Origin of the sequence: Belliella calami (genome assembly GCF_022549695.1) — a bacterium.
Taxonomy (GTDB): Bacteria; Bacteroidota; Bacteroidia; order Cytophagales; family Cyclobacteriaceae; genus Belliella; species Belliella calami.
Genome location: NZ_JAKZGS010000002.1, coordinates 381,590 through 439,260 on the forward strand (window position 1 = coordinate 381,590; position 57,671 = coordinate 439,260).

A 57,671-nucleotide genomic window follows, 5' to 3' on the forward strand; every position below is an offset into this window, starting at 1 on the left:
TATTTCCCAAAGTAGCTTGACCATCTGCACCGATCACTACTTCTCCGTTATGCTTGATAGCCACTACGGTGGTTGATTTTAATTTTTCCATTTTTTTAGATGTAAGTCACTAGATGTAAGATTTAAGATTAGAAAACCAAAATACATGTTTTCTGTAATAAAAATGAAAACCGTTCATATTAGGTGGTTTATCAATTTTGCAGCAATCTTATTTCAACTTTGTTTCAATTATATTTCTAATCTATTTATTCAATAACTATACAAAAACCAAAAAGTCCTGCGAAACAGGACTTTTTGACATATTAAATTTTTATCGATTAGATCAATATTCTCACTGGATCTTCCAATAGGCCTTTGAAAGTCTGAAGGAATGCTGAACCTACAGCTCCATCCACTACTCTATGGTCACATGACAAAGTTACTTTCATAAGATTGCCTATTACCATTTGGCCGTTTTTCACAATTACGGTTTCTTTAATCCCTCCTACTGCCATGATACATGCATCTGGCGGATTGATGATCGCAGTAAATTCGTCGATTCCAAACATCCCCAAATTAGAGATCGTAAAGGTATTGCCTTCCCAATCTTTTGGTTGCAGTTCTTTGGTTTTAGCTTTTCCTCCAAGAGATTTTGCTTCATTGGAAATCTGTGAAAGAGACTTACTATCGGCAAACCTGATCACTGGCACCAATAGACCTTCTTCTACCGCCACAGCCATACCGATATGGATATGATCATTGTACCTGATCTTATCACCCAACCATGAAGAGTTCACTTTTGGATGCTGTCGCAAAGCCGCAGCTGCCGCTTTGATCACCATATCGTTGAAAGAAATTTTCACTGGAGAGACTTCGTTCATGCTTTTCCTAGCTTCTATAGCCTTATCCATGTTGATTTCCATGGTAAGGTAGAAATGAGGAGCATTAAACTTACTTTCAGCCAATCTTTTTGCAATCACTTTACGCATTTGGGAAACTTTCTCTTCTTTGAAAGATTCTTGACCTATAGCAGGTGCTGCAGCAGTGGTAGTTGCTTTTTCTTGTGCTGATGCCTTGACAGAAGCTGGATCGAAACTCTCTACGTCTCTTTTGACTATTCTTCCACCTTCACCAGACCCTTTCACCAATTTGATGTCAACACCTTTTTCAGATGCTAATTTTTTGGCTAGTGGAGATGCCTTCAATCTTCCATCATCAGAACCATTACTATCCGAAGTACTGGATTTAGCTGGCTCTTCTGATTTTTTAGCCTCTGATTTCTTTTCTTCAGTCTTCTTTTCTGGAGCTTTTTCTTCTTTCTTTTCCTCCTTTGGAACTTCCTTAGAATCACTTCCCTTGGAGCTATGCGCTTTGATCAATTTTTCAAAATCAGCTCCTTTTTCACCGATGACAGCGATCACTCCATCAATCTCTACTGCTTCACCAGCTTCAACACCTATGTGCAACAAAATACCATCATCGTAAGACTCAAGCTCCATTGTAGCTTTGTCAGTCTCCACTTCGGCAATAATGTCTCCAGCCTTGATTTCGTCACCTACTTTCTTCAGCCATGTTGCAATCACACCTTCTGTCATCGTGTCAGACATTTTAGGCATTGTGATTACTTGTGCATTGATATCAGAAGTATCTATTTTCTCTTCTTTTGGAGCATCCTCAGTTTTGGAATCTTCTTTCTCCTCATTTTCGTCCTTCTCCTCGTCTACTTCTTCTTTATCCTCTTTCTTTTCTTCCTTTGAAGTAGAAGAAGAACCACCTTCACCATTTGCCTCTTTTAGCAAATCATCAATGTTTTCTCCCTTTTCACCAATTATCGCAATCACACCGTTTACAGGTACTGCGTCTTTTTCTTCCACACCAATGTGAAGTAAAACTCCCTCTTCATAAGATTCAAGTTCCATAGTAGCTTTGTCAGTCTCCACTTCAGCTAAAATATCACCTGGTTTCACTTCATCTCCTACTTTCTTCAACCACGCTGCGATCACCCCTTCTTCCATGGTGTCACTCATCTTGGGCATTCTTATTATTTCGGCCATAAGCTTTTTAGTATCCTAGTCAATTTTTAAGCAGGTCAAAAATAGTTCTTAAATTGTCTTTATTCAAATTTAATAATAGTATTTTCATGATTAGAAAAATCAAATTATCGAGAAAGGACAAAAATGCCCCTAATTAAAGAGATAGATTACATTAATCCCAAATGGTTATTCAACGGACATTTACAAACTATCATACCAGGATTGTTTAGAAGTGTGATTTCGTTACCATTTGAAAGAGAAAGGATTGCGACACATGATGGTGATTTTTTGGATCTAGATTGGTTAAGAAAAGGAAGCAAAAAACTAGTGATAATCAGTCATGGACTTGAAGGGAATAGCAAAAGGCCATATATGTTGGGAATGGCAAATCAATTTTACGGAAAAGATTTTGATGTGGTCAATTGGAATTTTCGTGGTTGCAGTGAAGAAATGAATCAGAAACCCATATTTTACCACTCTGGAGCGACCTATGATCTTGATGCTGTGATAGATCATGCTGCTACTTCATATGATGAAATCTATTTGATAGGATTTAGCTTAGGCGGAAATCTAACACTTAAGTATTTGGGTGAAAAAAGAGCCAGAAATCCAAAGTTAAAAAAATCTATAGCCATCTCCGTTCCTTTGCACTTAGAAAGCTCCTGTATCAAAATATCTTCAAGAGAAAACATCGTTTATTCCAAAAGATTTCTAAATACCTTAAAGGAAAAAATCATCAAAAAATCACTCGTTTTTCCAGATGAAATCCCTGTTGGTCTTTTAAGAAAAATAAAAACACTGAAAGATTTTGATGATTTTTTCACAGGTCCAATCCACGGGTTTAAGGACGCCCATGATTATTATGAAAAAAATTCATCTCTTTATTTCATAGACAAAATAGAAATTCCCACTTTGATATTGAATGCTCAAAACGATCCATTCTTAAGTGAAAAATGTTTTCCTGTGAATAAGGGGAAGTCCTTGCCAAATATTTGGATGGAATTCCCTAAGCAAGGAGGCCATGTTGGATTTAGCCCTAGAAACCGATCAGAAATATATTGGTCAGAAAAGAGGGCTTTTGAATTTATAAATACAGATCTTTAAATTTATCAAAAAATCAAATTCATGTGCGGAAGATACTCACTAAGTAAAAGTAAAATAGAGCTGGAAGAAAGATTTCAGGCAGAAATGCTAGGAGATTTCAACCCACGATTCAATATAGCTCCTACCCAGTTGCTCCCTGTTTTGACGTCAGAAAGCCCAAAAGGTTTCTCGTTTTTTTATTGGGGAATCACTCCTGATTTTGCAAAGAATAAACCTGTCTCCCAAAAGTTTATCAATGCTCGCTCTGAGAGTATTAACCAAAAAATATCTTTCAAGTCTTCTTTCGAAAAAAGGAGATGTCTTATCCCAGCAGATGGCTTTTTTGAATGGAAAAAAGTCGGAAAAAAAACCAAAACTCCTTACCGGTTTACCTTATCGGATGAAGGTCTATTTGCATTTGCAGGGATTTGGGAAGAGTTTGAGAATGACAAAGGGGAATCCAACCACACATTTTTGATTTTGACTACTGAAGCAAATGGAATAGTCAAAGATGTTCATGATAGGATGCCGGTGATTCTTAAGAAAGAAGATGAAAAAAAGTGGCTAGACCCATACACTACAGAGGAAGAATTGATAGATATGTTAATTCCATACCAAGCTATAGAAATGATTACTTACTCAGTATCTCCTTTGGTAAATCAAGTTAATAATGACACAGCTTCAGTCCTAAAGAAAACATCTCCAATGGATCAATTTGGCAATTACACCCTTTTTGGCTGACGATCCCATTTCAAGGAGTTGAAAGGTAAATAAAAACATAATTCTAAACAGATTTCTTTGACAAAAAACAGCCAAAATCAGATATGACCCCATCCTAACGCCCGAATTTGCTTCGATAAAAAAATGAAATTTCTTTCTTTTTCTAAACAAATTATTCTTGAAGCTATTTCAATATTATATTTGTAAAGCATTTTAAACTATATTTTATCTAGCGTAAAACCCAATTTAAACTTACTGTTTATGAAAAAGTCCAGAATAAAAGGTGTTGGCCACTATGTACCTGATCAAATCATTACCAATGACTATTTATCTTCTATCATGAATACAAATAACGAGTGGATAGTAGAGAGGACTGGAATTGAGGAAAGGAGATGGTTTACCCCTGGCAAAGACACTGTCACAAGCATGTCACTTTCCGCATCCAAAATGGCAATCGAAAGGGCGGGAATAGAAGCAAAAGAGATAGATTTTATTGTTTTTGCGACCATCACGCCTGACTATTTTGTACCTGGGAATGGTGTACTTTTACAGCGAGAGTTGGGTATACAAGGAAAACCTGCTTTGGACGTAAGAAATGCATGTTCTGGCTTTATTTATGCTTTATCAGTTGCGGATCAGTTTATCAAAACAGGGATGTACAAGACTGTTTTGGTAGTAGGTGCTGAGATCCAATCATCAGCATTGGATAAATCTGATGAAGGACGATCTAGTGCTGTAATCTTTGCAGATGGAGCTGGTGCAGCAATCCTTCAAGCTGTTGACCATGAACAAAATGGGATACTTTCCACCCATCTTCATGCTGATGGAGATTATGCTGAAGAACTGTACCTCAAAGATCCCGGGAGCAGTCGAGAAGTACGCCTTTCACCTGAAATCATCAACGGTCCAAGTTTCAAGATGTTTATGAATGGAAACACTGTTTTCAAGCATGCTGTAGTGAGATTCAGTGAGGTGATAAATGAAGCATTGGAAGCAAATGGAAAAGACAAATCAGAAATAGACCTACTGGTTCCTCACCAAGCAAATTTGAGAATAAGTAATTATATACAACAAAAAATGGGCTTGAGTGATGAAAAGGTATTTAACAACATTATGAAGCTGGGCAATACAACAGCCGGAACTATCCCTATTGCACTAAGTCAAGCATGGGAACAAGGTAGGATAAAGGAAGGAGACTTGATAGTGCTCGCTGCATTTGGCAGTGGCTTTACTTGGGCTTCGGCTATACTTTACTGGTAAAATGGAAGAACCTGAAAAGATTGATATTGACTTAATAAAAAACATTAAAATGTTTGAAGATATACAAGTACAAAAAAACATCTTTCTTAACCTCTTTACAGAAATAGCTAACCAATTTCCCCAATCAATATTAATTCAAGCGTATAAAAATTCAAAAGGAACAAAAGTATCCCAAGGAATAAATCTTGAAAACTGCCCTTATCAAGTTCTTGATATTTGCAGGGATTTTGATTCAAATAGTGGATTCAATATTAGAATTTTAAATTGGTGGGGGCATGGTTTATACATCTTGGTGCAATTTGGAAAGATTACTGCCGAAAAACAATTGAAGCGTATCAATGATAAATTCAAAAAATTCTATGTTGGACTAGCTTCGGATGCTTTCGATTATCCGGCAGTTTTCATATCTGATCATCTCCTGAGTACTGTCAATCTAGATGAGCATATCAGAAAATTTGGCCATCTTTTGATTTTTGACAAAATCACATATAGCGAATCGATTAATGTTATAAAATTTGAATTATTGGAAAAAATCAAATTCATCTTGGACAAATAATATAGAATAAATTTCTAAATATTAGCTAAAATGAATTAATTTAGAACCGAATTTATTCAAATGCGTAATTAATAATTGTGTCAAAAAATCAAATGTTTTGGCTCGATTTGTGAAATACAGAAAACTCTAATTGCTAAAGTCACCGTTGCTTGAAGTTAAATAGAAAATATGAAATCAGATTTTATGAAATATATACTTGGATATTTACTACTTATAACCCTGCCATTTTCTCTTTCCGCACAAAACAATCCCAATTTAGTCACCTTATATAATTCAGATTCTACTTTTGTGGGGACGGGACTGATGGTGAATAATAAAATGGATGGATTATGGAGATTTGAAAACCCAAAAACAGGATTACTTATACAGACCACCAATTTTACTGATGGCAAAAGGGATGGTAAAACTATTGCTTACCATGATGGAAAAATAAAACGCCTAGAAGCAGATTACAAACTTGACAAACTTAACGGCTCATACAGGGAATTTGATCCTTTTGGGAATTTGAAAATTGAATTGGTATTTCAGGATAGCATACCTGTGGGACCGTATAAAGAATATTATCCAAAAACAGAGCAAGCGACAAATTTTAGCCCAAATATAGAAAGAATGGAGGGTCAATACGTCAACGGAAAGAAAGACGGCATTTGGATCACCTATTTCAACATTCGCCCAGCTGCAGTAGCCATTAAAGAAACCTATAAAAACGGATACCTAGATGGCCCATACACAGAATATGACTATGATGGGACTTTGATGGTGGAAATAAACTATATAAACGGAAAGCCTGATGGTACTTTCAAAAGGTTTGTTAACAACAAAATGACGTGGCAGGAAGGTCAGTTTGATAAAGGAAGAAAAGTTGGCAAATGGCTTTCTTACTTCCCCGGGACAAAGACACTAGAGTCGGAAGAATATTATGATGATAGAGGAAATAAGATCGGAGAATGGAAATATTATTATGAAAACAAAAGAACTGCAAGGATTGAAAAATACGAGAATGATATTCCAGTAGGTACTTGGGAAGAATTCTTCCCAAATAGAAATTTATCCAAAAAGAAAACATATGAATTGGGGATGCCTGTAGGTGAATATGTTGAAAACCATTCGAATGGTTCCGTTTCTGTAGAAGGGCAATATAAGGGAGGTGTAAAAGATGGACTTTGGAAAAATTACTTTCCTGATGGTAAACTTTACTCTATCGGAGAATACAAGAATGACTTAAAGTCAGGTCTTTGGAAATATTTTAATAAAATAGGAATTTTAATTGCTGAAGGCGAATATAATCTAGGTTCAGAGAATGGTCAATGGTTCTATTATTATGACGGAGGACAGTTAAAGTCTGTGGGAAGTTATTTTTTGGGTTTTGAAGAAGGTACATGGGGATTATTTTATGACAACAAACAACTCACCCAAGAAGAACACTGGAGCAATGGAAGGTTGATGAACATAGGTGATTATTTTACTCACAATGGCTCAAAAACTCTTGATAGAGGAACTTTGAACGATGGAAGTGGAACTAGAATCACATATTATATAAATGGAAAAAAAGAATCAGTAGGAACCTATAAAAGCGGAAAACCTGAAGGTAAATGGTCATATTATCATGAAAACGGAAAGGTAGCATCTGAAGGTGAAATGGTAGATGGCAAAAAAGAAGGTGTTTGGCGATACTTCAATATGAATGGAAGACTTGAGCAAATCATAACTTTTGAAGGAGATGAAATCAAAGAACCAAAAGAAGCTGAGAATGAAATAAAGTTCAAAACGTTTGAGTAATTCATAACATTCGTGATCTGAATCAGTTCTTTATCTAAAAAATATGTTCGGACTATTTAAAAAGAAAACAGAAATAGAGAAGCTTCAGGAAAGTTATAAAACTCTTCTTGAAAAAGCACATAAACTCTCCCATTCAAACAGAACTGAAGCAGACAAATTAATGGCAGAGGCGGAAATGGTTGCAAAAAAAATAGATATTCTAAAAAGCAAGTAACAGATTATTTCCACTTGATATTTATAACATTCAAAAGGACTCACGTGATTTTCGTGAGTCCATTTTTTTTTGCGTTTTTACTAAAATTAATATGACTATCCGCTTTCTTGCACGTAGCCAAACAATGGGTTGTTGGATGAACGATTTGTGGTTCTGTTGACTGTGAGCTGTTGTCTGCTGACGAGTATCCGCAACTTATAAAGGTACTTCTTACCCTACGTGCAACATTGCGGATACTCATAAAAATTAATAATGTTTTTTTAAATTTTTTCCAATGATTAAGGATTTGCTAAAACGTTTTTATCAAAATATTAGCAATTCATGAGTCTTTTGATCAAAACAATTTTTTAAAAAAGCACGTAAAACAGACTATAATACTAAACCAATACAATTATGAAAAATCTAACTCTAATCCGATTGGGACTCATTTTGATGCTAGGCATCGGATTGTCTCTAAATAATAAAGTAGAAGCTGCTCCTTCTCCGATGGGGGTTAGTTTTCAAGTTTTCTACAATGAATTAAGTCCATATGGCGACTGGGTAAATGACAGAAATCATGGATATGTTTGGATACCAAATGTCGGTGGAAATTTCCATCCGTATGGAACGAATGGCTATTGGGAAATGACAAATTTTGGAAACACTTGGGTTTCTCATTATGATTGGGGATGGGCTCCATTCCATTACGGAAGATGGTTTTGGACTGATTTCTATGGTTGGGCTTGGGTACCTGGATATGAGTGGGGACCAGCTTGGGTGAATTGGAGAACAGGTGGTGGATATTATGGATGGGCACCTCTTGGACCTGGTGTCGGAATCAACGTCTCTATAGGATTTCATAGCAATCATTGGAGATTTGTACCGCAAAGAAGATTCAGACACCGTCAATTCTACAATTACTATGTCCCTTCTAGAAACGTAGTAAGTATCTATAACAGGACTACTATTATAAACAACACTTATGTCTATAATAACAGAACTTATGTATCTGGGCCTGCAAGAAGAGATGTAGAAAGAGTTACTAGAACTTCTGTACCTGTATATCAAGTAAACAACAGCCCAAGACCTGGAAGGTCTTCTGTAGGAAACAACAGAACATTAAGTATATACAGACCAGAAATTGACAATTCCAGAACTGCAAATTCACAAGCAAGACCTTCAAGGACTTTGACAACAGATGAATATAGAACTAGTCGTTCGGCAAATCAAAATAGATCTGCTGTAACTACCAACAGTAGAAGTGCAACTTCTAGAGAAGCTAACTCTAGGGTGAATTCAGAAAGTAGAACTACCACTCAGGAAAGAAGGGCTGCATCTTCAAGTAGAACACAAGATGCACCAAGGAATACCAGAGAAAGTTCAGTTCAGAATTCGAACAGACAATCTGAAGTGAGATCTGCTCCACAGCAAAGTCAAAGTGCTCCTAGGGTAAATCAAAATAGTAGAACTTCTAGTTCAAGAGAAGCTACAGCACCTGCTACAAATAGATCAAATCAGCCAACAAATGTTAGGCAATCTACTCCAAATACAAGGAATACAGGAACTGTGAATTCTTCTCCAGCAAGGCAAACAAGAACAGCACCTGCAAGATCTAGTAGTCCTGAAAAGGTTAGGCAGTCTGCTCCAAATACAAGGAGCTCCAATACTGTAAGATCTGCTCCAGCTAGGCAATCTACTGCTTCTCCTGCAAGATCTAGTTCAAACAATAGATCATCATCTGGAACCTCTTCGAGAGGTGGTGGTAGAGGAGATATCTAAATCATTGATAATTATAAATAAATAGGGATGCCAATCATTTGGCATCCCTTTCTGTTTTTTCTAAAACTTCTTTGGCACTACCCCTCTTCCCTGATCAATCAGTTCGTCTAATTCATAATCTTTACCTTTACCCCACCTTAGAAGCTCTTCAATCGTATATATCTCGGTAGTATCTAAATCCTTTACTTTAAAATTGGAGCCAGAAAGACGGGAAATAACTTCCAATTTTCTATTTTCTCCCATGTTTCGAAATTCATAAACCCTTCCTACCCTAAGGTTGTCTAAAGCAATTGCCATGTTCAATCAATTTTCAATAAGTTAATTCTTTTAACTGGCCCTGGGCAAAAATTGTTGTGACAAGCAAGGCAAGAATTTACTAAAAGTTGATAATTGTCCAGCAACTCTTCTTTCTTACTATTTTCCAACTCCTTTAGACTTGCCAAATAAGCCATTCCCATAGATTGAAATGTTTCTGATTTCACATTGGCATCAGTAGGCTTTGCCGTCAATATCTCTTTATGCTTTTCTAGATACAGTTTTATTGATTTTCCTTCTTCCACTGAGACTTTTATTCCCTCCATGTCAACAAACATCTCTCTCATCAATAGCGCCAAAGGTGCATCTTGATTTGGGTATTTTATAGTTTCAGAGACATTCTTTTTTTCTTTTTGAGAACATGAAATAACTATGGCCAATAAGAAAAGTGAAAAAAGGGTTCTATGCATTTTCCTTAATAATTACACCTACTGCCTCGAAAGCATATTCTTCTTTAGGTGCAGTGATCTCTTCAATATCTTCTTTTGATTTGCCGGCATCTTCAGCATAGTGTCTCAATGTAGCCACATCGGTTACAGTCTTAGTTGCTATTCCTTCTATGATTACAGGATAACCTTGAGATGTCAAAGGAACAAAAAATCCATAATCCTTAAATGTAACCCTCATACTCTCACCACTTGGCAAGTCCAAAGTCATCCAACATCCTTTTTTAGAACATACTTCTTTGATTTGTCCAACTACTTTCCCTTCAAATTCCCCCGAGTCTTTCAATTCATTATACATTTGAGCTATTGACAACACTTCTATCTCTTCCACTTCAGCTCCATAATTTCCAGGAACTTTGACAACAGTCTCTTCTACATTTTCAATACCTGCTTGTTGAGTTTCAGATTTATTACAGGCAAACATAAATGGAACGAGTGCAAGAGCGAGAATCAAAATTTTTTTCATATTCATAAGGATTAGATTTTTTTAAGTGTAAAAATAAACAGATTTTGAAATTACCTCAATATCAACGTTTCAAAATTCATCATTTTTTTAATTTATCAGCAAAGACCTTTTTGAATTTCTCAACTTTTGGTCTAATAACCATTTGACAATATGGTTGCATTCCATTGTCATTGAAATAATTTTGATGATAATCCTCAGCAACATAGAAATTGCTAAATGGCGTGATTTCCGTCACAATTTTGCTATCAAAGGAACCTGATCCATCCAATTTACTCTTGTAGAATTCAGCTACTTCTCTCTGTTTGTCGGAGTGATAAAATATTGCAGACCTATATTGAGGACCTACATCAGCGCCTTGCCTATTCAATGTGGTTGGATCATGGGTTGACCAAAAAACTTCCAGGATTTCTTCAAAAGAGATTACTTTTGGATCAAAGAAAAATTGGATGACTTCAGCATGGCCGGTAGTTCCGGAAGTAACCTGTCTGTAGGTTGGATTGTCAATATGACCACCACTATAACCTGACTTTACATCTTTCACACCCACGAGGTCTTGATAAATTGCTTCTATACACCAAAAGCATCCTGACCCCAATGTGGCTACTTCCATATTATCTGGAATATTTGTTTTTGTTTTGGGTATTTCTTTCATGGACTTTACTTTTTGTTGAGCTTGAATATTGTACGTCATAATGACGCTTAGAATGACGAGGAAAAATTTTTTCTTCATAACATATTGTTTGATTTTCAACAAAAAAAGAAGGAATGAAGTTTAGAATACTGTAAAAATTCTGATTTCTTCTATCTTGAATTCTCCTTCGATAGGTAAAACATTTACTTTGCCTTCATTCACCAAACGTAAAGTTTCCAATTCCAATTCATTCACAAAGTGAATCCAATCTTGAGGAAACATCCATTTTAAGACTTCCAAAGCTTGGAATGCGTCCCCCCTTTTCATCCTTCCCATTTCCAAAATAGCTATTTCAAGAACTGATATGTTTACAATTTCCTTCAAAACTATTAATTACAAATCATTATAAATGCAGGTGGAAAATTCTTAAGTGTGAAACTCGTCTTAATGGTAGGAAAGTAGTCAGCAAATTGATATTTCAACAAATAAGAATAACAAATCTGAATGAATTTCCCTTTTTCAGCAACAGATTCTTTGCTTTTGCGGTAAATCTGAGCTCTTATATCTTTATGTATTAGACTAAATGGCAAAGAAGAAAGAATAAAATCCGCCTTTTCTCCATTAAGATATTTATCTAGATTCTCAGCTGAATCACAAATAATTACAATGTTTTTTTGAGGAAACATTATTTCAAGATTGTCACAAAAACTTTTTGAAATTTCGAAAACCAATAGTTTGGCATCTGGATCCATTCTTTCGACAATGCCTTTTGTAATACTTCCATCACCTCCACCCAATTCAACAAGTATTTTTGCACCTTTGAAATCAGCGAATGACAACATTTTATCAACTAATGGTTTTGAACTGAAAGTAACAGCTCCGGTAGTTGAAATATTAGTAAATAGCTCTTTAAATAACTTAATTCTTGACATTCTATTTTTAGTAATATGACTAAATCAAAAAACGTTTAATTCTCAATACAAGCTCTGAAGGATTAAAAGGTTTCGAAATAAAATCATCTGCTCCCAACTTAAATGCCTTATCAACAGCACTTTCCTCATCTCCCAAAGAAGACAGTATCAAAATAGGCATATTGGGAAAAAGTTTCTTTGCTAAATAAGTTACTTCCAACCCAGACTTAAATGGTAACATAATGTCAGTTATAAGTAAATCAGGTTTAAATTGACTTACAGCTTTTATTCCACTATCACCATCTTTTGCACTATAGACCTTAAAACCTTCTTTTTTAAGCCTATACTCTGTCATTCTCAAAATCAATTCATCATCTTCTATAAGTAGCAATACAAATTGGGATGGATCAATCATTTTTTTAAATCTTACTTTAACCTGTATTGAAGGTTTAAACTACCCTCATATTCATTTTGAGCAAAGCTAGGATTATATTCTTGATAATTATACATTAATTGAACTCCTATGAAAAATTTTTCTGAAATACTTTTATAATATCCAAACCCAAATCTGTAAGATTCTAAAGCTACTCTATTGTCAAACTGACCTAGGGTAGTTCTTTCATCAGGTGATGTACCATATCCTACTATAAAACTAAGATAATCAAACCTTCCTCCTAAATAATACCTAGAAGTAAATGTAAAAGCAGGATAAAAACTATCTTCTTCATTCTGAATAAACATTCTCAAATTTAACCAATAAGAACCCAAGTATTTCCCAACCCCTATGATCCCTGAGCGGAACTCCCTATTTCCCTCTGGAGGACTTACAACGGTATATCTCAAGCCAACTTCTCCTTCCCAACCTTTTTGAAAATTTTTGAAAAACGAATATCCAAATCTCAAATTGGGAAATACAATATCATTGCTATATGCAAGCCCTGCATATGAATAGGAAGTTTTTCCAGTAAAAAAATATGATTCTACTTCATACTGAAAGCCACTTGAAATCGATTCTCCTGCACTAAGCCTATCTGCATAATTCACCCTTCCTATCAAACTCCCCCATTCTCGCTCTCTGATATATTGCAAGCCTGTGAGATGCCAAGGACCTACTCCTTCCCTACTGAAACCAGTCAAACTATAATTTATACCAATCCTGTCCGAATTGAATCGTGATTCCAGATTATTAAATCTTTGTCTAAATTCAGAAATTTCAGGATATTCTTCCAATGTGGCCTTTAGAAAATCATATTCATCTCTATGATTTCCCTTTTTTACTAAAATTTCATGCTCAAACATAAGCAAAGGAGCTTGATCAATCCCTATCACTTTCGCTTCATCAATTCTTTTGGATGCACTATCATAATCTTTTGTCTTAATAATCAGCGGGATAAGGTAAAAGTAAACTTCATGATACGAATCATCTCTATCCAAAACATAGTCAAAATAGTATCTGGCACTATCTAAATCTTCCAATCTTTGATGAATCCTTCCAAGGAGTACATGATAATCCAAATAATCTGGAGCTATTTCAAGAGCTTTCCAAGACAACTTTTTGGCATTCTCCAAATTGTTTGATTCATTAAACTCCCTGTAAGCTACTTTTAGTAAACTATCAGTATCCACTTGCTGCCCAACAACCTGCATTGAAAACAAAAGTGTAAAAATCGAAATAAATAAAGCTCTCAACATTATCTTTTCTTATTTGAAGTTTGAAATCCAGTCCTTTGCATATTGCCCCATTTTTGTTCTTTTTTTAGGAAATAATGAATATATCCTTTGATAGAAGCGTAAATACAAAATGGATGGTAAACGATCGGCTCTATTAAGGCTTTTAAAATCAACTTACCTAAATCTCGCCTTGACCGGTAATATTTATTAAACCATTCATCAAGCAGAACTGAGCCTATGGTAATAGAAAAGTAAAACAGATATATTCCTAACATCAATTTCAAAAACAGAGCCATATCCAAATCCAAAAACACAAAACTCAATAAAATGATTGCAAGACCGAAAACCTCCAAAATAGGCACTAAAAACTCAAAGAAGAAAAAGTAAGGCATTGCCAACAAACCAGTATTTCCATATTTTGGATTAAAAAACATTTTCTTGTGAATTGACAAAGTCTGAATAAGCCCTCTTGCCCATCTCACTCGTTGCCTGAGCAAAACATCTACGGTGGAAGGTACTTCCGTCCAGCATAATGTCTCCGGTATATACAAAATCCTAAAGTCCTCTTTAGTTTCGTGCATATATTTTCTCATCCTGGTAATCAAATCCATGTCTTCTCCCAATGACTGGTGCCAATATCCACCGACTTTTATTACAATCTCTTTATCAAACATCCCCAAGCCCCCAGAAACAAGCAATAATGAATTAATCTTTCCCCAAGCCATCCGACCAAACAAAAAGGCTCTGATATACTCCAATTCCTGAAAACTTGCCCACCAATTTGAAGGAAAGCTAACGTCTACCAAAAAGCCATCTTGAACAATGCAGGAGTTGGAAGGACGTAAGACTCCACCTGTGGCAATTACTTTTTTACCTATGTCCATAAATGGTTTTGCAAGCTTCATTATAGTGTCGCTCCTGAGGATGCAATCAACATCTGTACATAAAAACAAAGGATATTTTGCTGAATTGATCCCTGCATTTGAAGCATCCGCTTTGCTTTTCCCATTTTCTTTATCAACCACTAGAAGATGTGAATAAACCGGATTTTTGGACTTAAAATGCCCCTTAACAAGTTTGGTTTCTATCTTTGATTCATAAAAAAAATCCACAGGAACCAACTCAAACTCATCAATGAGTTTCTGAAGGGTATTATCGGTACTTCCATCATTTACAATTACTACTTCGAACTTTGGGTAATTCAAGTTCATCAATGACCTCACATTATGAACTATTGTCAATCCTTCATTGAACGCAGGCGCAACTATTGACACACCCACAATATGGTTTGATTTCACTACTATATCATCTTTCAAGAAGTACTTGTTATTATTGTAATCCTTGATAGCCAAAAATGAAAGCACCGCCAAAAGCAAATAAAGGGACAAGTAGCTTACTGAATAGAATAAGATAAACAACTCGTAAAAAAACATGAAGGCCTTGAAATATTCAATCATTAAATATATTGATCTAGTACGTGTAATTTCGCTACTTTCAATTTGGGGTTGTCATCAAATGAATTCTCAAACATTTCGCAATCCAATTCTTTCAAACTATACATCACTGCAAGCAGAATTTCCGATCGATTAGGCATTTCCAGCAAGCCAATAAGGAAGTCTAGCGAATTTTTAGATCCAATTTGCGACAAAATATTGATAATTTTAATCTTAGAAACATCATCTTCATTAGGATACATTTCTATTAACTTACACTCTGCCTTTGTTAGCAATAGTTTCCCTATTACATCCAGTGCATTGAATCTGACATGCCTCTCTGGGTGATTTAACAAGTTTATCACTTTTTCCGCAAATTCTAGAGCGTTATAATGTGTTACCAATTTCAAAACGAAGCCCAATTGGCTGGAGTTATCAAAACTCAACCAAGCCCCTAATTTATTTGGCATTTTAATTTTTTTCCTTTGAAGTATATCCAATAGCTTCATTTCATCTATTGGACTGATTTCATCTCCGTAATCTTCCAAAATCTGCAATGGTCCTTCATTAGAAATAGAAATATAAGCCAACATGGCTGCCTTTCTAATGTGAAGGTTTTCATGTTTGACATATGGATAGATAATCTTAGCGCTTGGAGTATATCCTAATTCTCTCCAATAATACAACACTTTACTAATGTAATACCATTCCCCATTCAATAGTAATTCATTTAAATAAGAATATAGTCCGAATTTCAAGTAGGCCTGAATCAAAATCTTTTTTTGTCCCCCTTTTAGATTCCTATCTAAATCAATTATACTCTCCACTATTAGCTCTTTACACCAATTCTGATCAAATGGTATCTTCTTCTTCAATTTCTCAACCTTCCGAGTAAGCTTATTATCTTCAATATCATTTTCAAAAATTATAGAAGAAAAAAAACCATAAATCCTATACTGGGCAATCTTTTTTTGATCTTCACGAAAAAGTCTTTTCCTTTTAAGATTTAGTAAAAACCAAATCAGTAAGACTGAAATAGTAAGAAGGATAATTAAAACAATATCTAGGACAATTTGAAAGATTGACAAATTAACTAATATCAAAAACATGGTAAGTAAATTATAAAAAATCAGTTAGTGGAAAAAGCAAGCCATTTCTTTACTCTAAACGCCAATTCATTAGGCTTAAATGGCTTAGGTATAAAATCAGATGCTCCCAAAGAAAATGCCTCTAAAACCGTCTCTTCCTCTTCACCTAATGAACTCAATACTATAATGGGTACTTTTGGACTGAACTTTTTTGCATAGTTGATCATTTCAATCCCATTTCCCACAGGCAAGACCACATCAGTGATTATCAAATCAGGCTCATCGCTTTCAATTGCTTTGATCCCCTCTATACCATCTTTTGCCATGGTTACATTGTATCCGTCTTTTTTCAATCTAAACTGAACAAGACTGGATATCAATTTATCATCTTCGATAATCAATACGTTTTTCATTTTCATGATTTGCATCCTTGATGCGAAGATACATTGTTTTTTATAAAAAAAGTTATGTATAAACATGAAAAAAGTGCAATTTTAAATTTCAATTTTACAAACGTATTAAATTGAAATACACTTTCACAAAATTGCCGTTCTTAACGTTTTTATGCCCAAACAAAAAATATAAATTTTTCAAAAAAGAATCTTTTGCTAGATTACAATTTAATAATTCAACCAATCATCAATCTATAGAATGAAAATCTACACAAAAATCAAGTTACAATGTAGCTTTTTGATGTTGATGTTTTTCTTAGCAAGTTCCAACTTACATGCTCAGAGTGATCCCAGTGGGACCAAAAGGGTAACTGGGAATTATGCTATCCAAAACGCCACCATCACGACATCACCCGGGAAAATTATCAAAGGAGCCACCATCATTTTGAAAGATGGTCTTATATCAGCAGTAGGGACAAATGTCGCAATACCTGCAGGAACTGATATAATTAATGGAGATTCATTATTTATATACCCTGGGTTCATAGACGGAGGCAGTTCTGCTGGAATTACAAAACCAGAAGAGCCTGCAAGACCTTCAAATTTCGATTCTTCCAATCCTTCAGATGAGATTGCGGGTATTACACCTTGGAGGAATGTTCTTGATCAACTTGATATGACCAGCAATGCCTTAAGCGATTGGAGAAAAGCTGGCTTTACGGTAGCTCAGATGATTCCAGATGGTGGTATGATTTCTGGAAAATCTGCGATTGTAGTTTTTGGAAGTCCAAACTCAACAAACGTATTGCTTCAAAACACTGCTGTAAGTGCAAGATTCAGAGGGTCTAGGGGAATGTATCCAGGTACTCCTTTAGGTGTGATGGCAAAGTTTAGGGATGTTTACAAAAACGCTGAACTATCCTCCAAACACATGAACCTTTTTACCTCAAATTCAGGACTGAATAGACCGGAGATAAATAAAACTCTTGAAGCAATGTATCCTGTATTGAACAAAAATATCCCTGTTATTTTTGAAGTTTCCAATGATCTTGAAATTAGAAGAGCATTAAGGCTACAAAAGGAACTTGGATTCAAACTTGTTCTATCAGGTGTAACTGAAGCCGAAAAGGTAATCCAAGAAATCAAAGCTGCAAATGCTACAGTATTGTTGGCTTTGACTTTGCCTGAAGACAAAGCCAAAAAGACGTCTGGTGACTTGAATGAAGAAGCTCAAGGTCGTACAAACCGAGTGAAAGAAGCTTATGAAACAGCCCTAAAGCAAGCAGGGATTCTTGAGAAAGAAGGAATCAAATTCAGTTTCACAACAAACGGTTCTAAATCAGGAGATTTGATGAAAAACATCAAAATCATGATTGAAAATGGTCTAAGTGAAGATGCTGCTTTGGCAGCTTTGACGATCAATTCTGCAGAGAATCTTGGAATCCAAAAATTCGCAGGAACATTGGAAAAAGGCAAATTAGCCAATTTGGTAATTACTACTGCTCCGTTATTTTCTGAAGATGCTCAGATCAAGCACGTAATAGCCGATGGCTATGTTTTTGATTATGAAACAAAAGCCAAAAAAACATCAGGTGGTGATAAAAATGGCAAAACTAGCGATGGAGTAGCTGGAACTTGGGAATATATCTCAGATACACCTGCAGGGAGCTCCGGCGGAACTATGACTATAGAAGGATCTGGCGATAGCTATGAAGGGACGATCACCTATGATGATCCGTCTGGAAATGGCAAAGCAGAAGCTCCAATGAAGAATATTAGTACAAAAGAAAATTCAATGAGTTTTACTTTTGATGTTTCTGCTGGCGGTATGGAGATCAAAGTATCAGTTTCAGGTGATATTTCTGATGACAAATTTATTGGAAAAATGTCCCTTGCTGAGTTTGGGAGTTTTCCTTTGACAGCAACAAAAAAGCCAAATCAATCCAATCTTTAAACCAGAATAAAAATGAAAAAGCTTAATTATATAATAGCCGCATTTTTGGTAATGGTTTGGATGCCTTCAAAGGGTCAAACCCAAAAGGGCTCTGTGCTTATCAAAAATGCAACTGTAATTACCATAACTCAAGGTGATTTGGAAGATACAGATGTCCTTGTAGAAAATGGGATCATCAAAAAAATAGGAAAAGGTCTTACTGCAAATAATGTTGCCACTATAGATGCCAAGGGCAAATATGTGATGCCAGGAATCATTGACGCCCACTCACATGTGGCACTTGATGCAGTCAATGAAGCTACTGCTCCTATCACATCTGAAGTACAGATGGCTGATGTGGTAGATCCATATGATATTGGGATCTACAGAGCGCTTGCTGGAGGTGTCACTATCTCTCACGCAATGCATGGATCTGCAAATGCTATCGGTGGTCAAAATATCACCTTAAAACATCGCTATGGAACATTCAACCCAGAGGATCTTTATATGAAAGAAGCACCGAGGACAATTAAGTTTGCTCTTGGAGAAAACCCTACAAGGGTACATGGTAGAGGTAAAAATATCCAACCAAGGACTAGGATGGGTGTAGAAGCGATCATCAGAAATGGTTTCAACGAAGCATTGCAATACAAAAAAGGCTGGGAAAACTACCAAAATGAATCAAAGCAAAAAGGTGCAACTCCAATTCCTCCAAAATATGATGGAAGACTACAAACGCTTGTTGATATACTTGATGGAAAAGTAATCATCCATTGTCATTCATACAGAGCTGACGAAATCTATGCCTTGATAAACACTTGTAGGGATTTTGGGATTACTAACATCGTATTTTCTCATGTAAATGAAGGTTTCAAAGTAGCTCCGGAGTTGGCAGAATATACCATGGGAGCATCTGTTTTTGCAGATTGGTGGGCATACAAGTTTGAAGTGTATTATTCCACTGCTTACAATGCCGCTATTTTGACCCAAAATGGTGTGATCACTTCCATCAACTCTGATTCAGGAGAATTGATCAGACATTTGTATCACGAAGCTGCCAAAACACAGAGATATGGCCAGCTGAGTGATCAGCAAGCATTGGAGTTGATCACAATCAATCCTGCTAAGCAACTTGGTATCGCTGACAAAGTAGGATCGATAGAAGAAGGCAAGCAAGGAGATTTGGTTATATTCAATGACCACCCACTTTCTGTATATGCCATTCCTCAGATGACATTTGTAGATGGGGTGAAATATTTTGACATCGAAGAGGATCAAAATGACATGAGAATCAGTGTAAGCGCTATGGAAACGGTCGAACCAATATTCTTGAAAGAGCATGACCATAGCTGTATGCATGGTGTAGATTTCTTTTTTACCAATTTCGGAAGAAATTTATTTGAACATTCTCACTAATTTGATCAAAGGATATTTCAAAAATCTAATAAATCATGAAGAAATATAAAGCAATAATATATATAATGGCAATGGCTCTCCTACCCTTGTTGTCGCATGCACAACAATTCGATGGAGAATTCATCAAGCCAAGAAACGGGAAGTTTCTTCTACAAAACGCAACTGTAGTCACTGTCACAAAAGGAAATATTTCGAATGGAAGCGTTCTGATAGTCAACGGAAAAATAGAAGCGGTTGGAAATGATATTCCTGCTGGTGATGCTGAAGTTATCGATTGTACTGGTCAGTTTATTTATCCAGGACTTTTTGATGGTGGTGGGAAATTGGGTTTGGTAGAAGTCAATTCTGTTCCTGAAACACAGGATTTTTCAGAAATCGGAAATGTCACACCAAATATGCAAGCATTGGTAGCTATCAACCCAAATTCTGAAGCAATTCCAGTAACAAGAGTAAGTGGAGTGACCACAACATTGGCAAATCCAGCAGGAGGTATCTTCCCCGGAACAGCAGCGTTGATTAACTTGAACGGATATACACCAGATCAAATGTTTGCAGGTTTCAAAGGTATCATTTTAAATTTTCCAACTTCTGCTCGAAGAAGCACATGGGATAGAAGAAGTGATGAGGAAGTGAAAAAAGATGCTGAAAAAGCAGAAAAAGACCTCAATGATATTTGGGGAAGAGCTGTAAAATACCAGGAACTGAAAGCTGCTGGAGGAGATCTACAGTTTTATCCTGAAATGGAACAGTTATCAAAAGCTGTGACCGGAGAACTTCCACTTCTGGTTGAAGTAAATGCGGCATCGGATATAGAAGTTGCCATCAAATGGATAAAGGAAAAAGGTGTAAAAGCCATCCTTACAGGAGTGGCTGAAGGATGGAGAGTAGCGGACAAAATCGCAGCTTCAGGTCTTCCAGTTATTACAGGTCCAGTTTTGTCAATTCCTACACGACAATCAGATAGATATGATGCCGCTTACACCAACCCTGGAAAAATGGCAAAAGCTGGTGTAAAAGTAGTAATTAGATCAAATGATACCGAAAACACTAGGAACCTTCCTTTCAACGCTGGATTTGCAGCAGCATATGGAATGGGCAAAGAAGAAGCCTTGAAAGCAGTCACAATCAATGCCGCAGAAGTATTTGGAATTGCTGATAGAAGAGGGTCTATAGAAGCTGGAAAAGATGCCACCTTGTTTGTGGCATCAGGTGATCCCTTCGAAACCAGAACGCAAGTATCCCATGTTTTCATTGATGGATACAGAGTACCAATGAGCAATAGACATATCAAGCTATACCAAGAATTTCTGGAAAGATCACCAGGATTGGAGAAGTAAACTCAAAAAACAATCTAAAAAATGCGGACTTGATTTTCAAGCCCGCATTTTTTTTCTTCATTTGTAAAAAAAATAATTGTCATGAAAATACTCAATGTGAACTTAAGTTTTTGGTTGCTGATTTTTCTATGTTCAACTTCTTGTAATACATCTAGTGAAGATTCAATTGAAGTGGCTATCGAAACGTTCCGAAAAGGTTATGCTCCAGATAAAAGAGTCGCATTGTGGGACATACAATGGGATGGAAAAACCCTCCGTGGAGAAACCAACCTTGACCACGCACTAACACCATTTCTTGCCCATATAGACTCTCTTGGAGTCCAGTATGAAAACCAAATAAAACTACTTCCTGAGGCTGATCTTGAAGGAAAGGAATATGCTGTGGTAACGATATCAGTAGCCAACATCCGAAGTGATGCAAAGCATTCGGCTGAACTGGCAACACAGGCTACACTCGGCACTCCATTGAAAGTATTGAAAAAACAAAGTTCTTGGTACCTTGTCCAAACACCTGATGGATATATATCTTGGGTAGATGCTGCTGGTATTCAATTGATGTCAGAACAAGAAATAAATGATTGGCACAAAAGTGAAAAAGTTGTCTTTATAGAACTTTTCGGCCATGTTTTTTCCACAGAAAATGAATCAGAAACCGTGAGTGATTTAGTGGCAGGAAATATTTTGGTGGTAGCCAAAGAGGGAGAAAATCATTTGGAGGTGGTACTACCAGATGGTAGGTCTGGATTTGTCAAAAAAAATCATTTGATGTCTTTCGACAAATGGATAGGTTCTAGAAATACAAGCGAAGAAAACCTAATCCAAACTGCAAAATCAATGATGGGTGTTCCATACCTCTGGGGAGGCACATCTATCAAAGGTGTAGATTGTAGTGGATTTACCAAGACGATCTATTTCCTCAATGGCGAAATCATCCCAAGAGATGCCTCACAACAAGTTCATGAAGGAGAAGAAGTAGATTCCGATAAAAAATGGGAAAACCTCAAAGTAGGAGATTTGTTGTTTTTTGGAGAAAAAGAGAGTGAAGGTAAAAAAGAACGCATAGTCCATGTAGGTATGTGGATTGGAAATAATTCATTTATTCATTCTAGAGGAAGGGTTCGAATCGGAAGTTTTGATCCTTCAAGTCCTGATTATGATGAATATGAGCTTAATCGTTACCTAAGAACCAAACGAGTTGTAGGAAAAGAAAGTAAAAATATAAAGAATGTCGAGGACCTTTTTGAGTCTATTCCCAAAAACTCATGAAAATAGCAACAACTCCCCCACCACCTTATTACGCAGTCATATTCACAAATCTTCTGAGAAATGATCAGGAAGGCTATATTGAGATGGCAGAATTGATGGAAACTCTCGTTATCAAACAGAAAGGGTACTTAGGCCATGAATCCGTGAGGGATTGTTTGGGAATTACAGTAAGCTATTGGGAAAGTATAGATGACATAAAAGCTTGGAAAATGCAATCCGAACACTTGATCGCCCAGAAAATGGGTGTAGAAAAATGGTACTCACAGTTCAAAACCAGAATCTGCAAAGTCGAAAGAGACTACGAGTTTTGTTTTTAGAGTAGCATTTTGAAAAGTATATAATTGATAGAAAAGGCTTATTAACCCCAAATTCTCTGTGTCTTTGTCATAAATATTAGCCGTAGTGCCTAAAAAGTCAAGGAGTATTTTTACCCTAAAACCCTTCTTTGTCACGATTATAGATACTTTTCTTCCTACTAGCTTAACACTTCTAAAATCTTGCATTAAAATTCCAACTTTGTAAATCTCTGCTCCTTTGAGTTCTATGCATGAGACCTTTTTCTCCTAGTCAAGCCCTGAATCTATTTGACACTTTATAATGAAAGCTTTCGATAAGCCATGGCGCATCAAAGGTTGTCAGGTCCTGAAAATAGTTGACACTTTTTTCTATTGATTAAAGAAGTTCAACCCTGTCTGACGCCATGCAGGCCACTTCGGGGTTGTTGTCTCCTGTATCATCATTAATCCCCGGGTTGCGACCCGGGGTTCCGCCACGGCGGACAAGTATTTAAAGTTTAACCCTGTCTGACGCCAGGCAGGCCCAATGGGGTTAATGCACTTTACTTGTCTTGGGTCTCGAATCTTGGCTCTAGCTTCTAGCTTCATAAAATCAATAATCTTCAAAATCAAACCACAGTTGCTTTCCAAAGTGAATTTTTTCCTCTAATAGATTGAGGTTTGAAATTCCAATGCCGAAAAGCCGGACAGCATCCGACAAGCTTTCTTGATTCAACAACTCCATGACAGTTTCCCAAATTTTTTCATGATCAGGATATTGATCAAAACTCTTACTACGGGTCTGAATCGTAAAATCTTTGTATTTGATTTTCAAAGTAACAGTTCTTCCCTTGATACCAGTTTTTTCTATTCTTCGAATCAACTCTTCGTAAATATTCTTCAATGCTTTCTCCCATTCAATTAGAGTTGGCAAATCTTTCTCAAAAGTATTTTCTGCACTGATGGATTTTCGCTCTCTATTTGGCTGTACTTCACTTATATGAATACCTCTTACTATGTTGTAAAAATGCAGGCCTGATTTTCCGAATTTCTTTGTTAAAAACTGCAGACTATACTCTTTCAAATCTTTCCCTTGATGAATACCGAATCTCTTCATTTTCTCCGCAGTCACTTTTCCGATTCCAAAAAATTTTTCAATAGGCATTTTCTCTAAAAAAGCTTCAGCATCTTTGGGTAAAATGACCGCTTGACCATTTGGCTTATTGATATCAGAAGCGGTTTTTGCCAAAAATTTATTATACGAAATTCCAGCAGAAGCATTCAACCCTGTCTTTTCCTTGATTTTCTCTCTGATTTCTTTTGCGAGTAAAGTGGCAGATGGATTTCCCTTTTTATTTTCTGTAACATCCAAAAAAGCTTCATCCAAAGACAATGGCTCTACCAAATCTGTATATTCAAAAAATATCTCACGAATCTGATTCGAAATCTCCTTGTACCTTTCAAATCTCGGTCTTACAAAAACCAAGTTTGGACATTTTAACGAAGCCATTTTTCCGGACATTGCAGAGCGGACACCGTATTTTCTAGCTTCATAAGAAGCTGCCGCAACCACCCCTCTTTCTCTATTGCCTCCTACTGCTACAGGCTTCCCCTTCAGTTCAGGATTATCCAACTGCTCCACTGACGCATAAAATGCATCCATATCCACATGAATGATTTTCCTACCACTTTCCATTAGTTTTTTGACGTTTCTTGGAAAGAAAGCACTTCCATAATGGCGGAAGCTTTGAGAAGGCACTCTTCATATTCATACGACGCATCTGCATCAAAAGTAATGGCACTCCCAACAGCAAAATATCCCTTTTGGGATTTTTTGTCGAAAAGAATACTTCGGATAATCACATTCAAATCCATATCTCCATTTTTCATCACATATCCAACCGTGCCTGAAAACCATGACCTTTTGAAATTTTCATATTTCTCGATCAATTCCATGCACTTTATCTTTGGTGCACCAGTCATACTGCCCATTGGAAATGTAGCGTGAAATAGTTCTCTCAATCTTACATTTTCTTGGGAAACAGAACTCACAGTAGAGATCATCTGAAAAACTTTAGGAAAAGCATAGACACCAAACAGTTCGTTGACTTTCACTGATCCAGTTTTTGAAATCTTGGAAAGATCATTCCGCATCAGATCTACGATCATCAAATTTTCTGCTCTCTCCTTATCACTGCTGAATAGCTGTCTTTTCAATATCTCATCCTCTTTTGAATCTACTCCCCTTTTTATAGTTCCTTTGATAGGTTGCGCGATTAATTGCATCTTTTCTTTCTTCAAAAACCTTTCTGGAGATGCACAAAGCAAATAATTATCTTTCGCTTTGAAGAAAGTGGAAAATGGCATTGGGGATTTTTTCATCAAATCGAAAAAACCAACGATCGGATTCCATTCTACTGCCTCAAAAGAAAAAGCCATGCAGTAATTCATTTCATAGATATCTCCTTCTACTATATGATTTTGGATCGATTTGATAGATTCTGTGTATTCCTCCTTGGATGTTTGCGCTATTACCTCAACTTTTCTGTTTGTTTCAAAATTGATCACAATTGAATTTATTGAATCGAAAATATAATCTGGATTCTCTGCTTCTATCTGAATTGAGTCAATGTCAAAATAAATTTTCAATTCTGGAATGAAAAACACAGATTCCGGTAAATCAATAATTGCAACATTCTCGCTATTGAGCTTTTCTACTTTATTCTTATAATCATAACTCAAAACCCCAACAAGATCGTGGGTGTTATACAGACCAAAAGCCTTTTCTATGTCAAAGGATTTTTGAGAAGCAAAAAAAGACTTTTTGAATGCTTTTTGGGGGTAATCCACCTTATTATCATCAAAAAAAGCAAAAACTGGATAATAGGAATCTCCCCAAAACAAAAGCTTTTTGAGCCAAACTAATATATCATTTTGAGAAAAATTATATGTTTTGATCATCGTACAAAATTAACTATTTAACACAAAAAAAGAGGAAACCTTTCGATTTCCTCTTTTCTGATTCTAAAAATATGATTTATTTAGTTTGCTTTGATGTCAAAGTTAACACTAACATTGTTGTAGATAAACTGATCCTTAGCTTTGTCAGTAGCAGAACTTTCGTCACCGTACATTAAGCCCCAGTTTGTTCTATCGATGTTGAAACCTGCTTTTGCAGTTACCACACCATTGTTCATAGACACTACTGCTGGGAATTTGATGTTTTTGGTATTTCCTCTCATTGTCAAGTTACCTGAGATCCAATGTGTAGGAGTACCAGAGATCAATTCAGAATCTTTCTTAGGGGCATTGTCTGTTTTGAATTCTTCAGTATCTTCGATTTTGTCATCAGAAGCGTAAGTTTCTATTTTAGTCACTTCAAATTCTGCTTGTGGATGATTCTCTGCATCAAAGAAATCAGGAGATTGAAGATGTCCGTATAACTTACCATAATTTTCGTCTGACTCTTCGATATCATCGATTTTCAATCCTGTGATATCAAATACGAATTTTCCACCAGTGATAGCATCACCATCTACTACTAATTCACCAGAAGTAACTGGGATTGATCCAAAATGCTGCCCAGCTGGCTTGTAACCTCTCCACTCAACTTTACTTGCTGTTGCATCGATTGCCAAAGAGCTACCAGTAGCTTCTCCTACTTCCTGAGCATCAGATGTTTCAACTGTATCACTTGGTCCACCACAAGATACTGCGATCAAAGTTGCCGCCAAGAAAAAACCTGTTTTTTGTAATAATTTCATAATTAGTGTTTGAATTTTAGTTTCTGATTTTAAATGTATATACACGAAAACCAATATTCTCAGAAAAAGTTCATCCCTCTGAAAAAAAAATATATTTGAGTGTAATAATTTTGTGTATTAGTGGGTTTAGAATGTTGTAAAGAATGAAGATATAAGGTTTTTTTGATAAATAAATCCCTCATTTATCTTAAAATTATAACGTTTATATTTGCTCTTTGTGAATGAAACCAACAAATTCAAATGGCTTTAATCAAAAGTATCAAAGGAAAAAGTCCCCAAATGGGCGAAAACTGCTGGTTGGCAGATAATGCAACTGTGGTTGGAGATGTCATCATGGGCAAGAACTGCACGGTATGGTTCAATGCTGTCGTCCGTGGAGATGTGCATGAAATCCGAATCGGGGACGATACCAATATTCAAGATGGCGCAGTAATACACTGTACTTATCAAAAAGCTGGAACATATATAGGCAGTAAAGTTTCTATCGCCCACAATGCAATTGTGCATGGCTGTACCATTCATGACAATGTCCTGATCGGTATGGGTGCTATTGTAATGGATGATGCTGTTATACATTCAGGGGCAGTGATAGCCGCAGGAGCCGTCGTCCTAGCAGGTTCAATCGTGGAAGCCAACAGCATCTATGCAGGTATGCCAGCCAAAAAAGTGAAGACCACTGGCCCCGAAATGCTAGAAGTCATCGAAAGAACAGCCAAGAACTATCCCATGTATGCAAAGTGGTTTAAGGAATAAAACTAAACTATTTTGCTTCTTTCATATGCTTACAAATAGAGTTTTGTAATACTTTTTTAATATAAAACAGAATTAATTATCGATTAAAAATTTATTTTCGATATTCTTTTTGACTTTGAGCAATTACTCTTATTATTAGGATTAATTGATTTTAAAGTTATGAAAGAAGAACATTTTAAATGGTACTCTCCCAACTTGAATAGAGATGTTGAGATGTTGGTTTTTGGCCATACAGGTTATCCCGTTGTACTGTTTCCTACTTCCATGGGTTCTTATCATGAAAACAAAGACATGGGTTTGATCGAAAAGTCAAGATGGTTTTTAGAGCAAGGTCTTATTCAAATCTTTTGTCCGGAAAGTAATGACCGAAACAGTTTTTATAACAAAGGCATTCATCCGCATGATAAGATCCAAAATCATGTTGCTTATGACAAAATGATTTGTCATGAGATAGTAGAAAGGATCAGACATAATACAGCTGTGGGAAAGGTTGTAATGGCAGGTTGTAGTTTTGGAGGATACCATGCAGCTAATTTTGCCTTCCGTCACCCTGGTTATGTCAGTCATATGTTTTCAATGTCGGGAGCATTTGATATTAGAAGTTTTATGTATGGTTACAACCATGATGATATATTCTATAATTCCCCATTGGAATTTTTGGGTGGCCTGCATGACCATGAATTATGGAAAATGGACATTGTCTTGGGTACTTCAAACTGGGACATTTGTTTTGATGCAAATATCAAGTTAAGCGATATTTTAGAACAAAGAGGTGTCAGACATTGGCTGGATGTAAGAAAAGACAGAAACCACGATTGGCCGCTATGGAAAGAGATGTTTCCGCATTATTTATCAAGAATCAAATTTAATTAAATTCAAAAAAATTTTATGAAAAAGATAGGAATTCTATTTGGCATGGAAGATACTTTTCCCCATGCATTTATCGAAAGAGTAAATCAAAAAAATGAAACAGGCATCATTGCTGAAGCCGTGACAATCGACAAGGTCATTCAAAATCAACTTACTGAATATGCTGTTATCATAGATAGGATTTCTCAAGATGTCCCTTTTTATAGAGCTTATCTAAAAAATGCTGCATTGACTGGCACTGCTGTGATCAACAACCCATTTTGGTGGTCTGCTGATGACAAATTCTTCAACAATGCACTAGCTGATACTTTGGGTGTACCCTTGCCTAATACTGTAATATTGCCATCTGCTCAGCATCCAACTGATACTACTGCCAAGTCATTTAGGAATTTGGCTCTACCATTAGACTGGGAAGGAATATTTGAATATGTCAAGTTCCCAGCTTACATGAAGCCTTACGCAGGTGGTGGTTGGAAAAATGTATACCGACTGGAAAACAAGGAAGAATTCTTCCAAAAACATCAGGAAACTGGTCAGTTAGTCATGATGCTCCAGGAAGAAATTGTGTTTACTGAATATTTCAGAGTGTATTGTTTGGGTGGAAAAGCGGTGAGAATTATGCAATACGAACCAAGAAATCCACATCATCTCCGCTACGTAATTGACGGACCTCCAGTATCCAAAAAATTGCTTGCCAAAGTAAAAGAATACACTTTGGTACTTTGCAAAGGCTTGGGGTATGATTTCAATACCGTGGAGTTCGCAGTGAGAGATGGTATTCCTTACGCAATAGATTTTGGTAATCCAGCACCTGATGCTGATATCAATTCAGTGGGAGAAGAGAATTTTGAGTGGGTAGTGGAAGAAGCTGCAAAGATGGCCATTGCATATGCCAAAAACCAAAAGCCAGGAAAAATCAACCTTACTTGGGGTACATTTATGAAAGATGCTGTAAGTGCGGCAAAACGTTTTTAAAATCAATTTCATGGCAATTAAATCAATCACCTTGTCTGATTTTTTTAATTTCCTACACTAGTTTTTAAAATATTCAGAACGATATACAAATTTTAAACTGATGAAAAAATTACCTGTTTTTACACTAGGAGTTGAAGAAGAGTATCAGATCATTGATCCGGTAACAAGAGACCTCCGCTCGCACATGTCTAAGATTGTGGATGGCGCAAAGATTTTTCTGAAAGAGCAGGTAAAATCTGAAATGCACCAATCAGTGGTGGAAGTGGGAACAAATATCTGTAACAATGTAGCAGATGCGAAAAAGGAAGTCGCCTTTCTGAGGCACAAAATTGTTGAACTTGCCGCAAAGCAGGATTTGATCGTCGGAGCATCAGGCACACATCCATTTTCAAGATGGCAAGAACAAGCGATTACAGACGACCCTCGCTACCATCACATTATCAATGAATTACAAGACACTGCACGTGGCAACCTGATTTTTGGGTTGCACGTGCATGTAGGGATAGAAAATCGTGATATAGCCCTGAAAATCATGAATCAGGCTTGTTATTTTCTTCCTCACATTTATGCATTGTCTGCAAATTCTCCATTTTGGGAAGGAAGAAATACTGGATTTAAGGCTTATAGAGCTAAGGTTTTTGCCAAATTTCCTAGAACTGGCTTGCCTGAGTATTTTGACTCGGTCCAATCTTATGATAGTTACTTAGAAACTTTGGTAAAAACCAATTGTATTGACAATCCAAAAAAAATCTGGTGGGATTTGAGGATGCATCCATTTTTCAGCACGATCGAATTTAGGATTTGTGATATGTGCCTGACAGTCGAAGAAACCATTTGTATTGTTGCATTGATTCAAGCGGTAGTTGCCAAGCTATACAAAATGAATCTTTCCAACACAAGCTTCAATATCTACAGGATAGCATTGATTCGTGAAAACAAATTCAGGGCAGCCAGATATGGGATCGAAGGGAAGATGATCGATTTTGGTGAAAACAAAGAAGTCGAGTATAAGGAACTCATGTATGAATTGTTAGACTTCGTAGACGATGTAGTGGATGAATTAGGAAGTAGAGAGGAAATCAACCATGTGCATAAAATCTTGGCCGGAGGTACAGGGGCTGACAAACAGCTGAAAGTTTGGGAAGAAACAAATGACCTAAACCGTGTAGTGGATTTCATTACTGATCAATTTACCAAGGGGATTTGAGTTTGCATTAATTTATCGACCTATCTTTGCGAAAAACAAAAAAACAAAAGATGATTAATGTAGCCATATTGGACATGTATGACGGGGAGCCCAATCAGGGCATGCGTTGCATTAAGGATATTATTGGGAGATTTGAGCAGGATCTTGTATTCACAGTATATGATGTAAGGGGAAAAGCTGAACTCCCAAAATTGGAGGATCATGACCTATACATCTCTACCGGTGGACCAGGAGATCCTCTTGAAGGAAATGGAGTTTGGGAAGTAAAAAACAGCATTTTTCTTCACGAGCTGCTGGAATGGAATAAAACCAACATAAAAAAGAAGCATCTTCTATTGATCTGTCATTCATTTCAGATGGCAGTACATTCCTTTGGTTTGGCTACGCTTTCGAAAAGGAAATCAACCTCATTTGGTGTAATGTCAATTCACAAAACAGAAGCTGGCTATTATGATCCATTGTTTGAAAATCTCGGCAACCCATTTTGGGCAATAGATTCAAGAGATTATCAAGTGACGCAACCCAAACACAAAAAATTCAAGGAAATGGGAGCGAAAATCATTGCTTTGGAAAAAATCAGAACCCATCTTGAATATGAAAGAGCTTTGATGGCAATTAGGTTTTCCCCTGAAATAGTAGGTACTCAATTCCATCCTGAAGCTGACCCAGTTAGCTTTATGAACCACTTGAGAAAGGAAGAGATCAAGCAAAAGATCATTTCCAGAAAGGGGAAAGCAAAATACAGGACTATGCTTGAACATTTGATGGATGAAGATAAGATCTACAAAACCAATGAAACACTCATCCCAAATTTCCTTAATAATGCAATAAACCAAATAAAAGAACAAGCTTTGATTTTTCAACAATAAACAATTATGATTCAGCAATATAGATCGCTTTTCAATAGAGAATTCAGTCCGGAAAAACATCAGGAATTTATTCAAGATATCATTAAAGATTTCAACTACTTGCCTACTTTCCGTATTGCTGAATCTCCCTTTTTTATTTCAAAAAACCTGAAAAACCAATTAATCGAAGGAACTAATCAGGTTGTTGAATTTATCAAAAGCCCAGAGTTCAAAAAAAACACCCAGCGTGCCTTAGATTTAAATACAGAAGTTCCAAACGAAGATAGCCATACGCAATTTTTGGCTGTAGATTTTGGAATCTGTGAAGAAAATGGCGAGATCCTACCGAAACTCATCGAAGTACAGGGATTTCCATCAGTTTTCAATTTTCAGCAAAATTTATACGAAAAATTTAAAAAGCATTATCCTTTTTTGGAAGGACTCAGCCCTTATTTTAACGGCTTGAATTCGAAATCCTATTTAGAAAAACTACGTGAGGTTATCCTGAATGGTCATGACTCGAAAAATGTCATTCTTCTAGAAATCGAGCCTGAAAAGCAAAATACGAAGATAGATTTCTATTATTGTAGCAGAGATATTTCTATTCCGACTATTTGTGTTACCGATATTATCAAAAAAGGAAAAAAACTCTATTACAAGGATAAAGAAGGTCTGGAAATTCAGATTCACCGTATTTACAACAGAGTTATTTTTGATGAATTGGACTTACGGACAGATTTAAAATTGGATTTTGACTTTAAGGATGATTTGGAAATAGAATGGGCAGGCCATCCAAATTGGTTTTTCAGAATCAGCAAATATATTCTTCCTTATCTAAAAGGCCCATATTTCATTGATTCTACACTTTTAAGCGAATTGGAGTCAATTCCAGAAGATTTGGAAAATTATGTTTTGAAACCACTCTTTTCATTTTCAGGAAGTGGTGTAATCTTCCATGTCAAAAAATCAGATATCGAAGCCGTCAAAGAAAAAGACCTTTATATTTTACAGAAAAAAGTCAACTACACCCCTATCCTCCAAGCCCCAGATGCCAAAGTGAAAGCGGAAGTCAGGATGCTTTTGGTTTGGCCAGAAAAAGATGCAGAACCTACATTTATGGCAAATTTGGTTAGATTGAGCAGAGGGGAAATGATAGGCGTAAAATTCAATAAAGATAAAGATTGGGTTGGTGGGACGATTGGTTTGTTTGAGAATTAGTATATAATCTTTAACATCTTCGATAAAAATAGCTTGCAAGTATATGCTATTTTGTACTTTGGATAAGAAAAGACTTTATTGAATTGCTGATACTCATTGGCCAACGACAGCCAGCAATTACAAAACCCTTCAAAAGCGCATGAACTTTGGCACTTTTGAAGGGAAAAATAAAAGTGTTGATTACAATATTTCTATTTTTATTAAACATCAAAAAAATCAATAAAGGTCACTTCCCATCATGAGAAATACCATTTTTACGAAATAAAATTTCAAAGGATACTTTTATTTCGATTTTTTAAACCAAAAAACAAGATTTCTACAGTCTTTTTGTAATGAATAAACTTTTATTTCTTTTTCTTTTTAATAGCTTTAAGAAATGAAAGTTCAATCTTCAACTTTCGTTATTAAAAAAAATAAATTTTGTCTTTATCAGGCATTTGATTAGAATTTTCTCAACACCTTTTCACACATGACAATAGGAATATTAAAAGAGCCACAAGAAGAAGCTAGAGTCGCTTTGCTTCCGGAGGCTGTCAAAACCCTTATTTCTTGGGGAACACAAGTCATAATTGAATCAGATGCAGGGCTTTCTGCGTTTGCTGACAATCCTTCCTATGTAGCCGTAGGTGCTTCCATCAAATCGAGAGAGGAAGTCCTTGCTGAATCTGACATGATATGTGGTATACAGCCACTTCTTCAGGAAGAAATTTTAAAAATGAAACCAGAATCTGTACTGTTAGGACAAATGGGTGCGCTATTCAATCCTGATTTAACCAAATTTCTTATCAAAGAAAAAAGGACAGCATTCAGTATGGAACTTGTCCCTAGAACCACAAGAGCTCAAAGTATGGATGTACTTTCCTCCATGGCAACTGTAACAGGATATAAAGCAGTGCTGTTAGCAGCTAGCAGTTTGCCCCGCTTTTTCCCAATGTTTATGACGGCAGCAGGAAGTATTACACCTGCCAAAGTACTGATCTTGGGTGCTGGAGTGGCTGGATTGCAGGCCATTGCTACCGCTAAGAGACTTGGTGGCTCGGTTTCGGCATTCGATGTCAGGCAAGCCGCCAAAGAGGAAGTCCTCTCCCTCGGAGCAAAGTTCGTAGATGTAGAGGGTGCCAAAGAAGATAAAGCTGCTGGCGGTTATGCTGTAGAACAAACCCCGGAATTTATCCAAAAGCAAAAGGACACCATCCATGAATACGCAGCCAAATCCGATGTTATCATCACTACGGCTCAGATTCCAGGTAGAAAAGCTCCTCTTCTAGTCGAAGAACGAACAGTATTAGCGATGAAGCCAGGATCCGTAATCGTAGATCTTGCAGCTTCTTCTGGAGGAAATTGCGCATTGACTCAGCCAGATAAATCGATAGAAATAAACGGTGTCAAGATAATTGGAGTTGGAAATATTGCTTCTGAATTACCTCAAGATGCCAGTAAAATGTATGGCAAAAACTACCTCAATTTTTTGAAACTAATCATCAAGGATGGTGAAATCAACCTCAACTTCGAAGATGACATCGTAAAGGGAACATGTGTATGTCATGCTGGTGAAGCTGTCAATTCCCGAATCTCTGAAATGTTAACAAAATAGAAATGGAAGAATCATTGAATTTTATTGGAGAAAATATGGAAATGATCTATTTCCTGATTCTCGCTATTTTACTAGGAGTAGAAGTGATTTCTAATGTTCCGGCAATCCTCCACACACCTTTGATGTCGGGTGCAAATGCCATTCATGGTGTCGTAGTGGTCGGTGCAATCATCGTCATGTTGCACGCCGCCCCTGACAATTATCCTTCTTTGATCGTTGGCTTTTTGGCAGTTGTCATGGGAACTTTGAATGTGGTAGGTGGATTTGTGGTGACCGATAGAATGTTGGAGATGTTTAAGAAAAAACCGAAAAAATCATGAGTATAAATATACTTGAAATCATATATCTGATTGCCTCATTAACCTTTGTAATTGGGTTAAAAATGCTCAGTCATCCTGAGTCCGCTAGAAAGGGGAATTTGATTGCAGCTGTGGGAATGCTGATTGCTGTGATTGCTACTATTACCATTTATCAGCCATTTGATAATTCTAAATTGATCAATTATGGATTGATCGCCTTGGGTTTGTTAGTTGGAACGATAATCGGAACCATGATGGCAAAAAAAGTACAAATGACGGCCATGCCGCAGATGGTGTCTTTCTTCAATGGAATGGGTGGAGCTTGTGCTGCATTGATCGCAATCATTGAGTTTCAAAACCATGAAGTGGGAATTGGAAATAGTTTTGACGGAGAGTTCTTGGTGATGCTATTAGGGTTGATCATCGGATCGGTTTCATTTTCAGGCTCTATGATAGCATATGGCAAATTAGAAGGGAAAATCAAAGACAAAGTGCTCCCGATGAATCAATTGATCAACGTGGTCATGCTTTTCACAATTGTCGCACTGACAATCTATCAAATGTTAGGCTATGGTGATTCCACTCTCTTTTATATTCTTTTGGTAGTTGCCTTGGTTTACGGGATTCTGTTTGTGATGCCAATTGGTGGAGCAGATATGCCAGTAGTGATTTCATTACTCAACTCATTTACAGGTGTCGCAGCAGCATTTGGAGGATTCCTTTATGGAAACAAAGCGATGCTCACAGGAGGTATTTTGGTTGGTTCGGCAGGAACCATCCTTACGATCCTGATGTGTAAAGCAATGAATAGGTCGTTGACGAATGTTCTTCTAGGAGCATTTGGAGGAACAAAAGCATCAGGTGCCAAAGGAGAAGTTGGTGAACAAACAGCCAAAGAAATCAGCATTTCAGATACAGCCGTTTTACTTTCCTATTCCCAAAATGTGGTCATTGTACCTGGCTATGGTTTGGCAGTAGCACAAGCTCAGCACATTTGCCATGAATTGGAACAATTGCTGGAAGAAAAAGGAGTTACAGTAAATTATGCAATCCATCCAGTGGCTGGTAGAATGCCAGGTCATATGAACGTACTATTAGCTGAAGCTGATGTTCCATACGAAAGAATGCAGGAAATGGAAGAAGTCAACCCAAGAATGGCAAACACAGATGTGGTAGTGGTCATAGGTGCAAATGATGTCGTGAACCCAGCTGCTAAAAAGGACCCTTCCTCCCCTATTTATGGCATGCCTATTTTGGAAGTAGATCAAGCCAAAAATGTCATCATTCTAAAAAGAGGAATGAGTGCTGGTTATGCGGGCATTGAAAATGAATTGTTCTTCTATCCCAAAACAAGAATGCTTTTTGGAGATGCAAAAGATTCATTACAAAAGTTGACAGCTGAAGTCAAAGAGGTTTAGAAGATTGGGTGATTTTAAAAACTTGTCTGCAGTGGCGGATTGGAAAATTGGAAGATTAAGTACACATCAAAAAGTATTTAAACAGCGAAACACTAAATTTAATTTGGTTTAAAATCACTTTTCTGCTTAAAAAAGTGCTTCTAGGTGTAGGCTCAATATGAAAATTAGATAATTATATTGAGTTAGGGTATAATTTATAAGAAATAATAACAATCAATTTAATGATTAAAGAAAGGAGGGCAAGTGAATGTCTTCCTTTTTTCTTTATTTTTACCGTCCATAGTTAATTATACTCCAAAATCAAATTCATATAGATGAAAAAACAACTACTCACGCTATACATTCTGTTTGGGTTAAGCCTTGTTACTTTTGCCCAGACTCCCTTTATAGGAATACAAAATAGTCCAAGAAAAGGAATGATAAGCAGCATAATGAATCCCGCTGAAATCAACAATTTAAATAAAAATGTAGAAGTCAATATTTTTTCTATCAATGCGTCAGTAGGAAATAATATCATATCCTTTGGGGATATCATAGATTTTGGAAATGATGTTGTTGATGTTGCATTTTTGAGGGCAAATGGTCCTGTAAATATGAGAACTGAAGCATCGATCTTAGGTCCTTCAGTTGGAATCAAATCCGGAAAATGGGCGTTTGGTTTTACTACCCAAGCCTTTGCAAAAGCTGATATTATAGATTTGGACCCTACACTTGGGATATCAGTTCTAGATATTGAATTCGAAAGCAGAAGTAGTATCACTTCTATCACAAGTGAATACAATCAAAGAGCAAATGCAACAGGATGGGCTGAAATGGGCTTTACGGTAGGTAGAGAGATTTTTGAAAATGACAGGCATAAATTCTCTGCAGGTATCAGTGCAAAACTTCTTTTCCCTGGAACATATGCCAACTTCGGAATGGATAAACTAAGAGCTGTGATTATCCAAGATGATTTTGAAGTAAGTCTTACTAAATCAGAAGGGACTTTGAACTTAAGCTATTCTGAATCTGACTTCAATGGCAGTAACTTTAACCTTGGCTCAAATGGCTTCAACTTTGGAAAAATAAATGGTTTTGGTTTTGATTTTGGAGGCAACTATCAATTGAAAGACAATAATGGCCAAACAAGGCTCAATACAGGATTATCCATAAGAAATCTTGGCAGCATGACCTTTGGGCAAGGGCAAGTGAACAATACCTACCGAATGAAGATTGAAGAAGGAGAATTTTTCAGGTTAGATCAACTAGCTGGAAATCCTGAAGAAATAGAATCACAGATATTGGCAAGTAGATTTTTCACGAAAGAATCGGAGAGAGATGGTATCAAAACAAGTTTACCATCAGTAATTTCAGCATATGCAGAAATGAAAATAATCGGAATCCTTCATGCAAGTGCTTTTGCTCAGCAGAGATTTGGAGATGACAATGCCAACCAACAGCTTTCTTCACAAAATTTACTCGTAATTACACCAAGATTGGTGTTCGGGAAACTTGAAGTTTATTCACCTTGGTCTAAGACAGAAATTGCAGGTATCAATGGTGGTTTAGGATTGAGATTTGGAGGGTTCTTTGTAGGTAGTAATTCGATTTTGACTGGATTTACAGCAGACTCCAAACAAGCTGATTTCCATATTGGTCTAAGCTGGGGATTCGGCAGAATCAATTAAACGAAAATCTTGACGGTGTTGTTAATGAAATGACTTCTATCCATTCAATGGTAATTACTTGAATTCAATAATTTTCATGTTCTCTTGATTGTTGAAAGCAAAACAAGAAATGGTCTGAAGGACGATTTGAGCTCTTTGGACTACCACTACATTTATCTGCATTGAAAAAACCAACAAGCTATTAATAAGCTCTACTTCAAATAAACTTGCAGAAAACTTAAGTCGTGATCTTACAAACGCTGAATAAAATAAGCCTCCACAATATGCGGAGGCTTATTTGCTATCAAACCTTGTAAACCACTATTCTTAAATTTCTTTAACTATTCAGCTCTGCTATCGTCTAATTTTTTTTCGGTAAGAGAATCCAAACCGATTTCTGTATTTCTAATCCAATAAATTATCTTAGGAATCACCGCAATACTTAGCATTATCGCTCCAAACAAAAGAATATGATATGGATTTGTAAAGTATGTTCCTGAAGTAAAAACTCCTAAAATTAGCAAAGTACTGAACGGCATAGAAACAGCTAGTACATTAATACCAAGCTCTAAGTCAAAAGTAGGCCTCTTTTCCAAATCTTTATTTTTCAACTCTAGTGACCTTACAGCAGACATATGTGCAAACGGCCAAAAGCTAACAGCACTCTGTGGAAATACTACAGCCAATAGTATTGCTGCTTCATTTGGAAGAGGAACTAATAATACAAATATCCCACTCAACATAAAGATAAAACCTGCCCTAAAGACCAAAAGTGCAGTAATCATCCTCAACTGTGCCCATTTGAATACCACAGCTATGCCAATAAAGAGCAAAACCAAAGGTGTCATCATATTTTTCATCATCAGAATTGCATCACTGAGAAATATGGGCATTGTATCAAGATTCACTCCGATACTCAACAGAATGATGGCTGTGATAATGACCAAATTAATAGGCTCCTTGATCATAGAAACTAATAACTCTTTGATCTTTTGAACATTTGACCTAGATTTCAACTGATGGTTTTTGTAAAACCAAGACATAGCCAACATATACGCCGCGATCAGTACAAACACTTTATTCCCAATATCTGATAATGCCGCCCAAGCCAATACATCATCTCCTAAATATTCTACCACAAATGGAAAACAAGTCAAACCTGGAGCAAGAGAAGGAATCAAAAGCATCAATGTCCTCATGGATGCAGAGTTGTTTTCGATTCCAAAAACAGGCATAGTATACCTGGTAAAGAGGAGTAAGATGATATTGAATACCAAAGCCAAAACAGGCAATATCAATAAATCTGGATTAATCTCTATTTTTAACAAAGCCACAAAAATCATTGCGGGCAAAGCAATATCTAATATAATGGTTTTGATCCCTTTGTTTTGATCAGGGGTAACAAATTTCCTTTTCAAAAACAATCCAAGTATTATTAGTAAAATTAATGACAATGTCTTTTGCAGTGCGATACTCATTGAAATTATGTTTTTAAACTGTCACTTTTTTGAAGGAATCCACGAAATACTCCATTTCCTCTCGAGTTCCCATACTTACTCTACACCATGGTTTGTCATTAATTTCAAAAACTCTAATTCCAACACCCGAATCATACATGCTTTTCATGAATTCCTGCCCTTCCATTGCGATAGGGAATATTAGAAAACTGGTTTGGGAAGGAATAACATCATAGCCTAAAGCAGAAATCTCAGTATTGACAAAATCCCTGCATTCAGCATTCTTTTTTCTACAATCTTCCAAAAACTCCTGATCTTGCATACTTACTATAGCTCCTTTGAGTGAAGTAACACAAAGTCCCATAGTACTTCTTACTTTGCTAGTAATAGACTTGATTCTTTCAGGCTGGGCAACTATGTAGCCGATTCTCAAACCAGCCATTCCGTGGATTTTTGAGAAAGTCCTTGCTACAATCACATCCTTCCCCTCTGCTACCAAACCAACCATAGTATTTGAATCTGGCTGGTCCAAAAATTCCAAATATGCTTCATCTACAAACACAGGAATACTTTTTGAAACAGAAGCACAGAATGCTTTAAGCTTCACAGGATCTGTAACCGATCCGGTTGGGTTGTTTGGATTACATACATAGACCAATTTTGTCTCTGAGTCTACAGCCTTTGCCATTTGATCTAGGTCGTGCGCATAATCTTTCGTCAATGGAACCGGTTTCCATGTGGCTCCCAGAGATCTTGCTGTGCTGATAATGGACATGTAGGCAGGATCTGCCGATACTATATTCCCTCCATTGCTAAAAGAAACAAAGGCAGTCTTCTCCAGCAAATCCGACGAACCTGGACCAAGCATGATATGATCTTTACTCACTCCTTCTTTCTCGGCTATCATGCTTATCAAAGTCGATGCATCTTGGTGACCATATCTGTTCCCAGAGCTAATAGATTCTGTAATTGCCTGAATGACTTTTGGGGATGGTCCGTACGGATTTTCATTTGCTGAAAGTCTAGCCATAATTCTAGACTCGTCGTAATTATATGTGGGTATATATTCTTTAAGGGTACTTTCTGGCAAATAAGCATGAAGACCAGAGTCTTTTCTGCTAAACGCAATTGCGGGGCTCACTGTCAAGGCTCCTAGACCTAATAGTGATGACTTAATCCAATTTCTTCTATTGATTGACTTATTCATATAAATGGGTGTTAGAATTGCAACAAAGGTCTTATAACAAATAGCAAGGGCTTAAAATGTTATACAAAAAGGTTTTTTGGGCGACAAAACTTAAGTTATAAGGATATTTTAAAACCTATATCTCTAAATTTTCTGTTAATATAAATAATATAAGTTAATTTTTAAACCATTATTTTATTTAAAGTATGTTTATTTTAGCAAGTGGTTTCATTTTCAAACCAAAGATCCTGTAAATACTAACTTTTTGAAAAAACAAAGGATCATTTATAATACATTTAATGAAAGTGATATGATTAATATAAATATCCGCTTTCTTTTCAGTATCCAAACAAAATGATATATTTCAGATCATTTGATGAACTGATAACTTATCTACTAATAACCAATTACCATTATCCCCTTGAGACATTCTCAAATTTACCTCCTGGTGTAATTGTGGATAATCATATGATTTAATTACTTTTGGGTAAGAAAATGAACCCAAATTCAATAAATTCTATTTGTTAGGAATGATCATACCAGTAACCATTACAGAAAAAGCACAAGACGAGATAAAAAATATCATGTCAAATAAGAATATCCCGAAAGACTATTCACTTCGTGTAGGTGTTAAAGGAGGTGGCTGTGGAGGGATGTCGTATGCTTTAGGATTTGACAAACTTAAAGATGGCGATCAACAGTTCACCATAGACCAAATCCCAGTATTGATCGAAAAAAAGCATGTGATGTTTTTGATGGGAATGCAGATTGACTTTTATGAAGGAAATGAAGCAAGAGGCTTTACATTTATCAATCCTGACATCCCCAAAAGACATGATGCAGAGTAGTCTCCTACCCTGCATCATATTATTTTCACTTTGTAATCTTTTCTATTACTTTCTGAAGTTTTTCCTTACTTTCAGAATAAGGAGCCAAATCAAAAAGCTCAACTTTTCTAAAATCAATAGGATGGCTTTCACTCTGAAGTGAGATGTAGCCTGATTTCAAAGGCTTACCATCAATCTTTACTCCTGGATCAAATGGATTTACATTATCACCACCAATCTGCGGACTGTGATAAGTCAACACTTTTTCCCCTTCCAAAATATGGTGAACTACAGAATCTCCTAATACCAAAAATTCAGCTGTCACCCACTGTTCTCCATGATAAGTCTTGGAATTGGCTGTCACACAATGTGGTGTAAACAACTCTCCATCTATAACCACATTTGTACCTGGAGTACAAAGGTTGCTAGTAGGCCTTGGATTTTCTCCATCTCCACCAAGCATTTGTCCTTCGATGGAAATTGGAAAATCTTGGTCAACCATCATTGTGGAAGGATCTTGAGAATGTAACATTGCCCCACTGTTTCTAGTAGCCCAACCCTCACCACCTTCAGCTTGTTCTCCCACAAATCTATACTCAACTCTCAACAGATAATATGAAAAAGGATCTTTGTAAAAAATGTGTCCATATTGTTTGTCAAATTGATCATAACCATCATATCTGACTTTCATCAAACCATCTTCTACTCTAAATGTATTGGCAAAATTATCATTTAACTCATGCTTGGAAATCTTTATCAACCAATCATCCAAATCTTCTCCATTAAACAGCTGTATCCAATCTCCTGCTATTTCAGCTTGGGTTTCCTTTTTCGTATCATCGGCTTCATTATTTTTCGTTGGATTACAAGCATAAAAAAAAGCTGCCATTGAAAATAATAAAATTAAATTTTTCTTCATCATAATAAATTTTATTTGCTGTGGTTTAATAAGTAAAGGTAATTAGAACAAAGCTAAAGAAAATAAAAGCTTGCAAAGAACAAGTTAAAGACATAATTTCGATTTTTAAAAAAAACTCATGTTGCGATTTCTGACTGGCATTTTATTTTGCTTCTCGCTTATTCTTTTTTTCAGTGTGTACATCTCACCAGAGTTTTTTCCCTATGCAGGTCTTTTGACACTCTTGATTCCCCTGTTGATTATTTTAAACCTACTATTTTTCTTTTTATTAGCTTTCGCAAAAAGAAAATTAGCATTTCTTCCCCTTCTAGCTTTGGTTTTGGGATGGAAATTTGTCGGTGTCACATTCCAACTAAATCCCCATGCTGAAAACCCTTCCGGACTTTCTGTTTTGACTTACAATGTACACCTGCTCAAATACACAAAAAATGGTGAAGACCACAATACGGTCACTCAAAACATAACAAAATGGCTCAGAGACAACCCTTCTGATATCAAGTGCTTACAGGAATTTTATCAGGATTACACTACTCCTTCCCAAAATGCCATAAAAGCCATAGGAACAGATGTTGGATACGAATATTCTTATCAAGTCATCGAAGGAAACCCTACCAAAAGATCATATGGAATGATAATTTTCAGCAAATACCCAATAATCAATGAGGGGAGAATTTTTGAAAATAACAATACCAATGGAGTTATATACGCTGATGTCAAAATAGAAAAAGATACCGTGAGGATTTATAATGCCCACTTAGAATCTATGAGTATCTCTTCTGAAGGGTTAAGCAATCTTGATGGGATCAAAGAAAACTACCGAGAAACCCTTGGCAAATTGAAGCGTGGGCAAATCATTAGGGCTTCACAACTGGAAATCCTCAAAGAACATATGAGGAACAGTCCATATGCAAATATACTCGTTGGAGATTTCAATGACGTACCTTACAGCTACACTTATTTTTCTTTAAGAAAATTAATGAAAAACGCATTTGAAACAGCAGGAAGAGGATTTGGATTTACATATAATAAAGTTCTGTTTTTCTTGAGAATTGACAATATCTTCTATGATGATATTCTTCAAGTTGAGCGTTTCAAGACTCACAGAGAAGTTGACTATTCTGACCATTATCCAATTTCTGCCACATTTAACTGGGATAAACCACTTCAAAAAATAAATAATGAACAGGAAATGAATTAATTTCTTTCAACAACTTCATTTTACTTTTTGGCAATAACATTTTCTATTCCTACTTTCAGGATAAGTTACCCCCATTGATGAATAGCTTGATACACCCCTCAAAAATTCGTATAATTAATCATGCAATTAACAGATACCAAATACATCCAAAACAGTATTCCGAGTGAACTGAAAGTTGTCATTATTAATGCACTTGATTTTTATCCAGACCTTGCTGACGTGACGATAGAGTTTAAACTGAGCGAAAATATCAGGAAATCAGTCATGCAAGCGCAACCCAAATTCAGCACAATGTTTGGGTCAAGAAATAAGAGAACCTACATAATCAAAATCAGCAGGTTCTTTTCGTTGAAAGGAAAAGTTACCCCAATTCACATGCTCCCAAAAAACGTCCTTATCGGTTGGATAGGTCACGAACTGGGGCACATTATGGATTATTTGAACAGAAGTAATTGGTCTATGATCCTGTTTGGCATAGGCTATCTCACTTCCAAAAGCTTCATCATTTCCGCAGAAAGAGTTGCAGACACATATGCAGTAGATCATGGGCTTGGCGACTACATCTTAGCCACCAAGGATTTTATACTTTATCAAGCTGGGATGCCTGAAAAGTATATTCAAAAGATCAATAAACTATATCTACCACCAGAAGAGATTATGTATTTGATGGAGAACAAATCACTCAAAGATTAAATCAAAACACCGATTAAAATTTAGTTTTCGCAACGTATTCTTCCCACTCCCTAAAATCTTTTTCTTTCATAACTCTAGGAATTTTAACCTGACCACCTTTTTGCTTGGTTTCCTCAGTCCATTTTCTAAACATCTCATCAGATACAATCTTTACCTCTACACTCTTCAGTGCTTTTCCTCTTGCTACCTTGTAGTTTTTGTTGTTTTCTTGCAAAATAGCATCTAATCTACTCGAAAAATCTTTTTCTTTACCCTTCGTCTCACCTCCTATCCCAAGATACCATCTGTGTAGGTAATCACCTTCTTCCAAAATTGCAGCTACTGTGAACTCTTTTATTTGGCAATCAAATTCATCACTCAATTGCTCCATAGCTTTATTCATTTGAATTACAGAAAGTTGCGAACCAACAACATTTAGAAAATGCTTGGTCCTTCCAGTTATTTTAATTTCGCCTTTTCCCTTATCCGTAAAAGCTATGGTATCTCCTATCATGTATCTCCAAGCTCCAGATACAGTGCTTATTAACAAAACATAGTCTACCCCTTCTTCTACGTCTTCTATTCTGACAGATTTCGCTTCTTGATTCACACTCCCATCTTCAGCCATGTTCTCAGGCACAAATGGTACAAATTCAAAATAAATCCCATTGTCGGTAATCAAGGCCATAGAATCAGTTTCTTTTCTGAGCTGTGTAGCAACATAACCTTCAGAAGCCAAGTATGTATCGATTACAACAATTTCCCTACCACACAGTTTTTCAAATGATTTCCTATATGGCTCAAATGCTACTCCACCAGAAGTATAAACCTGAAAATTCGGCCATACATCATGGATTGTTTCAGCATTGTTGTATTCGATTACTTTTTTGATCATCAACTCTATCCAGGAAGGTATGCCAGAGATCGCTCCTATATCCCAATTTGTAGATTCCTTTGCCAGTTCTTCAACTCTCTGATCCCAGTCGTCAATAGCGGAAATTTCCTTTCCAGGTCGATAAAATCCTTCAAACCAAAATGGAATCTGACTTGCACTAATCCCACTAATCTCTCCTTCAAAATGTCCATTGACCTCTTTAAGGTTTGTACTACTGCCAAACATCAAAATTTCTTTCTCGAAAAATTCGGCAGGCAAATCAAAATCAGCTATCCCTTTGATCTGTTGCATACCAGCTCTTCTTATTGACTGAAGCATATCATCCGTCACAGGAATGTGTTTTTTGGTACTTGTGGTACCACTTGAGACTGCAAAAAATTTAACTTTTCCTGGCCAAGTTACGTCCTCACCTCCATCTATTACTTTCTGCCACCATTCTTCTCGAAGTTGATCGTAATCAAAATAAGGAACTTCCTTAGCAAATTCTTCTCTTATATTTTCTGACTTAAGTATCTTTTCAAATTGATAATACTTACCAAAAGATGTGTTTTTTGCTTTGGACAACAATGATTCCAACGCTTTTTCCTGAGCTTCTTTAGGGTCTGAATTTGTAAAAATCTTGTCTACGGCTTCAACAGATCTTTTTATAATTTCTCCAATGATTGGCATACTGAATAAATGTTTTATATGAATAAACCCAGCAATAAATATTATTGCTAAGATTCAAAAGTTTGTATAGTTGGTAATTAACTAGATTTGAATTAAAACAACTTTCAAGCCATGAAAATAAAAATCCTCAAAGCTTTCAGAAAATCTGAAAATTTTGAGGATTTAAAACTGAATAAAATAATAGAACTCTAATCTAGAATTTTAACGATTGTGTATGGATTAATTTTATAGCTAATACTATCACTACCGCAAATTCAAATACATTCTAATATTTTTACCAGAAAACGATGTATAAGGCTGTTGTTATCAATACAATAATAAATGCACCAATTTTGAATCCAAAGGTTGTTTTGAAAATGTCACCACTCACATCAATACTGTTTGGATGGTCTTTTCCTTTCCCTTCTACCAAGCTGATCAAGATCATCAAGCCTGCCAAGATGAGGAATACCAACCCCATTCTGTCCAAAAATGGTAAGGAAGGCCAAAACTCTTTCAAGACTACCGAAAGCGGAATACTAAGCGCTGCACCAGTCAGGGCTGCATTTGAAGTGGTTTTTTTCCAAAATACACCAAAGAAGAATATAGCAAAAACCCCTGGACTTACGAAGCCTGTATATTCTTGAATAAACTGAAATGCTTGATCCAATTCTCCTAGGGCAGGTGCTACAATCGCTGCTATGACAAATGCCACTACAGCAGTAATTCTTCCCACTTTTACTTGCTTTGCTTCTGAAGCATTTTGACCAAAATACTTTTTGTAAATATCCATTGTAAAAATAGTCGAAGTACTATTTGCCATTGAAGCCAGTGAAGAAATAATAGCTGCCGTCAATGCTGCAAAAGCCAAGCCTTTCAAACCTGTTGGGAGTAATTGTAGCAAAGTAGGATATGCTCTATCAGATTTGATAATTCCTGTCACTGGGTCTTTCATCGACTCGATAAAACCCGTATCTATACCATTATTCACAATGACCAAAGCCGCAATCCCTGGAATAACGACGATCAAAGGCATCAACAATTTCAAGAAACCTGCAAAGATCATCCCTTTCTGGGCTTCATCTAAACTTTTGGCAGCAAGTGCTCTCTGGGTGATATATTGGTTGAATCCCCAATAACTCAAATTAGTGATCCACATACCACCAACCAAAACACTGATTCCAGGCAAATCCATATAAGCATCCCTAGTACCTCCTTTGCCATCTGGGATCATCATTTCCCCTTTTGAAAGTATCATGGAAAAATGTCCTGGAACCTCTTGTCTCAATAGACTCAATCCTTCCCATGCACTTCCACTACCTACCATCGTCAAAGCTATATAGGTGGTCGCCAAACCACCTGCAATCAAAAAGAAAACCTGAACCACATCAGTCCAAGCTACTGCCTTCAAGCCACCATAAATTGAATAAATCATTGCGAAAAGCGCCAATCCGATGATCCCATATGTCAAGGGAACATTCATGATCGTGTTCAAACTCAAGGCACCCAAATATAACACTGAGGTTAAATTCACAAATACGTACAAGGCCAACCAAAAAACAGCCATTGTAGTCCTTACTCGAGTATCGTATCTGTCCAAAAGAAATCCAGGCATGGTATAGATGCCTTTTTTGATGTAGACTGGCAAAAAGAAAATCGCTACTACTATAAGCGTGATTGCCGCCATCCATTCGTATGTCGAAATCGCCAATCCAAGTGCAAACCCGGAACCTGACATTCCTATAAACTGCTCTGCGGAAATATTGGATGCAATAAGAGAAGCTCCAACAGCCCACCATGGTAAAGCTTTGGAAGCAAGAAAATAATCCTGCGAATTTTTAACATGGCCCTTTTTCTCCCGAGAGACAAAAAGACCCATTCCGATAATTAGGCAACAATAGCCAATGAATACAATGAGATCTAAAGGTTCTAATAACATAGGTTGAAATTGATTATATGGGGTTTAATTTTGGTTTGCGAATTTCAAATATAGGTTTTTCAAATTAGTATTTTATGTAAATTCAATAAATGTATGAGGTCGTTCTATTTTTATGATAGAATAGATTACTTTTTCATCAAAACATCACTTTATTTTATGCAAAAACACCCCTTCAAATATTTTATGAAGGGGTGCTTTCTAATAGAAAAATCAATTAATTATCACCTAACTCATACTTTAAAGTCCTACCCTTTTCTATTGCAGGTAAACCTTCCGTCATCCACAATGGCGCAGGAGCACCTTTGAGGTAATGATCAAAAAATTGCGACAATCTTACCGAGAGATCTTTTCTGTTTTTTCTTTGGACAAGGTTATGATCTTCATCATTGTATTGCAACAACCAAGCTGGCTGATTCAATCTTTTCAAAGCCATAAACATCTCAATTCCTTGATACCATGGAACTGCTCCATCTGCATCATTGTGCATGATCAAAACTGGTGTCTGAACTCTATCCATATAGAACAAAGGAGAGTTTTCTAAATAATACAGAGGTTTTTCCCATAATGTACCACCTATCCTACTTTGAGTTTGTTCATATTGGAACATCCTACTCATACCAGTTCCCCATCGAATACCACCATAAGCTGAAGTCATGTTCACTACTGGAGCCCCTGCTCCTGCAGCTTTGAACATATTGGTTCTCGTGATCAAATGCGCCACTTGATAGCCACCCCAGCTTTGGCCTTGAATAGCCATATTATCTGCATCAACAAAACCTTTTGCAACGATCGATTGAACACCTGGAATTATACAATTGTATGCACTAGGTCCAGGAAGACCCAAATCATATTTAATATCCGGAACAAACACCAAATATTCATTACTTACAAAATAAGGTATATTAATAGTTGATGCACTTGGTGCTGGCGCTCTGTAACTATGCAAGCCATCAGAATTCCTTTCGTAGAAATAAACCATCATTGGATATTTCTTTTTAGGGTCAAAATTTTCTGGCTTAAACAACAACCCCTGCAACGGTACTCCATCATTGGCAAAGTACTCGACCAATTCAACAGTCCCCCAGTTCACATCATTTTGCTGAGGGTTTGCCTGAGAAAGCTTTGTCAACTGTGACATCGACATATCGGTAGCGTAAACATCAGCATAATCTTGATAAGTTGATCTTCTCACAGTTACTTTGTCCGATTCTGTTGCTTTGTTTAAGCCCATATATCTATGGTCAGAAAAAACAATAGAAGACGGAGCTTTTGTACCATTGATATCTCCTGTATAAAATCCGTTTTTCTTATTATATTCATGAAAAGCAGTCAACACAAAAGGCAAAGCTGGATCAATCCCTTCTTTCTCTTCCTCTTCGAGTTTTTGTCTTCTAAATTCAATAGTTTGCTTTCTTCCTTCTCCCAATGTGATATTTTTGGGAGCTTCTTTTCCAGTAGGGTCTATTTTCCAAATATCATATTTGTCATAAACCAAGAAAGCTTTGTCATCTTTCATCCAACCTGCAGCACCATAGCTTCCTGGCAAAGAAGGTGAGTCATGTTGTTCATTATAAAAATTGACTTCCATGGATTTAGTCAAATTCTTGATTGATTTTGATGCTATATCATATGCTACCCATGCACTATCACTATTGTCATACCAATACACATATTTTCCGTTAGGAGAAAGCTGAGCATATCCTGATAGTGCTTTCTGAATCAGAGTTTTAGTACCATTTTCAAGATTTACCAAATAAGTATCTCTGCCAATTTGCGTATTCCAGCTGTATTCTCTTCTGTAAGGCGAATCATCAGTGGCAATACCTATTTTATGCTTTGTCTTGGTGTCGTAACTGATACTATTGATTTGTTGATCACCTATCTGAATGATTTTCTTATCCTTGATACTATAAGCTGCCAAATAGCTTTTATTTTCCTCTCTCCCTTTATTTTTCAACTGCATAGGCTGGATTTCGGCATCTTGCCAACCCCATATATCCAATTTGACACGCTCATCATCAAGAATCGTGGTATCATCTTCATATGCAAAGGTTGCATAATCAGAAATTGTCCCAAAATAAACCTGACTGTCATCAGCTGAAAAATTAATTCTTCCTGATTTACTAATCATTCCATTTTCTAGTATCCCAGATGAATTTTTTTCTGCTATTTTTTGATTATTTGCTTTTGCTATATCATATAGATACAAGTCATAATAGGGCTTTTTGGTTTTCAAAGAATCCTCAGTCGTCAAATAAGCCAATAGCTTACCAGAATCCGAAAATTGAGTCGATAAATATTCTGTTTTTCCAACATCTATAATTTGGGAAACTCCTGTTTTCAAATCCAAAAGAAAAATTCCTTCATTCTTCAAAGTATCCTCTGTGGCTTTCACATAATATAAGTGTGAACCATTTTCAGAGAAGCCATATGACTTTACCCTATCATATTCATAAACTGATTTTCCATCAAATGATCTAACCAAAAGTTTGGTGCCATCCGTTTTCTTTGGTTTTTCGGGAGCTTCCACTTTTGTAGTGTCACCTTCTTCCCTTTTGGCAGGTTTTATTGGCAAGGCTTTCTCAAACAAAACAGCCAACCAGTTTGCGTCTTTTTTTGGAGTCGCAAAAGATTTGACTCTAGATAGCTTTTCTATATCACCTGTCGCCAACTGAATGACAAAAAGTGAATCTTTTGGCATATCTTCTCCTTTGGTCTTTTTTAACTTTAGTACTTTCAAAGAATCCTTCTCTGCCACGATTCTTCCTACACCGAAATTATTATCATTTGAAAAGGAAAACCTACCTCCTCTTGGGATGACAAATCTTTTTCCAGTATTGTTATGTCCAACGATTTCCAATCGGCCATCTCCATCTTGAGGATTGACCTCAAAACTAACCCATTCTCCATTGGATGAAATTTTGTCAGAAGAAACAGATTCCCATCCATCATAATCTGCGTGAGTTAAAGATCTTTTTTGCTGTGCACTGGCATTTATCACAACAAATAAAAGAGCTAAACCTAATAGCTTTTTAATTTTTAAATCCATGTTTCAATTTATTTGAGGACAAGTAAATAAAGTTCCTATTGAATTGCCTTAAGTTTTATATCAATGGAAAATAGTGAGTATAAGAACTATCTATTAAGACTTTTCATTCTAATGATATTCCAAAAGAGAAGATTCTAATTATTTTCCAATTGTGATTTCCCTTTCCAAGTATCCACCACGGGTAGATAGCAGTTTCAATTTAGCTTTTACTGGTTCTTTTTGATTTAACTTTACTCTAAAGCTTTCTTTTTTCACTTCTCTTACATCAGTGTAGCCCGAGTAAATAGTTTTATCAAACAACTCCGGCTGGGTGATTTGCACTTTCGCATTTTCAAAACCTTTTAACAGTTCTTTGTCAAATTCAAGGATCAATCTATCTTCCTGTACAATTTTCACTCTTTTTGCCTGCTCCAAAGCCACCGGAAGACCTCCAGAATTTGTCCATTCTATAGATATTTCATATTCATCTGAAGCTATTGCCACCACCTCTACTTCTATAATCTCTACTTGTGGCAATAGCTTCGCCATAGCCAGGTTAAACAATGACTGCTTTTTGATCCACCTTTCCAATTGCCAAGGCGGGCCGTTTTGGGAAAAGAATTTTGGATGGAAACCTCCGATCTCAACTTCTCCTAACTGAGGATGCTCAAACTTTTCCCATTTTCTGAATCCATTGGAACTATTTTCCTCGTCATCCCACATCAGAGCATCATAATCGTCGTACACGCCATCACCATCATAATCTTTCATAGCGCCATTGTTCCACAACTCATCGCCATACCACATCGCTCCGTAATAGAAATATCCGAAATCAGGCCCATGCCCAAACAATGGACTCGGTTTCAAAGGGTCTCCAGTAAGTCTATTTGTCTTATATCTTGTACTGTAAGTTTCATACACATCACCTGCCCATGGATAACCTGTGATATCGATTCCCATCTGATCAAATTTCTTATACAACTCCAAATCTGAAGGAAACATACTTTCCTCACTTGAAGATGTTGATGGCGGTCTAAGATGCATTGGGACCCTTGTATCCAATGAGTTGACCACTGAGATATTTGGGTGAGACAATAGCCAAAGAACAGTAGATCGCGTTTCTATTTCGCTCAAAGGATACTCACCTGCTCCCCACTGGGTATAGCCTCTACCGGTCATATCCCCTCCAGAATCAGGACGCCAGTTTTCCGGATAATTTCTATGCAAATCCAACCCCCCAATCCCATCTTCATTGAACTTACCGTCCCCATCATTATCAATACCTTCCGTATACATCAACCACTCACCTTGGCCTTCAAATACTCTCTTCATCAGCCTTCCACTTGGATCTCTTGGATCAAGGGTATAATTTGCTTTCTCCTTTTCCTCCTCTGTCACAGCTTTTTTTCGCATGTTATGGATAATCCCATCTCCATTGAGATCTTCTTCTGGATCTTCATCCATTAAGCCGTCTTTGTCTACATCATATGGCCGAACAGTACTCCTATTCCTCTGTTCTGTGTACAGATACATGGTAGATCCATCTGGATTATTCTGAGGCCTTACATAGATTGTTTTTGTGTCAATCAAAGCTGTAATCTCAGGATCCTTCCCATAGTTTTCCAACAAATGCTTGGTCAACCAAAGTACCGCTTCACTACTAGTAACTTCTCCGCCATGCCTCCCTCCTTCAAAATATGCAGCAGGCTTATCCGTATGTTTTCCAGTATTTTTATTGGTGATAGTCATTTGGATAATCGGTCTTCCTTCAAAAGAAGTAGCTACCTCATACAACTCTGTGATATCGGGATATTGCTCTGCCCACTTCAAATACCAGTGATACATGACTTTTGGAGTATGGTAAATATCAAATTCTAATGTCTCTTCAGGTTCATACTGAACTTCTACGAATTGATGTTTCTTGAAAAATGATTGCCCGTGTCTTTCTCCTGAGACTACATAGTTTTTCATTTTGTCATCATCTTCTGGCCAGACTTTCGCTGATTTTAGAAGTTTATCAGCGGATTGGGCGATTGACATGCTGATGCATAATGAAAGAAAAAATGAAATAAGTATAATGTGCTTCATATTGCGGATAGATTTGTTTGAGTTAAAGTTAAGTGCCTATCCAATTCATTCCTAACCACTCAAAAAAAATCCCTACCAAATATTTGGTAGGGAATGGCAATTAAACACTTTTCTCAATTATTTTCTGATAGTCAACTCGAAATCTGTAGCATCATATCTTGAATACCCTGGAACAGGCAGACATTTAGGTAACTTGCGTAACACATGCGCCATTCGCTCTTCCAGACCTTTGTCTACTTCCGTTAAAAATTTATATCCAATTAATTTGCCCTTATTATCAATGTTCAAAATCACTTTTACTTCTTCAAGACTGGCACTAATTTTTGTTCTGAAAATAAAAGGAGTGTAACTTTCAACCATTTCTAATGTAAAAGCCGGCCAAACCCAAGCTGACCCAAAATCTACCGAATAGCTGTCTTCACCATTCTCTAGAATCCGCTCCAAAGAAACTACCAAATCATTATCATTCTTATACAAAATAAGATTTCCTTTTTTCAAGATAATCTTTCCCTTTTCAGAAGCATCTATTTCTGCTGAATCAAAGGCATATACTGAACATATAGCACTGGAAAAGAAAACAAACAGAAATAATATGGATTTAGTGACCTTCATGTAAAATATATTAACATCAACAATCAAAAATACAGAATAAATATTTTCAAACCTATATTAATGCATTTTAAATTTTTCATTAAAAATAAAAAAGTCTTGCCAATAGCAAGACCCTTTTCAGAATATAAACCCAAATATAACTTTAGAGATTAAAAGTTTTTATTAATTAAAATACTGAATTACAAAGACAATCTTTGATTATTCAATTTTTTATTTGATACGATTTGATAATTACCAAATAATATTCACTCTTAATTCTTAGATGCCAAAATAAATGTATTTTCTCCAATTTTACAAATTGAAAAATTTATTTTGCATTTTTTTAAGTATTTCATAATTTGACGACTGATTTATTAACATACCTCTAATTTAACCTCAAAATAATGGACAAAATTTTAGATATTGACAATGTGGATTTGAAGATCATTTCACTTTTAAATGATGACGCAAAAACTCCATACACTGAAATAGCAAAAAAAGTCTTCGTTTCTTCTGGTACTGTGCATGTGAGAATGCGTAAGCTCGAAGACATGGGGATCGTGAAAAGCGCAACCTTAAACATAGATTTTTCAAAATTGGGATATGACATCTCTGCATTCCTTGGAATTTATTTGGAAAAAAGCTCTCTATATGACACGGTGATTGAAAATTTAAAACAGATTTCAGAAGTTATCAACGCTTATTATACAACTGGAAATTATAGCATTTTCGCAAAAATAATTTGTAAAGACACAAATCATCTCAGGACAGTTTTAGATAACATCCAAAAAGTAGAAGGTATTGATAGAACAGAAACCTTGATCGTATTGGAAGAAAGTATAAACAGGCCAATTCAATTTTTCGATAAGACTGGAAAAATCTAAATTAAAGTAAAAATAAATTAGATTAAATCTAAATAAAATAAATTTGTTAAATTTCTAAGATTTTTTATAATTTATCAATCAAGGCTAGGTTATCTAAACCTAGCCTTTTTATATTTTCAATCAATTCTTTTTCAATACGTTACCATTCATAATATCTATCAAATATAGATTTTATGAATCTGTTTGAACAATATATTTTAGATAAATGTTGTATCTTCGCATCACAAACTATAATTAGTCTAAATAACTCACACACATGAGCAAAGACAATCAAATTTTAGAAGAGCTTACTTCAAAGGATTACGAACATGGATGGTCAGTCGATATGGAAGTCGATGAAGCTGCCACAGGATTAAATGAAAATATCATTAGGTGGATTTCTGCCAAAAAAGAAGAACCACAATGGTTGCTTGACTGGAGGCTGAAGGCATTCAAAACTTGGCTTGATATGAAAGAGCCAGAATGGGCCAATGTCACATATCCTAAAATAGACCTTCAGGGTCTGAAGTATTACTCTGCACCAAAAAAATCTAACAAACCAAAAAGTTTGGATGAAATAGATCCTGAACTTTTGCAGATATATGAAAGATTGGGAATTTCACTCAATGAACAAAAGAAATTGCAGGGAATTGCAGTGGATGCTGTATTGGATTCGGTTTCTGTTGGTACGACTTTCAAAGACACTTTATCCAAAATGGGAATTGTTTTTTGTTCTTTCAGCGAAGCTGTAAAAGAACATCCGGAATTGGTGAAAAAGTATTTGGGATCGGTAGTCCCAATGACTGATAATTATTATGCTGCATTGAATTCAGCAGTATTTTCTGATGGATCATTCTGTTACATTCCGGCAGGTGTTAGGTGCCCAATGGAACTTTCCACCTATTTCAGAATCAATGCTGCCAATACCGGCCAATTTGAAAGAACGCTGATCGTAGCAGAAGAAGGGTCTTATGTTTCTTATTTGGAAGGCTGTACTGCTCCCCAAAGAGACGAAAACCAACTTCACGCTGCAGTTGTGGAGATTTACGCAGCCAAAAACTCAGAAGTCAAATACTCTACTGTTCAAAACTGGTTCCCTGGTGACAAAAATGGCAAAGGTGGAATTTACAACTTTGTGACGAAAAGAGGTATTTGTGCCGGCGATTTTTCAAAAATTTCTTGGACTCAAGTAGAAACAGGTTCGGCTGTGACATGGAAATATCCTTCTTGTATTTTGAAAGGTGATAATTCTATTGGGGAATTTTACTCAGTAGCTGTCACCAACAATTATCAACAAGCTGATACGGGTACCAAAATGATTCACATTGGTAAAAACACCAAATCTAGGATTGTATCAAAAGGAATCTCTGCCGGCAAATCTCAAAATTCCTACAGAGGACAAGTTCAAGTTATGAAGAGAGCTACCAATGCGAGAAATTTCTCTCAGTGTGACTCTTTGCTAATGGGTGATAGATGTGGTGCGCATACCTTCCCTTACATTGATATTCAAAATTCTTCAGCTAAAGTTGAACATGAAGCGACTACATCGAAAATCGGTGAAGATCAGCTATTCTATTGCAATCAAAGAGGTATAGCCACTGAAGATGCTGTAGCCTTGATTGTCAATGGATATGCAAAAGAAGTTTTGAATCAACTACCTATGGAATTTGCAGTAGAAGCACAAAAACTACTTGCTCTTACTCTAGAAGGATCTGTAGGATAAGCTTTAGGATAGATAGAATTGAATTAGAAAAATTGAAGATTACGAAATGTTAACGATAAAGAATTTACATGCCTCAATAGAAGGCACTCCAATATTAAAAGGTATCAACCTTGAAGTTAAGCCAGGAGAAGTCCATGCGATAATGGGGCCTAATGGTTCAGGGAAATCTACTTTGGCCTCTGTATTGGCAGGAAGAGAAGAATATGAAGTCACAGAAGGCGAAGTTTCTTTCAAAGGAAAAAACCTTTTGGAACTTTCTCCTGAGGACAGAGCTAGAGAAGGTGTGTTTTTGGCTTTTCAATATCCTGTGGAAATCCCCGGTGTGAGCTCTACCAATTTCTTGAGGACAGCTGTCAACCAAGTACGAGAATACCGAGGACTAGAAGCACTTGATGCTGTGAAATTCCTTTCTATCATGAAAGAGAAAATGAAACTTGTAGAGATCGATCAAAAACTTTTGAGCAGATCTTTGAATGAGGGGTTTTCTGGTGGAGAAAAGAAAAGAAACGAGATTTTTCAAATGGCCATGCTTGAGCCAACCCTATCCATTTTGGATGAAACTGACTCAGGATTAGATATTGATGCATTGAGAATTGTATCAAATGGTGTAAACCAATTGAAGTCTTCTGAAAATGCTACAATCGTAGTCACTCACTATCAAAGGTTGCTAGATTATATCGTACCGGATTTTGTCCATGTTCTATACAATGGAAAAATTGTAAAATCAGGCACAAAAGAACTTGCCTTGGAATTGGAAGAAAAAGGATACGACTGGATCAAAGAAGAAGCTGACGCTGCTTCTGTTTAATTCCACTCATTTCTTAAAGAATCCCATACAATGACTACTATTATTAAAAATAAAGCTACAGACCTGTTTCTGGAAAACAATCCCAATTTCTCGACTTTTGAAAACTTGAGAAAGAATGGATTGGAATTTTTGGAAGCGAAAGGACTTCCCCACTTAAAAGAGGAAGAGTATAAGTTTACTCAAATCAGTAAAAAAATTGAGCAAAATATCTCTTCGTTCAAAGGTGCAAAAAGATCTGAACTTACTTCAGAAAATTTAAAATCAAATTTATTTGAAGGTTTTGAAGGTGATGTTGTTGTATTCAACAATGGTCATTTTGATGCAGAATTGTCATCTATTTCTGCCCAAAACTACTCTTTTTCAAAGTTGTCAGAAACACAACCTGACTTGTTGGGTCAAATCGCCAAAAATGAAAAAGATCCTTTTACAGCTCTCAATAGTTTGGCATTCGAAGATGGAATCCATATTTCTGTAGAAAAAGGAAAAAAAGTAGAAAAACCTATTTTCCTGATTCATTTCAACAAAGCAAATGAAGGGCAAATAATTAATTCAAGAATCTTGATTGAAATTGCTGAAAATGCAGAGGTGACATTTATTGAAAACACTGTTTCTTTGGACGAAGAAGTTTATTTCTCCAATGCAGTCGTAGAAATCAAGGTCAATCAAAATGCCCATGGCTATTATTACAGATTGCAGAACGAAAACAGAAAAGCAATTGGTGCAAACAACTTCGCAACAGACATCCACAGAGATGCGACTTTCACTTCTGTTGCTACCCAGCTTCAAGGTGATATGCTGAGAAACAATCTCACATTGAACTTACTTGACAGTGGTTGCGAAGGAAATATGTATGGTCTCTATTTGTTGAATGGCAAAACACATGTTGACAATCATACCAATGTAGATCACACCAAGCCACATTGTGATTCCAATGAACTTTACAAAGGTGTCCTTGCGGATTCATCCCGAGGAGTATTCAATGGGAAAATATTTGTGAGACAAGATGCTCAGAAGACAAATGCATTTCAGCAAAACAACAATATTCTAATGTCTGAAGATGCCATCGTCAACACAAAACCACAGTTGGAAATTTGGGCTGATGATGTCAAATGTTCACATGGCTGTACTACAGGGCAGTTGGAAGATGAGGCGTTGTTTTATCTTCAAGCTAGAGGAATTGGTAAAGAACATGCAAAAGGCTTGTTGCTTTATGCATTCGCAGGTGAAGTTTTCGAGCATATCGCATATGAACCTTTCAAAGAATATTGCATCCAA

General features: G+C 36.4%; 53 protein-coding genes (2 of these 53 running past the window's edge). 29 read left to right on the plus strand and 24 right to left on the minus strand.

Annotation, left to right across the window (positions count from 1 at the left end; translation table 11 throughout):
• Both hslV and MM236_RS03885 read right to left on the minus strand, forming a co-directional pair.
• On the minus strand, positions 1-91 hold the 5' end (the start) of the coding sequence (gene hslV / locus MM236_RS03880) for an ATP-dependent protease subunit HslV (protein WP_241273614.1). 452 nt of this gene lie to the left of the window's left edge; 91 of the gene's 543 nt are visible here — the first part of the coding sequence; its start codon is at positions 89-91; its stop codon lies off the left edge, out of view.
• Between the two features lie 226 nt (positions 92-317).
• Positions 318-2,033 (minus strand): pyruvate dehydrogenase complex dihydrolipoamide acetyltransferase, encoded by a 1,716-nt coding sequence (locus tag MM236_RS03885; RefSeq protein WP_241273615.1) that lies wholly within the window; start codon positions 2,031-2,033, stop codon positions 318-320.
• Positions 2,034-2,156: 123 nt separating this feature from the next.
• Here MM236_RS03885 and MM236_RS03890 point away from each other — a divergent pair, with 123 nt between their 5' ends.
• The 7 genes from MM236_RS03890 to MM236_RS03920 all read left to right on the plus strand — a co-directional run bounded on the left by MM236_RS03890 (position 2,157) and on the right by MM236_RS03920 (position 9,382).
• Entirely contained in the window at positions 2,157-3,116 is a 960-nt protein-coding gene (locus tag MM236_RS03890; RefSeq protein ID WP_241273616.1) for a YheT family hydrolase, read from the plus strand.
• Between the two features lie 21 nt (positions 3,117-3,137).
• Positions 3,138-3,836: an SOS response-associated peptidase gene (locus MM236_RS03895; protein WP_241273617.1), complete on the plus strand. Its 699-nt coding sequence runs from the start codon at positions 3,138-3,140 to the stop codon at positions 3,834-3,836.
• 240 nt (positions 3,837-4,076) lie between these two features.
• The gene (locus MM236_RS03900) at positions 4,077-5,075 is read left to right on the plus strand and encodes a 3-oxoacyl-ACP synthase III family protein (protein ID WP_241273618.1); all 999 of its coding nucleotides are present in this window, start codon (positions 4,077-4,079) and stop codon (positions 5,073-5,075) included.
• A 49-nt stretch (positions 5,076-5,124) separates the two neighbouring features.
• A complete protein-coding gene (locus MM236_RS03905; RefSeq protein WP_241273619.1) occupies positions 5,125-5,631 on the plus strand; it encodes a hypothetical protein in 507 nt (168 codons plus the stop codon).
• A 183-nt stretch (positions 5,632-5,814) separates the two neighbouring features.
• A complete protein-coding gene (locus MM236_RS03910) occupies positions 5,815-7,410 on the plus strand; it encodes a toxin-antitoxin system YwqK family antitoxin (protein ID WP_241273620.1) in 1,596 nt (531 codons plus the stop codon).
• A gap of 43 nt (positions 7,411-7,453) precedes the next feature.
• Positions 7,454-7,624: a Lacal_2735 family protein gene (locus MM236_RS03915; protein ID WP_241273621.1), complete on the plus strand. Its 171-nt coding sequence runs from the start codon at positions 7,454-7,456 to the stop codon at positions 7,622-7,624.
• A 393-nt stretch (positions 7,625-8,017) separates the two neighbouring features.
• Positions 8,018-9,382 carry a DUF6600 domain-containing protein gene (locus MM236_RS03920; protein ID WP_241273622.1) on the plus strand — a complete coding sequence of 455 codons (1,365 nt, stop codon included), beginning with the start codon at positions 8,018-8,020 and terminating at the stop codon, positions 9,380-9,382.
• 60 nt (positions 9,383-9,442) lie between these two features.
• On the opposite strand, the gene MM236_RS03925 is transcribed toward MM236_RS03920, so the two are convergent.
• From MM236_RS03925 to MM236_RS03975, 11 genes are all read right to left on the minus strand, one after another.
• The gene (locus MM236_RS03925) at positions 9,443-9,679 is read right to left on the minus strand and encodes a hypothetical protein (RefSeq protein ID WP_241273623.1); all 237 of its coding nucleotides are present in this window, start codon (positions 9,677-9,679) and stop codon (positions 9,443-9,445) included.
• A gap of 2 nt (positions 9,680-9,681) precedes the next feature.
• A complete protein-coding gene (locus MM236_RS03930; protein WP_241273624.1) occupies positions 9,682-10,107 on the minus strand; it encodes a hypothetical protein in 426 nt (141 codons plus the stop codon).
• Positions 10,100-10,609 carry a DUF4920 domain-containing protein gene (locus MM236_RS03935; RefSeq protein WP_241273625.1) on the minus strand — a complete coding sequence of 170 codons (510 nt, stop codon included), beginning with the start codon at positions 10,607-10,609 and terminating at the stop codon, positions 10,100-10,102. Before MM236_RS03935 ends, MM236_RS03930 begins: the two co-directional genes overlap by 8 nt.
• 79 nt (positions 10,610-10,688) lie before the next feature.
• Positions 10,689-11,339 (minus strand): peptide-methionine (S)-S-oxide reductase MsrA, encoded by a 651-nt coding sequence (gene msrA / locus MM236_RS03940; RefSeq protein WP_439648007.1) that lies wholly within the window; start codon positions 11,337-11,339, stop codon positions 10,689-10,691.
• Positions 11,340-11,381: 42 nt separating this feature from the next.
• On the minus strand, positions 11,382-11,624 hold the full coding sequence (locus tag MM236_RS03945; RefSeq protein ID WP_241273626.1) for a hypothetical protein: 243 nt from the start codon (positions 11,622-11,624) through the stop codon (positions 11,382-11,384).
• A 5-nt stretch (positions 11,625-11,629) separates the two neighbouring features.
• Entirely contained in the window at positions 11,630-12,172 is a 543-nt protein-coding gene (locus MM236_RS03950) for a class I SAM-dependent methyltransferase (RefSeq protein WP_241273627.1), read from the minus strand.
• A 19-nt stretch (positions 12,173-12,191) separates the two neighbouring features.
• Positions 12,192-12,566 (minus strand): response regulator transcription factor, encoded by a 375-nt coding sequence (locus tag MM236_RS03955; protein ID WP_241273628.1) that lies wholly within the window; start codon positions 12,564-12,566, stop codon positions 12,192-12,194.
• 11 nt (positions 12,567-12,577) lie between these two features.
• Positions 12,578-13,843, minus strand: coding sequence for a YaiO family outer membrane beta-barrel protein (locus MM236_RS03960; RefSeq protein ID WP_241273629.1), 1,266 nt, complete (start codon positions 13,841-13,843; stop codon positions 12,578-12,580).
• Positions 13,843-15,279: a glycosyltransferase family 2 protein gene (locus MM236_RS03965; RefSeq protein WP_241273630.1), complete on the minus strand. Its 1,437-nt coding sequence runs from the start codon at positions 15,277-15,279 to the stop codon at positions 13,843-13,845. Before MM236_RS03965 ends, MM236_RS03960 begins: the two co-directional genes overlap by 1 nt.
• Positions 15,279-16,130, minus strand: a complete 852-nt coding sequence (locus MM236_RS03970; protein ID WP_241273631.1) for a HEAT repeat domain-containing protein — start codon at positions 16,128-16,130, stop codon at positions 15,279-15,281. Before MM236_RS03970 ends, MM236_RS03965 begins: the two co-directional genes overlap by 1 nt.
• Before the next feature lie 254 nt (positions 16,131-16,384).
• Positions 16,385-16,756: a response regulator transcription factor gene (locus tag MM236_RS03975; RefSeq protein ID WP_241273783.1), complete on the minus strand. Its 372-nt coding sequence runs from the start codon at positions 16,754-16,756 to the stop codon at positions 16,385-16,387.
• Positions 16,757-16,994: 238 nt separating this feature from the next.
• Between MM236_RS03975 and MM236_RS03980 the strand changes: the two genes are divergently transcribed.
• The 5 genes from MM236_RS03980 to MM236_RS04000 all read left to right on the plus strand — a co-directional run bounded on the left by MM236_RS03980 (position 16,995) and on the right by MM236_RS04000 (position 23,004).
• Positions 16,995-18,689: an amidohydrolase family protein gene (locus MM236_RS03980; protein WP_241273632.1), complete on the plus strand. Its 1,695-nt coding sequence runs from the start codon at positions 16,995-16,997 to the stop codon at positions 18,687-18,689.
• Between the two features lie 12 nt (positions 18,690-18,701).
• Positions 18,702-20,084, plus strand: a complete 1,383-nt coding sequence (locus MM236_RS03985) for an amidohydrolase family protein (protein WP_241273633.1) — start codon at positions 18,702-18,704, stop codon at positions 20,082-20,084.
• Positions 20,085-20,119: 35 nt separating this feature from the next.
• Complete coding sequence (locus MM236_RS03990) at positions 20,120-21,421, plus strand: amidohydrolase family protein (protein ID WP_241273634.1); 1,302 nt, start codon at positions 20,120-20,122, stop codon at positions 21,419-21,421.
• A gap of 81 nt (positions 21,422-21,502) precedes the next feature.
• Entirely contained in the window at positions 21,503-22,687 is a 1,185-nt protein-coding gene (locus MM236_RS03995; RefSeq protein WP_241273635.1) for a C40 family peptidase, read from the plus strand.
• On the plus strand, positions 22,684-23,004 hold the full coding sequence (locus MM236_RS04000) for an antibiotic biosynthesis monooxygenase family protein (RefSeq protein ID WP_241273636.1): 321 nt from the start codon (positions 22,684-22,686) through the stop codon (positions 23,002-23,004). The genes MM236_RS03995 and MM236_RS04000 overlap by 4 nt, the downstream gene beginning before the upstream one ends.
• 571 nt (positions 23,005-23,575) lie before the next feature.
• On the opposite strand, the gene dinB is transcribed toward MM236_RS04000, so the two are convergent.
• From dinB to MM236_RS04015, 3 genes are all read right to left on the minus strand, one after another.
• Positions 23,576-24,658 carry a DNA polymerase IV gene (gene dinB, locus MM236_RS04005; RefSeq protein ID WP_241273637.1) on the minus strand — a complete coding sequence of 361 codons (1,083 nt, stop codon included), beginning with the start codon at positions 24,656-24,658 and terminating at the stop codon, positions 23,576-23,578.
• On the minus strand, positions 24,658-25,923 hold the full coding sequence (locus MM236_RS04010) for a chorismate-binding protein (protein WP_241273638.1): 1,266 nt from the start codon (positions 25,921-25,923) through the stop codon (positions 24,658-24,660). Before MM236_RS04010 ends, dinB begins: the two co-directional genes overlap by 1 nt.
• Positions 25,924-26,003: 80 nt before the next feature.
• Entirely contained in the window at positions 26,004-26,726 is a 723-nt protein-coding gene (locus tag MM236_RS04015) for a YceI family protein (protein WP_241273639.1), read from the minus strand.
• 240 nt (positions 26,727-26,966) lie between these two features.
• Here MM236_RS04015 and MM236_RS04020 point away from each other — a divergent pair, with 240 nt between their 5' ends.
• The 10 genes from MM236_RS04020 to MM236_RS04065 all read left to right on the plus strand — a co-directional run bounded on the left by MM236_RS04020 (position 26,967) and on the right by MM236_RS04065 (position 37,575).
• Positions 26,967-27,479, plus strand: a complete 513-nt coding sequence (locus tag MM236_RS04020) for a gamma carbonic anhydrase family protein (protein ID WP_241273640.1) — start codon at positions 26,967-26,969, stop codon at positions 27,477-27,479.
• Positions 27,480-27,638: 159 nt separating this feature from the next.
• Positions 27,639-28,352, plus strand: coding sequence for an esterase family protein (locus MM236_RS04025; protein WP_241273641.1), 714 nt, complete (start codon positions 27,639-27,641; stop codon positions 28,350-28,352).
• A 15-nt stretch (positions 28,353-28,367) separates the two neighbouring features.
• Positions 28,368-29,324, plus strand: coding sequence for an ATP-grasp domain-containing protein (locus tag MM236_RS04030; RefSeq protein WP_241273642.1), 957 nt, complete (start codon positions 28,368-28,370; stop codon positions 29,322-29,324).
• A 100-nt stretch (positions 29,325-29,424) separates the two neighbouring features.
• Positions 29,425-30,531 (plus strand): carboxylate-amine ligase, encoded by a 1,107-nt coding sequence (locus MM236_RS04035; RefSeq protein ID WP_241273643.1) that lies wholly within the window; start codon positions 29,425-29,427, stop codon positions 30,529-30,531.
• A 50-nt stretch (positions 30,532-30,581) separates the two neighbouring features.
• Positions 30,582-31,400: a type 1 glutamine amidotransferase gene (locus tag MM236_RS04040; RefSeq protein ID WP_241273644.1), complete on the plus strand. Its 819-nt coding sequence runs from the start codon at positions 30,582-30,584 to the stop codon at positions 31,398-31,400.
• Between the two features lie 6 nt (positions 31,401-31,406).
• Complete coding sequence (locus MM236_RS04045) at positions 31,407-32,597, plus strand: hypothetical protein (protein ID WP_241273645.1); 1,191 nt, start codon at positions 31,407-31,409, stop codon at positions 32,595-32,597.
• Between the two features lie 469 nt (positions 32,598-33,066).
• Positions 33,067-34,191 carry a Re/Si-specific NAD(P)(+) transhydrogenase subunit alpha gene (locus MM236_RS04050; RefSeq protein WP_241273646.1) on the plus strand — a complete coding sequence of 375 codons (1,125 nt, stop codon included), beginning with the start codon at positions 33,067-33,069 and terminating at the stop codon, positions 34,189-34,191.
• Between the two features lie 2 nt (positions 34,192-34,193).
• Complete coding sequence (locus MM236_RS04055; protein ID WP_241273647.1) at positions 34,194-34,511, plus strand: NAD(P) transhydrogenase subunit alpha part 2; 318 nt, start codon at positions 34,194-34,196, stop codon at positions 34,509-34,511.
• Positions 34,508-35,908, plus strand: coding sequence for an NAD(P)(+) transhydrogenase (Re/Si-specific) subunit beta (locus MM236_RS04060; protein WP_241273648.1), 1,401 nt, complete (start codon positions 34,508-34,510; stop codon positions 35,906-35,908). The genes MM236_RS04055 and MM236_RS04060 overlap by 4 nt, the downstream gene beginning before the upstream one ends.
• A 314-nt stretch (positions 35,909-36,222) precedes the next feature.
• Positions 36,223-37,575: a DUF5723 family protein gene (locus MM236_RS04065; RefSeq protein WP_241273649.1), complete on the plus strand. Its 1,353-nt coding sequence runs from the start codon at positions 36,223-36,225 to the stop codon at positions 37,573-37,575.
• A gap of 320 nt (positions 37,576-37,895) precedes the next feature.
• On the opposite strand, the gene MM236_RS04070 is transcribed toward MM236_RS04065, so the two are convergent.
• Both MM236_RS04070 and MM236_RS04075 read right to left on the minus strand, forming a co-directional pair.
• A complete protein-coding gene (locus MM236_RS04070) occupies positions 37,896-39,032 on the minus strand; it encodes an AEC family transporter (RefSeq protein WP_241273650.1) in 1,137 nt (378 codons plus the stop codon).
• A 13-nt stretch (positions 39,033-39,045) separates the two neighbouring features.
• Positions 39,046-40,218, minus strand: coding sequence for a pyridoxal phosphate-dependent aminotransferase (locus tag MM236_RS04075; protein ID WP_241273651.1), 1,173 nt, complete (start codon positions 40,216-40,218; stop codon positions 39,046-39,048).
• A 509-nt stretch (positions 40,219-40,727) separates the two neighbouring features.
• On the opposite strand from MM236_RS04075, the gene MM236_RS04080 reads away from it, so the two are divergent.
• Complete coding sequence (locus MM236_RS04080) at positions 40,728-41,045, plus strand: HesB/IscA family protein (protein ID WP_241273652.1); 318 nt, start codon at positions 40,728-40,730, stop codon at positions 41,043-41,045.
• Positions 41,046-41,070: 25 nt separating this feature from the next.
• Here MM236_RS04080 and MM236_RS04085 read toward each other — a convergent pair whose 3' ends face one another.
• Positions 41,071-41,913, minus strand: coding sequence for a 3-keto-disaccharide hydrolase (locus MM236_RS04085; RefSeq protein ID WP_241273653.1), 843 nt, complete (start codon positions 41,911-41,913; stop codon positions 41,071-41,073).
• Positions 41,914-42,061: 148 nt separating this feature from the next.
• On the opposite strand from MM236_RS04085, the gene MM236_RS04090 reads away from it, so the two are divergent.
• Both MM236_RS04090 and MM236_RS04095 read left to right on the plus strand, forming a co-directional pair.
• Entirely contained in the window at positions 42,062-43,141 is a 1,080-nt protein-coding gene (locus tag MM236_RS04090; protein ID WP_241273654.1) for an endonuclease/exonuclease/phosphatase family protein, read from the plus strand.
• 120 nt (positions 43,142-43,261) lie between these two features.
• A complete protein-coding gene (locus tag MM236_RS04095) occupies positions 43,262-43,834 on the plus strand; it encodes a hypothetical protein (protein WP_241273655.1) in 573 nt (190 codons plus the stop codon).
• A gap of 13 nt (positions 43,835-43,847) precedes the next feature.
• Here MM236_RS04095 and MM236_RS04100 read toward each other — a convergent pair whose 3' ends face one another.
• The 5 genes from MM236_RS04100 to MM236_RS04120 all read right to left on the minus strand — a co-directional run bounded on the left by MM236_RS04100 (position 43,848) and on the right by MM236_RS04120 (position 53,023).
• Positions 43,848-45,377 (minus strand): GH3 family acyl-acid amido synthetase, encoded by a 1,530-nt coding sequence (locus MM236_RS04100; protein WP_241273656.1) that lies wholly within the window; start codon positions 45,375-45,377, stop codon positions 43,848-43,850.
• A 274-nt stretch (positions 45,378-45,651) separates the two neighbouring features.
• Complete coding sequence (locus MM236_RS04105; RefSeq protein ID WP_241273657.1) at positions 45,652-47,295, minus strand: sodium/sugar symporter; 1,644 nt, start codon at positions 47,293-47,295, stop codon at positions 45,652-45,654.
• A 214-nt stretch (positions 47,296-47,509) separates the two neighbouring features.
• A complete protein-coding gene (locus MM236_RS04110) occupies positions 47,510-50,344 on the minus strand; it encodes a S9 family peptidase (protein WP_241273658.1) in 2,835 nt (944 codons plus the stop codon).
• 138 nt (positions 50,345-50,482) lie between these two features.
• On the minus strand, positions 50,483-52,411 hold the full coding sequence (locus MM236_RS04115) for a M14 family metallopeptidase (RefSeq protein ID WP_241273659.1): 1,929 nt from the start codon (positions 52,409-52,411) through the stop codon (positions 50,483-50,485).
• A gap of 117 nt (positions 52,412-52,528) precedes the next feature.
• Positions 52,529-53,023: a hypothetical protein gene (locus tag MM236_RS04120; RefSeq protein ID WP_241273660.1), complete on the minus strand. Its 495-nt coding sequence runs from the start codon at positions 53,021-53,023 to the stop codon at positions 52,529-52,531.
• A 383-nt stretch (positions 53,024-53,406) separates the two neighbouring features.
• Between MM236_RS04120 and MM236_RS04125 the strand changes: the two genes are divergently transcribed.
• The 4 genes from MM236_RS04125 to sufD all read left to right on the plus strand — a co-directional run.
• Complete coding sequence (locus tag MM236_RS04125) at positions 53,407-53,886, plus strand: Lrp/AsnC ligand binding domain-containing protein (RefSeq protein WP_241273661.1); 480 nt, start codon at positions 53,407-53,409, stop codon at positions 53,884-53,886.
• 256 nt (positions 53,887-54,142) lie between these two features.
• Entirely contained in the window at positions 54,143-55,588 is a 1,446-nt protein-coding gene (gene sufB, locus MM236_RS04130; protein WP_241273662.1) for a Fe-S cluster assembly protein SufB, read from the plus strand.
• Between the two features lie 46 nt (positions 55,589-55,634).
• Entirely contained in the window at positions 55,635-56,396 is a 762-nt protein-coding gene (gene sufC, locus MM236_RS04135) for a Fe-S cluster assembly ATPase SufC (RefSeq protein WP_241273663.1), read from the plus strand.
• A gap of 30 nt (positions 56,397-56,426) precedes the next feature.
• On the plus strand, positions 56,427-57,671 hold the 5' portion of the coding sequence (gene sufD, locus MM236_RS04140) for a Fe-S cluster assembly protein SufD (RefSeq protein ID WP_241273664.1). The gene runs 33 nt beyond the window's last position; the window shows 1,245 of its 1,278 coding nt (coding positions 1-1,245); it begins with the start codon at positions 56,427-56,429; its stop codon lies beyond the right edge, outside the window.

Bases quoted from the DNA above. Each gene is read 5' to 3' on its own strand.
- MM236_RS04000 (WP_241273636.1), top strand. From the start codon at position 22,684: ATGAAAATAGCAACAACTCCCCCACCACCTTATTACGCAGTCATATTC.
- MM236_RS04105 (WP_241273657.1), bottom strand. From the start codon at position 47,295: ATGTTATTAGAACCTTTAGATCTCATTGTATTCATTGGCTATTGTTGC.
- MM236_RS03950 (WP_241273627.1), bottom strand. From the start codon at position 12,172: ATGTCAAGAATTAAGTTATTTAAAGAGCTATTTACTAATATTTCAACT.
- MM236_RS03910 (WP_241273620.1), top strand. From the start codon at position 5,815: ATGAAATATATACTTGGATATTTACTACTTATAACCCTGCCATTTTCT.
- MM236_RS04075 (WP_241273651.1), bottom strand. From the start codon at position 40,218: ATGAATAAGTCAATCAATAGAAGAAATTGGATTAAGTCATCACTATTA.
- MM236_RS03990 (WP_241273634.1), top strand. From the start codon at position 20,120: ATGAAGAAATATAAAGCAATAATATATATAATGGCAATGGCTCTCCTA.
- MM236_RS04120 (WP_241273660.1), bottom strand. From the start codon at position 53,023: ATGAAGGTCACTAAATCCATATTATTTCTGTTTGTTTTCTTTTCCAGT.
- MM236_RS03895 (WP_241273617.1), top strand. From the start codon at position 3,138: ATGTGCGGAAGATACTCACTAAGTAAAAGTAAAATAGAGCTGGAAGAA.
- MM236_RS04060 (WP_241273648.1), top strand. From the start codon at position 34,508: ATGAGTATAAATATACTTGAAATCATATATCTGATTGCCTCATTAACC.
- MM236_RS03935 (WP_241273625.1), bottom strand. From the start codon at position 10,609: ATGAAAAAAATTTTGATTCTCGCTCTTGCACTCGTTCCATTTATGTTT.
- MM236_RS04055 (WP_241273647.1), top strand. From the start codon at position 34,194: ATGGAAGAATCATTGAATTTTATTGGAGAAAATATGGAAATGATCTAT.
- MM236_RS03920 (WP_241273622.1), top strand. From the start codon at position 8,018: ATGAAAAATCTAACTCTAATCCGATTGGGACTCATTTTGATGCTAGGC.
- MM236_RS03900 (WP_241273618.1), top strand. From the start codon at position 4,077: ATGAAAAAGTCCAGAATAAAAGGTGTTGGCCACTATGTACCTGATCAA.
- MM236_RS04045 (WP_241273645.1), top strand. From the start codon at position 31,407: ATGATTCAGCAATATAGATCGCTTTTCAATAGAGAATTCAGTCCGGAA.
- MM236_RS03915 (WP_241273621.1), top strand. From the start codon at position 7,454: ATGTTCGGACTATTTAAAAAGAAAACAGAAATAGAGAAGCTTCAGGAA.
- MM236_RS03980 (WP_241273632.1), top strand. From the start codon at position 16,995: ATGAAAATCTACACAAAAATCAAGTTACAATGTAGCTTTTTGATGTTG.
- MM236_RS04010 (WP_241273638.1), bottom strand. From the start codon at position 25,923: ATGATCAAAACATATAATTTTTCTCAAAATGATATATTAGTTTGGCTC.
- MM236_RS04100 (WP_241273656.1), bottom strand. From the start codon at position 45,377: ATGCCAATCATTGGAGAAATTATAAAAAGATCTGTTGAAGCCGTAGAC.
- MM236_RS04115 (WP_241273659.1), bottom strand. From the start codon at position 52,411: ATGAAGCACATTATACTTATTTCATTTTTTCTTTCATTATGCATCAGC.
- MM236_RS04085 (WP_241273653.1), bottom strand. From the start codon at position 41,913: ATGGCAGCTTTTTTTTATGCTTGTAATCCAACGAAAAATAATGAAGCC.
- MM236_RS04040 (WP_241273644.1), top strand. From the start codon at position 30,582: ATGATTAATGTAGCCATATTGGACATGTATGACGGGGAGCCCAATCAG.
- MM236_RS03995 (WP_241273635.1), top strand. From the start codon at position 21,503: ATGAAAATACTCAATGTGAACTTAAGTTTTTGGTTGCTGATTTTTCTA.
- MM236_RS04030 (WP_241273642.1), top strand. From the start codon at position 28,368: ATGAAAAAGATAGGAATTCTATTTGGCATGGAAGATACTTTTCCCCAT.
- MM236_RS04035 (WP_241273643.1), top strand. From the start codon at position 29,425: ATGAAAAAATTACCTGTTTTTACACTAGGAGTTGAAGAAGAGTATCAG.
- MM236_RS04080 (WP_241273652.1), top strand. From the start codon at position 40,728: ATGATCATACCAGTAACCATTACAGAAAAAGCACAAGACGAGATAAAA.
- sufB (WP_241273662.1), top strand. From the start codon at position 54,143: ATGAGCAAAGACAATCAAATTTTAGAAGAGCTTACTTCAAAGGATTAC.
- MM236_RS03925 (WP_241273623.1), bottom strand. From the start codon at position 9,679: ATGGCAATTGCTTTAGACAACCTTAGGGTAGGAAGGGTTTATGAATTT.
- sufC (WP_241273663.1), top strand. From the start codon at position 55,635: ATGTTAACGATAAAGAATTTACATGCCTCAATAGAAGGCACTCCAATA.
- MM236_RS03985 (WP_241273633.1), top strand. From the start codon at position 18,702: ATGAAAAAGCTTAATTATATAATAGCCGCATTTTTGGTAATGGTTTGG.
- MM236_RS04090 (WP_241273654.1), top strand. From the start codon at position 42,062: ATGTTGCGATTTCTGACTGGCATTTTATTTTGCTTCTCGCTTATTCTT.
- msrA (WP_439648007.1), bottom strand. From the start codon at position 11,339: ATGAAGAAAAAATTTTTCCTCGTCATTCTAAGCGTCATTATGACGTAC.
- MM236_RS04095 (WP_241273655.1), top strand. From the start codon at position 43,262: ATGCAATTAACAGATACCAAATACATCCAAAACAGTATTCCGAGTGAA.
- MM236_RS03890 (WP_241273616.1), top strand. From the start codon at position 2,157: ATGCCCCTAATTAAAGAGATAGATTACATTAATCCCAAATGGTTATTC.
- MM236_RS04065 (WP_241273649.1), top strand. From the start codon at position 36,223: ATGAAAAAACAACTACTCACGCTATACATTCTGTTTGGGTTAAGCCTT.
- MM236_RS03885 (WP_241273615.1), bottom strand. From the start codon at position 2,033: ATGGCCGAAATAATAAGAATGCCCAAGATGAGTGACACCATGGAAGAA.
- MM236_RS04125 (WP_241273661.1), top strand. From the start codon at position 53,407: ATGGACAAAATTTTAGATATTGACAATGTGGATTTGAAGATCATTTCA.
- MM236_RS04070 (WP_241273650.1), bottom strand. From the start codon at position 39,032: ATGAGTATCGCACTGCAAAAGACATTGTCATTAATTTTACTAATAATA.
- MM236_RS03975 (WP_241273783.1), bottom strand. From the start codon at position 16,756: ATGAAAAACGTATTGATTATCGAAGATGATAAATTGATATCCAGTCTT.
- MM236_RS04020 (WP_241273640.1), top strand. From the start codon at position 26,967: ATGGCTTTAATCAAAAGTATCAAAGGAAAAAGTCCCCAAATGGGCGAA.
- MM236_RS04025 (WP_241273641.1), top strand. From the start codon at position 27,639: ATGAAAGAAGAACATTTTAAATGGTACTCTCCCAACTTGAATAGAGAT.
- MM236_RS03965 (WP_241273630.1), bottom strand. From the start codon at position 15,279: ATGATTGAATATTTCAAGGCCTTCATGTTTTTTTACGAGTTGTTTATC.
- MM236_RS04050 (WP_241273646.1), top strand. From the start codon at position 33,067: ATGACAATAGGAATATTAAAAGAGCCACAAGAAGAAGCTAGAGTCGCT.
- dinB (WP_241273637.1), bottom strand. From the start codon at position 24,658: ATGGAAAGTGGTAGGAAAATCATTCATGTGGATATGGATGCATTTTAT.
- MM236_RS03905 (WP_241273619.1), top strand. From the start codon at position 5,125: ATGTTTGAAGATATACAAGTACAAAAAAACATCTTTCTTAACCTCTTT.
- MM236_RS03960 (WP_241273629.1), bottom strand. From the start codon at position 13,843: ATGTTGAGAGCTTTATTTATTTCGATTTTTACACTTTTGTTTTCAATG.
- MM236_RS03930 (WP_241273624.1), bottom strand. From the start codon at position 10,107: ATGCATAGAACCCTTTTTTCACTTTTCTTATTGGCCATAGTTATTTCA.
- MM236_RS04110 (WP_241273658.1), bottom strand. From the start codon at position 50,344: ATGGATTTAAAAATTAAAAAGCTATTAGGTTTAGCTCTTTTATTTGTT.
- MM236_RS03955 (WP_241273628.1), bottom strand. From the start codon at position 12,566: ATGATTGATCCATCCCAATTTGTATTGCTACTTATAGAAGATGATGAA.
- MM236_RS04015 (WP_241273639.1), bottom strand. From the start codon at position 26,726: ATGAAATTATTACAAAAAACAGGTTTTTTCTTGGCGGCAACTTTGATC.